The organism is Microcoleus sp. EPA2, from assembly GCA_020882975.1.
In the GTDB taxonomy this organism is placed as follows: domain Bacteria; phylum Cyanobacteriota; class Cyanobacteriia; order Cyanobacteriales; family Microcoleaceae; genus Microcoleus.
In genome coordinates, this window is record JAHRFD010000005.1 from 168,614 (window position 1) to 226,284 (window position 57,671).

45 protein-coding genes and 1 tRNA gene (2 of these 46 running past the window's edge) are annotated in these 57,671 nt (G+C 44.4%); 21 read left to right on the plus strand and 25 right to left on the minus strand.

Going from position 1 to position 57,671, the window contains the following annotated elements; genetic code table 11:
• A protein-coding gene (locus AAFP14_RS07575) for an FAD-dependent oxidoreductase (protein WP_341731679.1) crosses the window boundary here: on the plus strand, positions 1-1,619 show its 3' portion. Its footprint begins 334 nt before the window's first position; 1,619 of the gene's 1,953 nt are visible here — the last part of the coding sequence; its start codon lies beyond the left edge, outside the window; it ends in the stop codon at positions 1,617-1,619.
• Between the two features lie 80 nt (positions 1,620-1,699).
• Here AAFP14_RS07575 and AAFP14_RS07580 read toward each other — a convergent pair whose 3' ends face one another.
• Positions 1,700-3,364, minus strand: a complete 1,665-nt coding sequence (locus AAFP14_RS07580) for a DUF3084 domain-containing protein (protein WP_341731680.1) — start codon at positions 3,362-3,364, stop codon at positions 1,700-1,702.
• Positions 3,365-3,563: 199 nt separating this feature from the next.
• Entirely contained in the window at positions 3,564-4,229 is a 666-nt protein-coding gene (ntcA, locus tag AAFP14_RS07585) for a global nitrogen regulator NtcA (protein ID WP_341731681.1), read from the minus strand.
• Between the two features lie 329 nt (positions 4,230-4,558).
• Here ntcA and fabI point away from each other — a divergent pair, with 329 nt between their 5' ends.
• The 3 genes from fabI (at position 4,559) to AAFP14_RS07600 (ending at position 6,622) form a co-directional block, all read left to right on the plus strand.
• Positions 4,559-5,335, plus strand: coding sequence for an enoyl-ACP reductase FabI (gene fabI, locus AAFP14_RS07590; RefSeq protein ID WP_341731748.1), 777 nt, complete (start codon positions 4,559-4,561; stop codon positions 5,333-5,335).
• Positions 5,336-5,505: 170 nt separating this feature from the next.
• Positions 5,506-6,144, plus strand: coding sequence for an imidazoleglycerol-phosphate dehydratase HisB (gene hisB, locus AAFP14_RS07595; RefSeq protein ID WP_341731749.1), 639 nt, complete (start codon positions 5,506-5,508; stop codon positions 6,142-6,144).
• A 100-nt stretch (positions 6,145-6,244) separates the two neighbouring features.
• Complete coding sequence (locus AAFP14_RS07600) at positions 6,245-6,622, plus strand: ribosomal maturation YjgA family protein (RefSeq protein WP_341731682.1); 378 nt, start codon at positions 6,245-6,247, stop codon at positions 6,620-6,622.
• A gap of 61 nt (positions 6,623-6,683) precedes the next feature.
• Here the strand turns inward: AAFP14_RS07600 and AAFP14_RS07605 are convergent, their stop codons facing one another.
• Complete coding sequence (locus AAFP14_RS07605; protein ID WP_341731683.1) at positions 6,684-7,136, minus strand: DUF7689 domain-containing protein; 453 nt, start codon at positions 7,134-7,136, stop codon at positions 6,684-6,686.
• On the minus strand, positions 7,126-7,470 hold the full coding sequence (locus AAFP14_RS07610) for a hypothetical protein (protein ID WP_341731684.1): 345 nt from the start codon (positions 7,468-7,470) through the stop codon (positions 7,126-7,128). Before AAFP14_RS07610 ends, AAFP14_RS07605 begins: the two co-directional genes overlap by 11 nt.
• Here AAFP14_RS07610 and AAFP14_RS07615 point away from each other — a divergent pair.
• On the plus strand, positions 7,469-7,591 hold the full coding sequence (locus tag AAFP14_RS07615; RefSeq protein WP_341731685.1) for a hypothetical protein: 123 nt from the start codon (positions 7,469-7,471) through the stop codon (positions 7,589-7,591). The genes AAFP14_RS07610 and AAFP14_RS07615 overlap by 2 nt on opposite strands.
• A gap of 81 nt (positions 7,592-7,672) precedes the next feature.
• Here AAFP14_RS07615 and AAFP14_RS07620 read toward each other — a convergent pair whose 3' ends face one another.
• From AAFP14_RS07620 to AAFP14_RS07645, 6 genes are all read right to left on the minus strand, one after another.
• The gene (locus AAFP14_RS07620; RefSeq protein ID WP_341731686.1) at positions 7,673-8,035 is read right to left on the minus strand and encodes a helix-turn-helix domain-containing transcriptional regulator; all 363 of its coding nucleotides are present in this window, start codon (positions 8,033-8,035) and stop codon (positions 7,673-7,675) included.
• Positions 8,025-8,345 carry a type II toxin-antitoxin system RelE/ParE family toxin gene (locus tag AAFP14_RS07625; RefSeq protein ID WP_341731750.1) on the minus strand — a complete coding sequence of 107 codons (321 nt, stop codon included), beginning with the start codon at positions 8,343-8,345 and terminating at the stop codon, positions 8,025-8,027. Before AAFP14_RS07625 ends, AAFP14_RS07620 begins: the two co-directional genes overlap by 11 nt.
• 71 nt (positions 8,346-8,416) lie before the next feature.
• Entirely contained in the window at positions 8,417-8,782 is a 366-nt protein-coding gene (locus AAFP14_RS07630; RefSeq protein ID WP_341731687.1) for a helix-turn-helix domain-containing transcriptional regulator, read from the minus strand.
• 4 nt (positions 8,783-8,786) lie between these two features.
• On the minus strand, positions 8,787-9,113 hold the full coding sequence (locus tag AAFP14_RS07635; protein WP_341731751.1) for a type II toxin-antitoxin system RelE/ParE family toxin: 327 nt from the start codon (positions 9,111-9,113) through the stop codon (positions 8,787-8,789).
• 50 nt (positions 9,114-9,163) lie between these two features.
• The gene (locus AAFP14_RS07640; protein ID WP_341731688.1) at positions 9,164-9,547 is read right to left on the minus strand and encodes a helix-turn-helix domain-containing transcriptional regulator; all 384 of its coding nucleotides are present in this window, start codon (positions 9,545-9,547) and stop codon (positions 9,164-9,166) included.
• The gene (locus AAFP14_RS07645) at positions 9,519-9,863 is read right to left on the minus strand and encodes a type II toxin-antitoxin system RelE/ParE family toxin (protein WP_341731689.1); all 345 of its coding nucleotides are present in this window, start codon (positions 9,861-9,863) and stop codon (positions 9,519-9,521) included. Before AAFP14_RS07645 ends, AAFP14_RS07640 begins: the two co-directional genes overlap by 29 nt.
• A 220-nt stretch (positions 9,864-10,083) precedes the next feature.
• On the opposite strand from AAFP14_RS07645, the gene typA reads away from it, so the two are divergent.
• Both typA and AAFP14_RS07655 read left to right on the plus strand, forming a co-directional pair.
• Positions 10,084-11,874: a translational GTPase TypA gene (gene typA / locus AAFP14_RS07650; RefSeq protein ID WP_341731690.1), complete on the plus strand. Its 1,791-nt coding sequence runs from the start codon at positions 10,084-10,086 to the stop codon at positions 11,872-11,874.
• A 436-nt stretch (positions 11,875-12,310) separates the two neighbouring features.
• Positions 12,311-12,727, plus strand: a complete 417-nt coding sequence (locus AAFP14_RS07655) for a pre-16S rRNA-processing nuclease YqgF (protein WP_341731691.1) — start codon at positions 12,311-12,313, stop codon at positions 12,725-12,727.
• 26 nt (positions 12,728-12,753) lie between these two features.
• Here the strand turns inward: AAFP14_RS07655 and AAFP14_RS07660 are convergent, their stop codons facing one another.
• Complete coding sequence (locus AAFP14_RS07660) at positions 12,754-13,776, minus strand: Rpn family recombination-promoting nuclease/putative transposase (RefSeq protein WP_341731692.1); 1,023 nt, start codon at positions 13,774-13,776, stop codon at positions 12,754-12,756.
• A gap of 200 nt (positions 13,777-13,976) precedes the next feature.
• Positions 13,977-15,566 carry a photosystem II high light acclimation radical SAM protein gene (locus tag AAFP14_RS07665; RefSeq protein ID WP_341731693.1) on the minus strand — a complete coding sequence of 530 codons (1,590 nt, stop codon included), beginning with the start codon at positions 15,564-15,566 and terminating at the stop codon, positions 13,977-13,979.
• 365 nt (positions 15,567-15,931) lie between these two features.
• Here AAFP14_RS07665 and AAFP14_RS07670 point away from each other — a divergent pair, with 365 nt between their 5' ends.
• Both AAFP14_RS07670 and AAFP14_RS07675 read left to right on the plus strand, forming a co-directional pair.
• A complete protein-coding gene (locus AAFP14_RS07670; protein ID WP_341731694.1) occupies positions 15,932-16,321 on the plus strand; it encodes a DUF1830 domain-containing protein in 390 nt (129 codons plus the stop codon).
• Between the two features lie 193 nt (positions 16,322-16,514).
• Positions 16,515-17,084, plus strand: coding sequence for a hypothetical protein (locus AAFP14_RS07675; RefSeq protein ID WP_472851029.1), 570 nt, complete (start codon positions 16,515-16,517; stop codon positions 17,082-17,084).
• Positions 17,085-17,140: 56 nt separating this feature from the next.
• Here the strand turns inward: AAFP14_RS07675 and AAFP14_RS07680 are convergent, their stop codons facing one another.
• Positions 17,141-17,686, minus strand: a complete 546-nt coding sequence (locus AAFP14_RS07680; RefSeq protein ID WP_341731696.1) for a LeuD/DmdB family oxidoreductase small subunit — start codon at positions 17,684-17,686, stop codon at positions 17,141-17,143.
• A gap of 155 nt (positions 17,687-17,841) precedes the next feature.
• Here AAFP14_RS07680 and AAFP14_RS07685 point away from each other — a divergent pair, with 155 nt between their 5' ends.
• From AAFP14_RS07685 to AAFP14_RS07725, 9 genes are all read left to right on the plus strand, one after another.
• Complete coding sequence (locus tag AAFP14_RS07685) at positions 17,842-18,711, plus strand: hypothetical protein (RefSeq protein WP_341731697.1); 870 nt, start codon at positions 17,842-17,844, stop codon at positions 18,709-18,711.
• 332 nt (positions 18,712-19,043) lie between these two features.
• Complete coding sequence (locus tag AAFP14_RS07690; protein ID WP_341731698.1) at positions 19,044-21,266, plus strand: GAF domain-containing sensor histidine kinase; 2,223 nt, start codon at positions 19,044-19,046, stop codon at positions 21,264-21,266.
• A 171-nt stretch (positions 21,267-21,437) separates the two neighbouring features.
• Entirely contained in the window at positions 21,438-23,117 is a 1,680-nt protein-coding gene (locus tag AAFP14_RS07695) for an ABC1 kinase family protein (protein WP_341731699.1), read from the plus strand.
• 109 nt (positions 23,118-23,226) lie between these two features.
• Entirely contained in the window at positions 23,227-29,106 is a 5,880-nt protein-coding gene (locus tag AAFP14_RS07700) for a PAS domain S-box protein (protein WP_341731700.1), read from the plus strand.
• A 7-nt stretch (positions 29,107-29,113) separates the two neighbouring features.
• Complete coding sequence (locus AAFP14_RS07705; RefSeq protein ID WP_341731701.1) at positions 29,114-34,228, plus strand: PAS domain S-box protein; 5,115 nt, start codon at positions 29,114-29,116, stop codon at positions 34,226-34,228.
• On the plus strand, positions 34,225-37,056 hold the full coding sequence (locus tag AAFP14_RS07710; RefSeq protein WP_341731702.1) for a response regulator: 2,832 nt from the start codon (positions 34,225-34,227) through the stop codon (positions 37,054-37,056). Before AAFP14_RS07705 ends, AAFP14_RS07710 begins: the two co-directional genes overlap by 4 nt.
• On the plus strand, positions 37,053-38,900 hold the full coding sequence (locus AAFP14_RS07715) for a putative bifunctional diguanylate cyclase/phosphodiesterase (protein WP_341731703.1): 1,848 nt from the start codon (positions 37,053-37,055) through the stop codon (positions 38,898-38,900). The genes AAFP14_RS07710 and AAFP14_RS07715 overlap by 4 nt, the downstream gene beginning before the upstream one ends.
• A gap of 122 nt (positions 38,901-39,022) precedes the next feature.
• Positions 39,023-40,165, plus strand: coding sequence for a hybrid sensor histidine kinase/response regulator (locus AAFP14_RS07720; protein ID WP_341731704.1), 1,143 nt, complete (start codon positions 39,023-39,025; stop codon positions 40,163-40,165).
• A gap of 90 nt (positions 40,166-40,255) precedes the next feature.
• Entirely contained in the window at positions 40,256-42,787 is a 2,532-nt protein-coding gene (locus tag AAFP14_RS07725; protein ID WP_341731705.1) for an adenylate/guanylate cyclase domain-containing protein, read from the plus strand.
• A 94-nt stretch (positions 42,788-42,881) separates the two neighbouring features.
• Here the strand turns inward: AAFP14_RS07725 and AAFP14_RS07730 are convergent.
• Positions 42,882-42,954 (minus strand) — tRNA-Glu (locus AAFP14_RS07730).
• A 92-nt stretch (positions 42,955-43,046) separates the two neighbouring features.
• The gene (locus AAFP14_RS07735) at positions 43,047-44,093 is read right to left on the minus strand and encodes a M42 family metallopeptidase (RefSeq protein WP_341731706.1); all 1,047 of its coding nucleotides are present in this window, start codon (positions 44,091-44,093) and stop codon (positions 43,047-43,049) included.
• 140 nt (positions 44,094-44,233) lie between these two features.
• Between AAFP14_RS07735 and AAFP14_RS07740 the strand changes: the two genes are divergently transcribed.
• Positions 44,234-45,049 (plus strand): FkbM family methyltransferase, encoded by an 816-nt coding sequence (locus AAFP14_RS07740; RefSeq protein WP_341731707.1) that lies wholly within the window; start codon positions 44,234-44,236, stop codon positions 45,047-45,049.
• A gap of 174 nt (positions 45,050-45,223) precedes the next feature.
• Here AAFP14_RS07740 and AAFP14_RS07745 read toward each other — a convergent pair whose 3' ends face one another.
• Together AAFP14_RS07745 and AAFP14_RS07750 are read right to left on the minus strand one after the other, a co-directional pair.
• Positions 45,224-46,057, minus strand: coding sequence for a histidine kinase (locus AAFP14_RS07745; protein WP_341731708.1), 834 nt, complete (start codon positions 46,055-46,057; stop codon positions 45,224-45,226).
• A gap of 300 nt (positions 46,058-46,357) precedes the next feature.
• The gene (locus AAFP14_RS07750) at positions 46,358-47,755 is read right to left on the minus strand and encodes an S-layer homology domain-containing protein (RefSeq protein ID WP_341731709.1); all 1,398 of its coding nucleotides are present in this window, start codon (positions 47,753-47,755) and stop codon (positions 46,358-46,360) included.
• Positions 47,756-47,824: 69 nt separating this feature from the next.
• Between AAFP14_RS07750 and AAFP14_RS07755 the strand changes: the two genes are divergently transcribed.
• A complete protein-coding gene (locus AAFP14_RS07755; RefSeq protein WP_341731710.1) occupies positions 47,825-48,370 on the plus strand; it encodes a hypothetical protein in 546 nt (181 codons plus the stop codon).
• A gap of 62 nt (positions 48,371-48,432) precedes the next feature.
• On the opposite strand, the gene queF is transcribed toward AAFP14_RS07755, so the two are convergent.
• Positions 48,433-48,852 carry a preQ(1) synthase gene (queF, locus tag AAFP14_RS07760; RefSeq protein ID WP_341731711.1) on the minus strand — a complete coding sequence of 140 codons (420 nt, stop codon included), beginning with the start codon at positions 48,850-48,852 and terminating at the stop codon, positions 48,433-48,435.
• A 147-nt stretch (positions 48,853-48,999) separates the two neighbouring features.
• On the opposite strand from queF, the gene AAFP14_RS07765 reads away from it, so the two are divergent.
• Positions 49,000-49,638, plus strand: coding sequence for a hypothetical protein (locus AAFP14_RS07765; protein ID WP_341731712.1), 639 nt, complete (start codon positions 49,000-49,002; stop codon positions 49,636-49,638).
• Positions 49,639-49,726: 88 nt separating this feature from the next.
• On the opposite strand, the gene speD is transcribed toward AAFP14_RS07765, so the two are convergent.
• From speD to AAFP14_RS07800, 7 genes are all read right to left on the minus strand, one after another.
• Positions 49,727-50,149 carry an adenosylmethionine decarboxylase gene (gene speD / locus AAFP14_RS07770; RefSeq protein ID WP_341731713.1) on the minus strand — a complete coding sequence of 141 codons (423 nt, stop codon included), beginning with the start codon at positions 50,147-50,149 and terminating at the stop codon, positions 49,727-49,729.
• A 205-nt stretch (positions 50,150-50,354) separates the two neighbouring features.
• Entirely contained in the window at positions 50,355-51,416 is a 1,062-nt protein-coding gene (locus tag AAFP14_RS07775) for a pentapeptide repeat-containing protein (RefSeq protein WP_341731714.1), read from the minus strand.
• A gap of 1,368 nt (positions 51,417-52,784) precedes the next feature.
• On the minus strand, positions 52,785-53,993 hold the full coding sequence (locus tag AAFP14_RS07780; protein WP_341731715.1) for a general stress protein: 1,209 nt from the start codon (positions 53,991-53,993) through the stop codon (positions 52,785-52,787).
• A 323-nt stretch (positions 53,994-54,316) separates the two neighbouring features.
• A complete protein-coding gene (locus AAFP14_RS07785) occupies positions 54,317-54,781 on the minus strand; it encodes a BON domain-containing protein (RefSeq protein WP_341731716.1) in 465 nt (154 codons plus the stop codon).
• Between the two features lie 448 nt (positions 54,782-55,229).
• Entirely contained in the window at positions 55,230-55,994 is a 765-nt protein-coding gene (locus AAFP14_RS07790) for a hypothetical protein (protein ID WP_341731717.1), read from the minus strand.
• A 229-nt stretch (positions 55,995-56,223) separates the two neighbouring features.
• The gene (locus AAFP14_RS07795; RefSeq protein WP_341731718.1) at positions 56,224-57,132 is read right to left on the minus strand and encodes a S66 peptidase family protein; all 909 of its coding nucleotides are present in this window, start codon (positions 57,130-57,132) and stop codon (positions 56,224-56,226) included.
• A 39-nt stretch (positions 57,133-57,171) separates the two neighbouring features.
• A protein-coding gene (locus AAFP14_RS07800) for a glutamate-5-semialdehyde dehydrogenase (RefSeq protein WP_341731719.1) crosses the window boundary here: on the minus strand, positions 57,172-57,671 show its final stretch. 781 nt of this gene lie beyond the right edge of the window; only the last 500 of its 1,281 coding nucleotides appear in the window; its start codon lies beyond the right edge, outside the window; its stop codon occupies positions 57,172-57,174.

Below are 57,671 nucleotides of genomic sequence, written 5' to 3' on the forward strand. Positions count from 1 at the left end.
AACATGGTTTTCACGGTTTTTTTCCACAATACTACAACCTCAAAAGCGTAGTTCAAGAATTAGAAATTACCGACAACTTTGTATCTTTAGAATCCTACGCGGTTATCTTTAGAGATGGCAAATACAAACCAGAAGTTTTTCGTCCTAATCATTCCGCTTTTCCTTGGAACATAGTTGACTTAGGGATAGCTTCTCCTAACTGGACGAAGTGGGGAATCAATCTGACTAAACCCGCCCACTGGCAAGTATTTCGGGAAATAGGCGGTTTTCAAACGCAAAAAAGTTTCGCTAGACTCGATAACATCTCCGTTGCTGATTGGGTGAAAGGTGAGTTTCCCCGCGGACTTTATGACTTGTATTTTCTGCCTTTTGCTAAATCTAGTCTCAACTCGCCGGATGAATTGAGTGTGGGAGAATTAATGCAGTTTTTCCACTTCTACTTTTTCGGAAATCCCGAAGGTTTAGCATTCAATGGGACGCGGCAAGATATGGGAACCAGTTTAGTACAACCCATTGCTAAATACATTGAAAGTAAAGGCGGAAAAGTATTGACAGATGTGGCGGTTAGTAACATTCATTGGGAAAATGGCAAGATTGATTCCCTGAGTTACCAGTCAGGAGATGTGCAAAGTAAAGTACCTTTCTGGGTGAAGCAAAATTCACTGTTAAAGGACAGCAACGCCACGGCATATTTTGGGGCGGGAGATAGTGTGTATGCCACAGTACCGGGAGGAAAAGAGGCAATTTCCCTGAGTTGTACTCACCAGGGCTGCACGGTGCAGAAGCAGAATGATGGTCAATTTCATTGTCCTTGTCATGGCGCAGTTTTTGATGCCGAAGGGCGAGTGGTTAGCGGACCTGCAAAACGGGATTTACCCAGATTTAAGGTGGTTGCTAAAAAAGATGATGAGGTACAATTGGCAGCAGCATTTGACAATTCCCAAACTAAAAATTTAGGAGAAACATTGCAGGCTGATTACTATGTTTTGGCGACAGATGTGCCGGGAATGCAGCATTTGTTTAGTTTGGCTAGCGGTGAGGTGAATCCCCAGGTGCAGAGTCGGATTGAGAGTTTGAAAATAGCCGATCCGTTTGCGGTTGGTCGTTTTTGGTTCGATCGCGATTTTGCATGGGAACAGAGCAATTTTAGCTCGCTTTCCGGCTACAAACTGACTGATAGCATTACGCTTTACCACCGCATTCAAGATCAATTCATCGCGTGGCACAAAGAAACTGGCGGCAGTGTAGTGGAGTTACACGCCTATTGTTACAAGGAAAAAGATTTTCCGAATCAACAAGTTTTGCTGGCTACTTTTGAGGAAGAGTTGTATGAAATTGTGCCGGAATTAAAACAGGCAAATATGCTGCACCGGGAATTGGTAAATCAAAAGAATTTCTCTGGTTATCCGCCCGGTAGTTATGCGGAACGCCCGGAGACTTCCTGTGATGTTCCTAATCTTGTATTTGCGGGAGATTGGGTGAAAATGCCTTTTCCTTGCGGTTTAATGGAAAGGGCGGTTAGCAGTGGTTTGTTGGCGGCTAATGCTATTTTATATCAGGAGGGTTTGCAGAGGCGATCGCTCTTGACCGTCAATCCTGAAGGCGTACTGAAAATCTAATGTTTTCAGCCTGACGGGGGCGGGTTTGAGAGATTAGACATCTCCGATTATTCTGGTAGGGTAGGCATCCTGCCTGCCCTTTACAATTTCTGTTCTCCAGTCCGAAAAACAACTATTCCATTTTCTACAGCAACTAGATCTATTTTCAGCGGACCGGCGATATATGTAACATCAGTGGCGATCGCCTGCACCTCCAGAGGTTTATCATATTGTTTGAGGCGATCGACAAAACTAGCCAAAGTTTCAATCCGATTATCGGCAACTTGGACTCTACCGCCGACAACACCAATCAAACGAGCCCGAAATTGGCAAGCTTCAATTAATTGCTGCAACTGCTGTCTTACCTGTTCGTCTTTTAAGACTAGGGGATCGATAGAAACTCCTGCAATCACATCTCCAGCCCGGAATACAACTCTATTGATTTCGGCTTCGGCAAATACTTTGATCCGCTTTTCTTCCCGCAGGTAGTTCGCGCCGGCCACAATTCTGACTACATAATCTTGACCGTCTTTTATTTGATTAAGGAGTTGTTCAATTTCGGCATTGGTAATTTGAACTATCTGCTCTTTTACCTTGGTATTTCCAGGCTGCATGAGTCCGACAGTGGTTTTATTTGCTTCTTGCAATAGTCGATCGATGGCGCGACTGGCTAAGGCTGGTTCGGCGATGCGAACAACTCCCGCAGCTAAAATTTGGCCGCGCCTGATGGCAACAGTCCCCTCGCGAATTGCCTGAAAGTCTCTTTCTAAAACTTGTACTTGCTGTTGCAATAAAGCTTGTTGCTGTTCCAGTTGTGTTTGTTGCTCTGCTAGGGTTTCTAAGAGAGCTTCTCTTTCGGCAATTACTTTGTCTCGATCGACTATAGCTCGATCGCGATCGGCTAGATTTTGGACTCGCTCGGCAATTTCCTTGTCTCGCTGAGCAATTAGTTTGTTGCGCGAGCCAATTTCCTGGTCCCGCTTGGCAATTTCTTGGTTCCGCTGGGCAATTTCTTGGTCCCTTTGGGCAATTTGAGTTTTTACTCGCTCTCGTTGTTCAATTAACTGTTGTCGTTCGGTTTGTAGTTGGGTGATTTCTGAGCCTAAAGCTTTCTTTTGAGTAGAAACTGTGTTCAATTGATTTTCAGTGCGATCGAGCTGAGATTGCGTGCTGGCTTTGGCTACTTCCACAATCGTCAGTTGTTCTTCAGTGCGCAACTTAGCTGCTTCCATCGTCGCAAGCTGTTTTTCGGTTTGAGATTTAGCCGCTTCTACCTGACTCAGTTGCTGTTGAGTTTTGGACTTGGCAGCTTCCACATTATTGAGTTGGGCTCGCAGGGACTTTAATTTGGTTTGGGTCTCGGCTTGCTCGGCATTAGCCGCTTGCAACGAACGATTAATCTCTTCTAAATTAGCCTTAGCTTGGGCTTGAGCAGCCCTAGCTTGGCTTAATTCAGTTTCAACTCGTTTTTTTTCTTCAGTGGCTAGATTGAGTTCTCTGCGGGCGTTATTGAGTCTTTTTTGAATTTCATCTATTCTAAAAACCCCTGTGCGGAGGGGCTTACTGGTAGCAAACAAGATGCCCAGAGTTGTGGCTGACAGAATGCTACCAGCCATCACTGTCACTACAACAGCAGTATCGCGGGGGCGAAGTTTGAATAAACTTAATCTGGCCTTGCCGACTTTTGTCCCAAGGCGATCGCTGACAGTAGCGATCACACCCCCCAAAATTAAAATTACAAATACTAGGATGTATCCAGCAGTCATTCCGATTCCATAGCTTGTCTAAATCATCGAGCAAATATGTAGGGGTAGTGGATGGTGCGTGCCTACCCCTAAGCGATGGGGGCAACCGGGCGTGGGATTGCCCCTACAAAAATTACACAAATCATTTAGGCTGGCTATGAATTTGGGATTTGGGATTGAATCCCAAATCCCAAATCCCAAATCCTATAGTCTCTCGGTGTCAAGTGAATTGCTGGCCTAAAGCCACCGGGTTATGGACTGTGATCTTTTTCTTGTGGATCGAGATCATTTTTTCTTGTCTGAGATCCCCCAGTAAGCGAGTCACCGTTACTCGCGTTGAGCCGATCGCCTCTGCGATCGCCTGATGAGACAGCTTTAAATCAATCGTAATCCCTTCAGTACCGGGCATACCAAAATCCCGGCACAAAATCAGCAAAAAGCTGACCAATCTCGAACCCATATCTCGGTGGGCCAACGTTTCGATCATCATCTCAGTTTGCAAAATCCGAGAAGACAATCCGCGCAGCATCACCATAGATAAGTCTGGGTCTTCCTTGAGGGCTTTTTCCACTTGTTCGATCGGCAATGAGATCAATTCCACCGGCGTAAAAGCTACGGCGTGGTAAAACCTGTCAGAGCGGTGTCCTGTAATCAGAGACAGCACCCCAAATACGCTATTTTCCCGGAGAAGGGCCACAGTAATTTCTTCTCCGGCTTCATATACCCTGGAGAGCTTAACAGCACCTTTAATGAGAACGTAGACGCGCTCAGCCGGGTCTCCAGGGAAAAAAATTGTCTTGCCCCGTTCAAAGGTTTCCACAATGGGTGGAAACGCCCCGCCGCTGATTTGGCGGAACACGGCTGCTAGCGGTCTATCATGGGTCACGACCTGATCCTTTCTACTAATCAATGCTCTGTAACTTGAAAATTAACATTTTTGAGTAAATATACTTTCCAACCTCCTGTATTGGATGATTCAATAACTTCCATCTAATGTTAAGGTAAACACACACTGTATGATTAAATCTAGCCCTTCTCTTAACTTTTTCAATTCCGCCCCCAAGTAGCTCCACAGCCAAATTAATCTTAATTGTGTCTCAGTTGTGTCTCAATTGTGTCTCAATCAGTGATATTTCAATCAGTTGTGTCTAAATAGGTGGCGTGGTTGAATCTAGCCAACGAGAACGGTGCAAGTTGCTTCTAGATAAACTACAGATGATAGATTTGACCGGAAAAAATGCTCTTGTTACGGGCATTGCCAACAATCGCTCGATCGCCTGGGGCATTGCTCAGCAGCTCCACAAAGCAGGGGCCAATCTTGGCATCACTTATTTGAAAGACGAAAAAGGCAAGCACGAGCGGAAAGTCGCTGAACTCGTGGAACCGCTCAATCCCAGTCTGTATTTGCCCTGCAATGTCCAAAATGAGATGGAAATTGAGTCTACTTTTGAGACGATCGCCGACAAGTGGGGCAAGTTAGATATTCTGGTTCACTGTTTAGCCTTTGCCGGCAAGGACGAACTCTCAGGAGACTTCACCAATACTTCGAGAGAAGGTTTCTCCAATGCTTTGGATATTAGTGCTTACTCCCTAGTACGGCTTTGTGCAGCAGCGAAACCCTTGATGGCCGAAGGTGGCAGTATTGTCACCTTGACTTATCTCGGCGGTGTTCGAGTAGTCCCCAATTATAACGTAATGGGAATTGCTAAGGCCGCATTGGAAATGAATGTTCGCTATCTGGCGGCGGAACTTGGCCCGTTAAATATTCGGGTAAATGCAATTTCTTCTGGCCCAATTCGGACTTTGGCTTCGTCAGCAGTTGGCGGCATTCTGGACATGATCCACCACGTTGAGGAAGTCGCTCCCCTGCGACGCACGGTAACTCAACAGGAAGTAGGAAATGCTGCGGCTTTTCTGTGCAGCAATCTCGCTAGCGGGATTACGGGTCAGATTTTGTATGTAGATGCTGGTTACGAAATCATGGGAATGTAATAAGATTCTAGGAAAGTTTTGAGTTTTGTAGGGTGGGTTAAGAGAGTAAACTTTAATTTTAATAAGTAAGTTGTATGCAAAACCCACCCCTTGCTTGAGACTCCCCACTACAAAAATTCTCCGCTCAAATTACTAACTATCAATTACTCATGAATGACAAATTGCGACTTATGGAAACAATCGATCGCCCTTCTGTTCCTCCTGTAAATTCAGTTAGCCTGCTGAGGGCTGCTTCGGTGAAGCGCACGACACTGGAAACTGATGTGAATGTGAGCCTGAATCTCGACGGTTCGGGAACTTGTAAAGCGGCGACTGGAATTCCATTTTTAGATCATATGTTGGATCAGATTGCTTCCCACGGATTGATCGATTTGGATGTCCAGGCGATCGGGGATTTAGCCATTGACGATCATCACACGAACGAGGATGTGGGGATTACGTTAGGACAAACTCTCGCAAAAGCTGTCGGAGATCGATCGGGCATTTCTCGTTTCGGCCACTTCATCGCCCCGTTGGATGAAGCTTTAGTTGAAGTAGTCCTAGATTTTTCGGGAAGGCCTCACTTAAGCTACAATTTGCAGATTCCCAATCAACGGATTGGTACTTACGATACCGAATTAGTGAAAGAGTTTTTTGCGGCGATTGTGAATCACAGTCAAATGACACTGCACATTCGACAGTTGCAGGGTGGAAATTCCCATCACATTGTGGAAGCGGCATTTAAGGCATTTGCGCGGGCTTTGCGGATGGCTGTGGCGATCGATCCACGGCGCGCTAGTCGGATTCCGAGTTCTAAAGGAGTTTTGTAGTTTTGGGGTTTGCAGTTGCGCTTGAGCGCTGCTGCAAACCTGTAAATTAAAATATATCTGCTATGTAGTTAAAAATAGTAGACAATTAAACTATTGATCCATGTTATATTTTAATCGCAAATATTTTTTTCTTGCCTTGATTTTATTTTCGATCGAAATCGTTATTGCTGTTTTTTTTAGAGATAAGTTTGTTCGTTATTTCCTGGGAGATTTATTGGTAGTGATATTTCTCCATTGCTTCATAATGTCTTGGTTAAAACTAGAATCCACAAAAGTAGCTTTATCGGTTCTAACTTTTTCTTTTGTTATTGAGATATTGCAATATTTTAAGATTTTAAATGCTTTAGGCTGGGAAAATAACAAGATTGCTATAATCATTTTAGGCAATAGCTTTGATGCAATGGATTTGGTTGCTTATACTGCGGGTATTGCCATAGTTTTGTGGCTAGAAAATAGAAAAAAAGTTTCAATATCGTAGATTAACTCAAGCAGGATTGTAAAAGTCCGAGAAAGGAAATTTATTGTTGCAGATACTCGCTCTACTTTAGTGAATTTACAGGTCGTTTTAAAATTTGTTGAACCACCCCATAATAATTAGGATTTTCTAACCCTTTTAATTCATGTTGGATATCTTCCCAATCCCCTAATTTACTTTTCCACATACCATTCTCTGTTTGTATTTCAGCGTGTTGCGGTTCACCATTATAGGTGTATATTGCTATCTTTTGAAAGCCCGGTTCAAGATCGCGATTATCACAACATTCATATCCAATAGTTTGATAAGCCTTGATAAAAGCATCCAACGTTAACTCTCTTGGTACACCATCGGGCCAGTATCCATCTGGGTCTACCGGGTCCCATCTACAGTCCTCTTCGCCAGCCACGAAAGCAAAGCAATTATAATCAACTGTTTCTTCACTTGTTACTTCATATTCAGTATTCTCTAGATTAGGAAATCTCAAGAGTTTACGATATTCCAGCCTACCATTCATAGCCGTGTTCTTTTCCCCATTGTATCCATGCTTGAGCCATTTGTTTCATTCGACCACGCTGTTCTGGTTTTACCGGATTATCACCAGTAATTGCTCTCAACGCCCAAAACCAATGATCTGGTTTTTGTTCGAGATCCCGGAAAATTAACGGTACAATAGGCTGTCCCATGCCAATAATTCTCTGATAAGCTGGGTGCATTGACTTTTGTGTAACTAATGACAGCATCCTTGTCTGGTCGCGCCATTCTTCTACGAGGCTATTAAACTCCGCTTCGATTTCTACGTGACTTTTAATCGGGTATTTATAAGTTGTGATGCGATCGGGTAGTTTCATGTCAAGCCGTGGCTACTTCATAAATCTATATTACCCGATCGGGGCTCTGCGGGCGATCGACCAAAATCAAGCATTACCAACTTGGGTCAACCCAGCACAATTAGTAGGGTGCGTCAGTTGAAAAACCCTAATTCTTCGTAATAACCTTAAGACTGACGCACCCTACAGGCTACAAGCTGCGATTAAAAAAAATCGACTAAAATCAAACCTTACCAACCTCCACCAACTCAACATCACTAACAGAACTTTTCTCTTCCCCTTCATCTTCTTGAGCAACTGAAACTGTTAGCTTCAATCCCAGAGCATTCAGCCAATTAGCCAAAGCATAAATAGTCGCCATTCCATTCTGTGATACCAAACCATCTAATTTTTCCAAGTGCAATTTAGCGTCATCTGCTGACATATTTGGTTCTCCAAGAGCTTCAAATACATTGCTAAGTCCGAGTTCGAGCAAACCAGGTTCAGGCTCTTCGTCTTCCAAATGCGCTGTTAGATAAGCAGCAGCGTGTCTTTTATCCTTGAGCGCTTCAATCAGATAGTCCTGGTAACTATCGCTAGTTGGCATTTTGGCATTCTTCATATTCTTTCCAATACTCCTTAGCTTTACGAATATCTTGTTCTTGACTGCTTTTATCCCCACCACAGAGGAGAAGCACTATTGTTGACCCAAATTGTCCGAAGTACACGCGATACCCAGGCCCAAAGTCAATTTTCAATTCGCAAACTCCTTCGCCAACAGACTTACTGTTTCCTAAATTCCCCAAGCGAACTCGGTCAAGCCTTTGCTCAATTTTAACTACCGCATTCAAATTTCGCAGGGAACTAAGCCACTCTGCGAAAGGATTTTTACCGTCTGGGGTAATATAACGTCGAATGTTTCTGGGTTATACTTCCATAAATGCGAGCGCCACTACTCGTAAATCATCATAGGGGCGATCGCACTCAATCAAACATTACCAACTTCTGCCAACTCAACAATATTCGCAGAAATTTCCTCATCCCCTGCATCAACCGCAACTGTTAACTTCAATCCCAAAACCTTCAGCCAATTAGCCAAAGCATAAATAGTCGCAATCCCTTCTTGCGGTAACAAAACATCTAATTTTTCCAGATGCAATTTAGCCTCTTCATCTGACATATTTGGTTCCCCAAGAGCCTCAAATACATCTCTGAACGCTTTTCGCATGATTCCTAATTCCAAATCGCCTGATTCTTCCTCAAATATCTCTGTGAGATAGCCAGCAGAATATGCCGGATTTTTGAGATTTGAAATTTTATAGGGGTGATAAGGTAAACTCTTAGGCATTGTCATTGTCTTAACTCCTGTAATCTGTCCAGTATTTTTGAGCTTTGCGGATATCTTGCTCTTGAGTGCTTTTATCTCCGCCTATCAGCAAAAGTATAATTGTTGTTCCAACTTGTCCAAAATAGACCCGATAGCCAGGGCCGTAATTTATCCTCAACTCATAGACACCTTCTCCCACTGAGCGATAATCTCCGAGATTTCCAGTCCCAACTCGATCGAGTCGCCCGTCAATCTTAAATTTTGCCTTGAGATCGCGGAGGGAGTCTAACCACTCCGAGAAAGGAACTTTGCCGTCTGGTGTCGTGTAACGCTGAATTTCCCTTGGTTGTACTTCCATAAGTGCGATCGCAACTACTCGTAAATCATCATAGGGGCGATCGCCCCAAATCAAACATTAGCAACCTCCACCAACTCAACAGCACTAACAGCACTTGACTCTTCCCCTTCATCCTCAGCAACCGTAACAGATAACTTCAATCCCAAAACCTTCAGCCAATTCGCCAAAGCATAAATAGTCGCAATCCCTTCTTGCGGTAACAAAACATCTAATTTTTCCAGATGCAATTTCGCATCCTCCGCAGACATAATTGGTTCTCCAAGAGCTTCAAATACATCTCTCAGAACTTGTCGCATTATTCCCATCTCTAAATCGCCTTCTTCCTCTTCATCAAAAATAAGTGACAGGTAAGCAGCAGAATAGTTGGGATCTTTAAGATTGGAAATTTTAGAGTCATGATAGCTATCACTGGTCGGCACTTTCGCGTATTTCATAATCTTTCCAGTATTCCTTAGCTCTAACAATGTCTTGGTCTTGAGTGCTTTTATCCCCAGCACACAGAATAAGCACAATAGTGACTTCTGCTTGTCCAAAATAGACTCGGTAGCCAGGCCCATAGTCAATTTTTAACTCGTAGACTCCTTCGCCAACTGAGCGACAGTCCCCTAAATTGCCATTTCTAACCCGCAGAAGCCTCTTATCAATTCTAATTTTAGCGTTAACATCTCGCAGGGCAGCCAACCATTCCGCAAAAGGAACTGTGCCGTTTGGTTTGATATAACGTCGAATTTCCCTCGGCTGTACTTCCATAACCTTTAGTCTTGGAAGGATCAAGAACATAATTATGTCATTCTGAGGGAACCGAAGCATCTTAGATCCTAACAACAGCCTAGAGGCTGCGTCCAGGAGTAACCTTGATTCTAGCGACGATCGCACTCCAATATTGCAGCCACCCGATCGCCCCTTGACTCCATACGCTACAATTATTAAGAAATCTTTAGTTAAATCCGTTTAACGTCCCAGACGCATTATGAGTCTTCCCATTCGCAACGTTGCTATCATTGCTCACGTCGATCACGGCAAAACCACCCTCGTGGACGCTCTCCTCAGACAGTCCGGGATCTTCCGCGAAGGGGAAGAAATCCCGGATTGCGTCATGGACTCCAACGACATTGAGCGCGAACGCGGCATTACAATTCTTTCCAAAAATACCGCCGTCAGGTACGGCGAAACCCTGATCAATATCGTCGATACCCCCGGACACGCGGACTTCGGCGGCGAAGTCGAACGAGTTCTCGGCATGGTAGACGGTTGTTTGCTGATCGTAGACGCCAACGAAGGCCCAATGCCGCAAACCCGCTTCGTGCTCAAAAAAGCCCTAGAAAAAGGACTGCGCCCGATCGTCTTTGTGAATAAAATCGATCGCGATCGAGCAGACCCCCACAAAGCCGTCGATAAAGTTTTGGATCTGTTTCTAGAACTAGGTGCTGACGACGATCAGTGCGAATTTCCCTATCTCTTCGGTTCCGGCTTAAGCGGTTACGCCAAAAAACACCTAGAAGACGAAGGGGTAGATATGAAGCCCCTGTTTGAAGAAATACTCGACCACGTACCACCTCCCGTAGGCGACCCCAACAAGCCGCTGCAACTGCAAGTAACCACCTTAGATTACTCGGAATACGTCGGCCGCATCGTCATCGGCCGCATCCATAACGGCACGATTAAAATCGGTCAACAAGCCGTCTTAATCACAGAAAGCGGCGCCGTTGTCAAATCAAAAATTAGCAAATTGATGGGCTTTGAAGGCCTGAAGCGGATTGACATCCCAGAAGCTACTGCTGGTAATCTCGTCGCCGTTGCCGGTTTTGCGGATGCGTACATTGGCGAGACAATTACCTGTCCCAACGACCCGCAAGCCCTACCTTTGATCAAAGTAGACGAACCGACTTTGCAAATGACTTTTTCCGTGAACGATTCGCCATTCTGCGGTCAAGAAGGAAGTTTGGTAACATCGCGTCAAATTCGCGATCGGCTAATGCGCGAACTCCAAACCAACGTCGCCCTGCGCGTCGAAGAAACCGAATCTCCCGACAAATTCCTAGTATCTGGCCGTGGCGAACTTCACCTGGGAATCCTGATTGAAAATATGCGCCGCGAAGGATACGAATTCCAAGTATCCCAGCCGCAAGTAATCTTCCGCGAAGTCGGCGGCCGTCCCTGCGAACCCTTTGAATGTTTGGTCTTAGACGTACCCGAAGAAGCAGTCGGCGGTTGCATCGAACGGCTCGGTCAGCGGAAAGCAGAAATGCAAGATATGCACGTCAGCAGCACCGGCCGCACCCAAATCGAATTTTCAGTCCCTGCTCGCGGTTTGATTGGATTCCGAGGTGAGTTTATGCGCTTGACTCGCGGCGCTGGAATTATGAACCACAGCTTCCTCGACTATCGCCCCCTCGGTGGAGAAATTGTCGCCCGTCGCAACGGCGTATTGATTTCCTTTGAAGAAGGAACTGCAACTACTTATTCACTGAAAAATGCTGAAGACCGTGGCGTATTTTTCATTACCCCCGGAACCAAGGTTTACAGAGGGATGATTATCGGAGAAAACAACCGAGATGACGACATGGAGCTGAATATTTGCAAGTCGAAGCAGTTGACAAACCACCGCGCATCTGGCGGTGAAGAATTGGCGCAATTGCAAGCGCCAGTCGATATGAGTTTGGAGCGTGCTTTGGAGTACATCGGCCAGGATGAATTGGTGGAAGTAACACCGAAATCAATTCGCTTGCGGAAGGTTTCTAAGAAGTTAGTCAAACGCTAAAATCAGTCTAGGGTTGGCAATGTCAGCCCTAGACTTTCTCCTCAAGTCAACTTTTTTAAACAACTAGGTTGGGGAAAATCCAACCACCCATTTCAATATTTGTAGGGACTGGTTTTACAGATAATATTTAAGACTCACAAACAATCTATATAAACCAGACGCCACTAAGATTTTTGAGGGTAGAAATTTGTGGGGTTCTGATATTTTGCGCGATCGCACAAAAGTTGGTAAATGCGCTTGAGCGCTGAAGCTACTTAACCAGAGACTACATTATATGACCACACAGATTTCCATGATGCTATGATATGTCAATCCCACCAAAAAGTCAAGTAAAATTGCTGTCATAATCGGCAAAGTTTTCTAAACAAAACAAGGAAAAATCAACCGGAATGGCTCTGATTGCTAACTCATAAGTAAGAACCCATAACTAATAACTATGATTTTAGGTTTCGATCCAGGTAAAGACAAGTGCGGTGTCGCCGTCATGGGTACAGACCATCATATCTCCTACCATCAAGTTGTACCCTCGGAAAGTGCAATTTCGACTATTCAATCTCTCTGCGAACAGTTTCCCATTGACTTATTGGTGATGGGAGATCAAACAACTTCTAAGAAATGGAAACAACAACTTACCCAGAGTTTGTCACCTTCCATCGTCATTACTCAGATTGATGAGAGATACAGCAGTTTAGAAGCAAAGGAACGTTACTGGCAAATGTACCCTGCGACGGGACTCAATCGCTTGATTCCGCTGGGAATGCGGACTCCACCGCGACCGGTAGATGATATAGTGGCGATCGTCCTGATTGAACGGTATTTAAATCAGACTAGACCTACGCAAGCGATACATTAATTCCGAGAAGTTGGGATGCTATTTTTTCAGGGTAACCAATTCACCAGATTATCCACCGTATTAAAATCAAACAAAGATTCCGTTAAACTATCTAACTGAGCGCTGGACAACTGTAAAACTCTAGCTTGGATTGACTCGTCCAAAGTTCCGAGTTTTTGTGTTAGCAAACGCAGCACCAGATTGCTTTTTCCCTGCTGTAAACCCTGCTGTAACCCCTCCTGCAAACCCTGCTGTAACCCCTCCTGCAAACCCTGCTGTAACCCCTCCTGCAAACCCTGCTGTAACCCCTCCTGTAAGCCCTGCTGCAAACCCTCCTGCAAACCCTGCTGCAACCCTGCTTCTAAAGCTTCTTCTCTAAACCTCTGTTGATCTTGGAAATAAAACACCTGGGCCTCCAATTCATCTAATTCCTGCCTGCTGAGATTTGTACTGTTAGCAATAGTGAAAGCTTGCTGAATTGCTGAATTAGTTTCCAAGGATTCTGGAACCATTTCCAAACTGGGCGCTTCCTTGATAAAATAAATCCACTTGTCAGCCAAAGATTCTAACTCGGCAAGAGATTTATTGAATTTCGGTAATTCCACAAAAATTAGAGTCATCACCGGAAACAGATAATCAAAATGTTCTTCCTCTTCCCGAAAAGAAAATCGCGAAATTACTTTGTTCGTGTTATTAAACAAAGTAAAATCAGTAATTGTCAAGGCAATTACCGGGTCTAATTGTAGGTATCCCTTACCAGTCATCAGTTGATTTGCATAGGCTTTTGCTGCATTGTAGGCAATTCTTTTTTCAAAAGCTTTCACATTCAAAACTTGCATTTCGATGACAACAATCGTGCCGTTATCAAGAGTGGCTTTGACATCTAAGTAGGTGTCTTTCAAACCCATTAATTTTCCAGCTTGATAGGGGTCGATAATTTGCAAATCCTGAATAGTGGGATTGCCTTGATAAATCAAGCCATTGAGAAAACTAATCAGAATTGGTTTGCTTTCGGCTGAAGCAAATATTTTTTTAAAGGCAAAATCTGTTCTAGGGTCAATAAAACTCATGGTTTTTAGCTCCTAATTTGTGTAACAACAAGTCCGCAAGGTTGGTAATCTGCCCTGGCGTGGGTTTATGATAAATTTCTGATAATTCCTGTGTCCCAGCCTTGGCCGTTGATATGTATCAAAAAATCGGGGAAATAGAAAATTTATATGATTTCCTTTTCCCCATTTTCAGGACTAAACTCCTGACTACTAACCTGTGATTAACTAACCGATGTTAGCTGTTTTTGTTTAACTTCTACCGGAGCACTCAAAGCCTCTTCCAAGTCAGCACAACCCAATTTTTCCTCCAAAATAGCCATCACTTCTCTGCCGAAATCATTGGAATTTCGCTGCCAAGCTTCCAAACAAATTTGACCGAAAAACGAACCCAAAGGCTCAGGATTCCACAGCAATTTTCGTGCTGTCCAAGGCATCAAACTCATCGGGTCATAACCAGGTTGTAAAATCTCCTGTTTAAAGGCGTATTCTTCCAAAATGGTGTGGGGCTGTAACCCGATAAAGAAAATTGCTGGCTCTACTTTATCGGCTCCAAAAATCCGCTCCAATTCCCGATGATAAGCAATGGTTTGGCGGATGGTTTCAAAGGTTTCATCCATCACATTAAAGGAGTAGTTTACGGAAACAACATCGTTGAAACCGGCGGCTTTTAAATCGCGGCAATTTTCCAAAACTACTCGCAAATTATAACCCATACGCATTTTGCGAACTAATTCTTGGGAACCGCTGGTGATGCCGATTTCAAAGTAATTCATCCCCGTTTTTACCATCAAATCGCACAATTGTGGTGTGAGATTGTCCGCACGGATGTAAGCAGCCCAGTGGATGTCTGTCATGCCGGCGTCGATGATTTTTTGCAAGAGTTCAACGGCGTCATCAATGAATTTGCGGGCGGGGATAAATTGAGCGTCGGTAAACCAGAAATTGCGGATACCTCGATCGTACAATTGTCTAATCTCCGCCACCACCTCATCCGCTGGATTGATCCGCACTTGCTTACCTTCAATCACCGTGTAAATGCAGTAACAGCAGTTGTGGGGACAGCCGCGCTTGGTTTGGACGCCGATGTAGAAGTCCCTATCCTGTAGATAATAGGAAAATTCTGGCCAAATGGTCTCGATGTACTGATAATTACAGGCAGTTTTCTCGATGTTGGCTGGCTTTTCGTGAATTAGTCGATCGCGCGGGACTGTCTCACCTACGACATAACACCTTTCCTGGGCTAAATCCTCGCCTTTAATCAACTTCTCCAGCAGCGCCTCGCCTTCCCCCACCGAAACCACAGTCCCCTTGGGTAAACTGCGTCCCAACTGCTCATAAAACACGCTCACAGCACCGCCACCGACGACTGCACGAGCTTCGGGACGGTATTTGCGGGCGCGATGCAATCCCCGCTTCACCAACCCCAAATTGCGCCAGAGTTCCGTATAGTAAGACACGGCTAAACGTAATCCTCCCAATGCTCCCCGCATTTTAACCAGGGGATTGTTGGCGTAGTAAAACTCAAAGGCATTTTGCAGGGGATTGCCGCCTCTACCACCTACAGGTGCGTAAATTTGAATGTCTCGCCAGGAGAAAACTAGGAGGGTTGGTTGAAATTCATCGACGGCGGCGTCGAGAGCCTTGGCGTAATCTAAGGGCGGTACTGCACCTACATCGAAAATCCGTTGTTGGACATCGGGAAACAGCTTGTGGACGTGATCGGAAAGGTACACAACTCCGATCGGGAAAATGGGATTACAAGGGAGGCGAACATATAGAACTCGGTTTTCTCGGTTTTCTCGGTTTTCCATGATTGCCACATCCTAAATTGCTAGTTTTTTGACTGTGTTAATATTCTTTTAATATAACTTTACAATCTCTCTAATTTTGGTAATTTAACATTAAATATTTTAAAATTTTCCGAAGCGGAGTAAAGCTGAGCCTGTTGGCGTGGCTGAGCTGGAGGACGATAAAATAGGGAATTTTTAAATTAATTACAGCTAAGGTTGACAGAAAATTGACGATCGCACTTAATATCACGTTTTTTCTGCCTCTATCGGCACTATGGTCTCTTAAGGTGCTAGGGAATTGGTAGTCCGCATTACAACAATGCGGGATCGCAAAGTGTTAATTTTGAAAGATAACGAAAACTTTTATCCAAGGCTCTCTACCAGTTATGGCTCAAATTCTTGACCCACTACCCTCAGACGCCGACAGCAAAATTCTCTGCTGCTACGTCAACGCCACCAATCAAATTCAAATTGCTCGCATCACCAACATTCCTAACTGGTATTTTGAACGAGTGGTATTTCCCGGTCAGCGCTTAGTGTTTGAAGCAATGACAGCAGCAATGTTGGAAATTCACACTGGGATGATGGCGAGTGCAATTTTGTCTGATACCATCCCTTGCGATCGCTTGCAGATTAATGAAGGACCCTATTCTCCTATCAATGCTACCAGATCGAGACCGGAAAGTAAGATCGATCGCGCCTCAACTACAGCCCGCTCCAAATCTAAAGAAACCTCAGAGCCTTTAACAGTACCGGCGTTAACAGCCGTCGATTAAGCTAGTTCTCGGATTGGGGACTTCTCAGGGATCGGAAGTTAATAAATTTTTCATTTAACAAATAAACCTTGTACAAAATCTGCTCTTACTCGATCTGAAATTGGTAAGAGCAGTTTTTTGTGCAGACCTTTGCTCGATCGCCGATAATCTTTCTATAAAACCCGTTCTTAGTTCAACCATGTCAGTACCACCGATGGAATCGCCATTATCCTCTACTCCCCTATTTCAACCAGCGGTATTTCGGCTTTCTCCTTTAATTAGAATCACCCTTTTGAGTTTGTATGCAGCCTTAACAATTCCCTTACCTTTTTTGTCCACAGCAACGGCAGCACCGGTGCCTGCTAATATTATTTGGGCGGGAATTGTAATCGGCGCTGTGGGTTTGTATGGCGTACTTAGCGAAAGGGTAATTGTGAATGACGAGGAAATTCAAGTAACTTATCCCAACTGGTTTCCCAAAGTATTTCGCAGAGGTTGGTCTTTAGCTTGGACAGAAGTCAAAGCTCTTAAACCTCGATCGACTGGTCAAGGTGGTTTAGTTTATTATTTTTTGAGTCATTCGGGAAAGGGTTATTTATTACCCATGCGAGTGGCGGGATTTGCCAAATTAGTCCGTTTAGTTGAAGCAAAAACAGGCATTGATACTACAGATGTCCGCCCTTTGTCTCAGCCTTGGATGTATTTGATTTTGCTCTTATGTACCCTGCTGTTACTCTTAGTTGATGGGTGGACGATTGTCACGGCGATCGCCTTAAAACCTTAATTGTTGACTGTTAGCTGTGGGCTGTAGGTCAACCGTCAACAGTTAACAGTTAACAGTTAACGACTAGCAATCATTCCCGTCTGACGTGCGTAAGCAAAGAGTCCGCCGGCATCAATGACTGGGCCTACTTCTCCTAAAGGTTTGAGGTCATAGGTGCAATCTAGAGTGTGGTTGATAATTTTCTCTGCTGTAAAGTCGATGGTCACTTCTTGGCCAGTAGCAAACAAATCGCAGAGTCGATCGGCTGATTCGATCGGATATAATTCACCAGTAGCCGAACAATTGCGGAAGAAAATGCGGGCGTAGGACAAAGCTACCACAGCTTTCACCCCAGCAGCCCCAAGAGCGATGGGAGCGTGTTCTCGCGAAGAACCGCAGCCAAAATTTTCCCCAGCAATGATAATCTGATAGCGGGTTTTCATTTCACCCGGTTCCATAAACTTACCATAGCGATCGGGCAACCCAATCATGGCGTAACTGCCAAGTTTATCGTACTCATCCGGCTTCGAGGGAACCAAAGTCAGGTATTCCGCTGGGATAATTTGATCTGTATCGATGTTGTCATCTACCACAAAAATTTGACCGCTAATTACTTTACCCATAGTTTATTTTCAGTTAGCCTCAAAAATGCTTTAGTCATGCTTGTCAAGTCAGATATCTATTTTAACCTGGGAGTGTCAATGGTAATCTGTATGAATAAAAATTTAGCTCCCAAAGTTTGGTTAAAAATTAACAGATTGCTAAGCGTCAACTCTTTATGGTGAATACAGTAGATGATATTGCCCGACAAGCCCGCGAGGGATCTGTGGCAGCGATTATTCAAATCCTCAACGATCGACTTGCACAGATAGGCGTTAGAACTAGAGCCGTGTTTGCCGATGGGGTGCTCCAACTGCTGTGCGAGTCGGCCACCGCCGATTTGCTAGAACAGTCTAGCTTGGTCTCCCGCATCCGGGAAATTTTGGAGCAACTTTCGCCCCGAAATATTCGCCGAGTCAATATCAACAGCCGGATTGTCCGAGAACATCAACTGCTGTGGCTGGAAGAAATTCGCCGGGACCCGGAAAATCAACTCCTGTGGTGTCAAGAAATTAAACTGAGAAAAGTCCATTTTTGGCGGCGTTTCGCCATCGCCCAAACCGAGCGCCAAGGTCAGAAACCAGCTTTGCCCAAAATGGCCAAACAGCATCGATGGTCGATGCAGGAACCGGGACAATTTCAGCGCGGTATCATCGGTGGTATCGCCCTGAGCGTGTTGTTACTCGTCGCCGTTGCCGCTATCTACAAAGGTTTCCATTCTCCATCGCTCAACACTACAGCCACTACTACCCAAGCTACTCTTACTCCGATTCCCTCTAGGCCGACTCCTCCACAGAAAATTGCTCAAGAGACTGGAAACTCCGACTCTTTTGCACAAGCCGTGCGGTTGGCAGAACAAGCAGCCCGCGAAGGCAAAAGTGCCCAATCACGACCGGATTGGTTAGTTGTGGCAGCTAAGTGGCAACAAGCTTCGGATTTAATGGCCTCGGTACCATCGAAACATCCCCGTTACACAACGGCTACCAACCGGGCGGCTCTTTATCGCCAAAATAGCGAAAAAGCCCAACAGGAAGCACAAAATAGGTAATGTCTACAGCCTCACTAAATCAGGTTGGAACCCAGTTAAGATCGAGCCTAGTACGGCTTAACAACATTTTCTGACTAAAATTTTGTTTTTTTTAGAGAGGGTCATAATTATTTATGAGATATAATTAGTTGGTGCGATCGAAATCACTCCATTGATGAACTTGGATCACATAATAAATTTGCTAGAATCACAGACTAAAATAGGCAACATCACAGGTTTTGGAGAGGGGTGTCACCAAGCAGTCACGACAAAAACTGAATAATAATACGGGATAGCTTCTATCTTTGCAGCGATCGCAGGCTCAAACATCTTAAAATAAAGGCTTGGCTGCCATGACAAATTATCAGGGAAGTCAAGACTGTGAACCGATCGACCGATCGCCCTCAGAGTCTTGTACGTTGCACTTAGAGCAAATCACAGAACCAGTCTCAGTCCAAAAATTTCTGGATCGAATAATGCAGTACCAGGTCGATCCTGCTCAAATCGGGCGACAAATTTGCCAAATTATCAGCACAAGCTTTCATGAAGAAACGCTACTGCTGGAGATAGCTAATACTTTAGGAGCAGCTTGTCAAGTAGACTACTGTTTAGTTGCTGCTGTGAGTAACGATCGCATCGCCATTCCGAACGCAGGCTGGGGCATTTTCGGCGATGCGATCGATTCCACAGTGATTTCCGATGCAGCAGTTTTAACCCACAGATCCGAAATTCCTGAAACAGAAATCTTAAACTCGCTATTAATTTCACTGCCAGAGCATCTGCTAGTAAATATACTGACACATGGTGAAATACTAGGGATTTCCGACATTCAAGACGATCGATCGACCAACGCCCCTGATTCTTTAGTCCCATCCCTTCCTTTCCGAGGGATTTTAGCATCGCCAACCCGATTCCGCGGGGCTATCAATGGGATAATTATCCTGGCTACTGCCCAACCCCAGGAGTGGTCTGCGGCTTCGCGGCAGTGTCTAGAATTAGCATCAGATGCGATCGCCACCGCCATCTCCCACATTCAAAAAACTCAAGAAATTGCCCATTTAAACCAAAAATTAGAGCAACAAGCTAAATACAAACAGCTACTGAGTACCGTTACCAAAGAAATAGCAAAAAATGCAGAAATAGATCTAACTTTGCAGCAGGTGATAGCAAGTATCAGCCAAAGCCTGGAAGTAGATAGAGTTCAAATCCTATCATTAAAATATACACCACCACTTTCACAAATAAGCTCACTAAATCAACCTAGCCCAACAACAATTGCCTTAGTTAGTGAATCCGAACTAAAAAAAGTAGAAAAGCCACCAACTAGCAAAACTCAATTCTCCCCAAAAAACTCGACATATAAAACAAAAAACCAATATAAAACTACAAATACTCAAGCGAAAATTACCAACTCACTATCCAAAAATAGCGGCTATTTTAGCATATCGGAATCGAGTTTGTGCCAGTCAGCATTCAATAGCGCCCCCCAATCCTTCGCCTTAGCTGATGCAGGGGAAATAATCAACCACGAACCGCAAAACTCAATAGAAATCTTGAAGCTTCAGGAGACTCGCGCCTTGATGATGGTTCCCCTGATCGGGGGCAGGACACAGGAAACTGTGTTGGGTTTCTTGCTATTGCAACACTCCGAACCTCGCACTTGGGAAATGGCAGAATTAGAGGTTTTGGAATCAATCGCCTCTCAAGTCACCAGAGCTATACTTGAGTTTGAGAAACTCCAAGAACTGCAAACTCAGCTAGAATATAGAAGCACTCAATTGGCAAACAGTCTAGATGTCCAAGAAAAACTGCACGAGCAATCTGCCAATCAATTAGAGCAAATACGCAAGTTAAGGCTGATCCAAGACGAGTTTCTGAGCGTGGTCAGTCACGAGTTACGCACTCCTTTGACGATCATGAAGCTAGCAATTATGATGCTAAAACAAGCAGACAGTTCCTTGCAGAGTCGGATTAAATATCTGGATATTCTAGAGCAGCAGTGTTCTAAAGAAACAGACTTGGTTAGCGATTTACTAGCACTCAAACAGCTAGATGCTCAACAATTCCCCATATTTCTAGTTCCGGTTTCTCTCAAGAGTCTAATTCAAGATTTGGCTGAAGATTTTGAGAAAAATTGGGCAGATAAAGGATTAACTTTGGCTCAGGATTTCTTGAAACCATTACCTCGCTTGGAAACAGACAAGGATAGTCTCCATCGCATCTTGTTGGAACTGTTGACCAATGCCGGCAAATACTCGGCTGCTGGAACAGAGGTGACTTTGGAGATATCTCAAGGAAGTGGCAGTATTGTCATGAAACTATCAAATTTGGGAATTGGGATTTCTGCTGCTGATTTACCCCACATCTTTGAAAAATTCCACCGTGGGACAGGTATTACTCAGCAAGCTATCCCTGGTACGGGTTTGGGTCTAGCTCTGGTAAAGTGTTTAGTACAGCACTTGAATGGTACTATTGAGGTCTCTAGTAGTCCGTCAGAGATTTTAGAAAACGATCCGTTGTGGCGTACATCTTTTACTCTGAAGTTACCCCAATTTCCAGGGGGTACATACTCCTGACCGAAAATATACCTCAACTTCCCTAAGCCTATTTGTTGACAGTTGACAGTTGACCCTTCGACTAACCAACGGCTGCGCTGAGCTCACAAACAGCGAGCGGGCATCGCTGTTGACGGTTGACTGCTCAACAGTGAACAGCTAACAGTCAACAGCGATGGAATCTCCTACATTATGCTCATCAAAGCTGCACCTAAAACCCTACGTTGGCAACGTTCTCAATATTCACCGTTAGCACGACAAATAGATGTTTTTGCAGCAGCGGCCAAGTTTATATTTTGTCTGTGGTGGGATGGACTGCTGCAAAACAAATCTGCCCATACTAGAAGAATTCGCGCCCATTGGTTGGTTAATACTTTGTTGAATTTGGGTCCGACTTTTATCAAAATCGGACAGTCTCTCTCCACTAGGGCTGATTTGCTCCCCCTGGAGTACGTCAAGGAACTCGAACAATTACAAGACCGGGTGCCGGAGTTTAGTTCTGAAGAGGCGATCGCCCTGATAGAATCAGAGTTGGGCAAAGATATTTATGCTTTGTATCGCGATTTTGACCCTTGTCCCATTGCCGCCGCCAGTCTCGGACAGGTGCACAGAGCTAGACTGCACACCGGAGAAGATGTAGTTGTCAAAGTGCAGCGCCCCGGATTAGAAAAATTATTTGACTTGGATGTGAAAGCCGTTCGCCAAGTGATGAATTTATGCAATAAGTATTTTCCTGGGATTCGCAAGTACGACCTGGAATCTATTTATCATGAGTTTTTTAAGATTTTATATCAAGAAATTGACTATATACAAGAAGGCAAAAATGCCGATCGCTTTGGCAAGAATTTTCAAGGATATCCTCGGATTATTGTGCCAAAAGTATATTGGCAATACACTACCAAAAAAGTGCTGACTGTACAATACGCCCCTGGTATTAAAGTCGATGACCGCCTTAGTTTAGAAGCGATAGGAGTAGATATTGTCAAGCTCAATCAACTGGGAATTTGCTGTTACTTGAAACAGTTGTTGATTGACGGTTTTTTTCAAGCCGACCCCCATCCTGGAAATTTAGCCGTCACGGAAGATGGTAGTTTAATTTTTTATGATTTTGGGATGATGGCAGAGGTTAAGTCTTTGGAAAAAGACCAGATGGTCAAGACTTTTTTTGCTGTGATGAGAAAGGATACTGACGAGGTACTCGATACTTTAATGACCATCGGCTTAGTGGAGCCGATGCCGGATCTGATGCCGGTGCGCCGCCTGATTACTTTTCTGTTGGATAAGTTTATTGATAAGCCGATCGACTTTCAAGCCTTTAACGAGATTAAAAACGAATTGTACATTATGTTCGAGCAGCAACCATTTCGTATGCCTGCACAAATGATGTTTATTCTCAAGTCAGTGACTACCCTCGATGGCATTGCCAGAACTCTCGACCCGAACTACAATTTTCTAGCATCTGCTCAGCCTTTTGTCAAGAGTATTGCGATTAGTAAAGGTAGAGGCAATACGGTGGGAGAACTGGCAAGACAAGCGCGAGATTTGATTAGATATAAATTGCAGCAACCGAGCAAATCAGAAGTTTTGTTCAAACGTTTAGAGCAGCGGATTCTGGATGGAGAATTGCAAATTAAAGTGCGAAATATAGAGAACGAGCGCGCCCTGAAACGCATTTATTTAGCCTTAAAAACTCTGATCTATGCCTGTGTGACAGGTTTTGTGCTGGTAGCGGGGACAGTGTTGCTCAAGGGTGGATATGCGAGGGAGGCGATCGCCGCTTTTGTGGTCTCAGGATTCGGCAGTTTGTTTTTGATACGTTCTTTTGTGGATTTGTTGCTGAAAGAAAAACTAGATCGCCTAGCGGAAAAATAAAGCTGAAACCTAGGGATATTAAGGCAAAAAAGTCTTAAAAATCTCCGTATCTTTAGACCGGGGACTGTCAATTCTGTAATAATTGGTTAAAGCACAGTTTCCTTGAAAAATGCTGACACCTGCCACAGCCCTGACGCCAGCCGAACTAACATCCGCGATCGTCCTCAATCCGCTGATGGTTGCACCGGATATCACAGTGATGGAAGCGATCGCCCAGATGAGCGGCGTCCGTACCATTTGCTCAACCTCTAAAACCGCCGATAGCCAACTTGACGAGCTCCATGTAGAGGCGAGATCGAGCTGCGTCTTAATTGTCCAAGATCGTCAGTTGCTGGGAATTCTCACAGAACGAGATATTGTGCGCCTCAGTACCCAAAAACGTTCCTTAGATAGCGTTCCGATCCGTGAGGCAATGACATCTGGGGTGGTCACTATCGGCGTATCTGCCTTCACCGATTTATTTTTGGCGCTGAATCTGCTTCAGCAATATCAGATTCGCCACTTGCCAGTGCTCGACGACCAAAATCGAGTGGTGGGAATGTTGACCCACGAAAGTTTGCGACAAACATCGCGCCCCGTAGATTTGTTACGATTGCGCCTGGTAGTAGAAGTGATGACCTCTGAAGTGATTTGCGCCAATCCTGATGTTTCAATGATGAACATCGCCGAATTGATGGCCCAAAATCGAGTCAGTTCGGTGATGATTGTCGAAGAACAGATAGGAAGCGATCGCCAAAAACAGCAAATTCCCATCGGGATTGTGACTGAGCGCGACATCGTACAATTTCAGGCTTTAAATCTAAACTTAGAAACCTGTCTGGCAAAATCTGTGATGAGCACCCCGATTTTTGCGGTGAGTTCAGAAGATTCTCTGTGGACTGTGCAGCAGATCATGGAACAACGGTTAGTCCGCAGATTGGCGGTTACTGGCAAAGCAGGTGAATTGTTGGGAATTATAACTCAGACGAGTATTTTGCAGGCGCTCAACCCGATAGAAGTATATAAATTAGCAGAAATTTTAGAAAAAAAGGTGTTACGACTAGAAGCAGAAAAAGTAGCACTGCTGGAAAATCGGAATATTGAACTAGAGCAGCAAGTGGAGAATCGCACCGCTACCCTGAAGGCAGAATCAGAGCAAAAACAACTGATTGCTACCATCGCTTCCCAGATTCGAGCCTCCCTAGATTTAACAGAAATCCTCAATACCACAGTAACCGAAGTGCGATCGCTCTTAAATTGCGATCGGGCTGATATCTGGCAGTTTCAAGCAGATGCTAGCGTGATTGTCGTTGTAGAATCCGTCGCAGATAAGCAAATAGCAAATCAAAGCAAATATATTCACGACAATTGTTTGGATTGGCGGGGAAAATGGCGCACCGGAGTGATTCGAGTAGTAGACGATATCTACACGGCCCCAATCAGCGATTGCCACCGTCAACTATTAGAAGATTTGGAAATTAGAGCCAAAATTTTAGTACCCATTTTCCAAGCAGAAACCCTCTGGGGCTTGCTTTGTGTCGCCGAAAGCCGGACCCCCCGCCACTGGCAGACAACAGAAATTACTCTCCTGCAACAGTTGGCTACACAACTAGAAATTGCCATTCAACAGGGAACGGCTTACCAACAGGTACAAAGCGAGTTGGCAGAAAGACAACGGGTGGAGGCCCATTTGCGAGAAAGCGAAAAACGTTTTGCGGCTTTGGCGCAATCTGCTCCCGTGGGGATTTTCCGCACGGATACTAGCGGTAATTGCTTGTTTGTCAACGATCGCTGGTGTGAAATTGCTGGACTTACATCCGATGAAGCATTGGGTAAGGGTTGGATTCAAGGCTTGTATCCAGAGGATCGGGACAGGATTAGCGCCGAGTGGTATCAATCCGCCCAAGAACATCGCCCTTTTAAGTTAGAGTATCGCTTTGGGCGATCGGATGGTACTTTCAGTTGGGTGTTTGGGCAAGCATCGGCAGAAAGAGACGAAGACGGGCAGATTGTGGGTTATATCGGCACAATTACTGATATTAGCGATCGCAAACGGGCGGAAGAAGCACTGTCCCAACTCAATCAAGAATTAGAACAAAGGGTAGAACAACGGACGCTAGAAGTACATCGCAGTGAATCTCGCCTACAGGAAGCTCAACACATTGCTCGTCTTGGCCATTGGGAAATTGATTTTGCCGAGTCCAAGATTACTGGTTCTCCTGAGATTTTCGAGATTTTGGGATTGGAGATTCATCATCAGGAACTTACTTTTGAGCAACTCAGACAGCATTTCCATCCCTCAGACTGGGCCTATCATCGTAAAACCATCAAAGGAGTTATTCAACTAGGTGGTAAACACTACGAAATCGACCAGCAAATTATCCGCTCTGATGGCTCCCTAGGTTGGATTTTTGCTAAGGGACAAACGGTTTACAATGCTGAGGGTCAGCTTGTCCGATTGTTTGGCATTGTGATGGATATTAGCGATCGCAAACTGGCAGAAACTGAGTTAGCCAAGAGTGAGGAAAAATTTCGCTGCTTGGTGGAAGGGATTGATGATTTGATTTGGTCTTGCGATCGAGAGGGTAAATTAACTTACTTGTCACCACAATTCAAAATACTCTTTGGTTGGGAACCAGAAGCATGGATTGGTCAATCTTTTAGTCTGCTGGTTCATCCAGACGATCGCGATTGGGTTGTAGCTGATGCTCAGCGGATGGTTGTCACTTCTGAAAAGTTGCAGGCTCAGGAATTCCGACATCTGCACCAGGATGGGGGTTATATTTGGGTACTGTGCAACGCCACACCGCTCAAAAATGCTGAAGGTATGGTGATTCAATTTCAGGGAATTTTACGGGATATTAGCGATCGCAAATTAGCTGAAGAACAGTTGCGCCAACAGAAGGAAACACTTCAAACTATTTTCGATCGCATTCCCCTCATGATTGGTTTGTTTTCAGCCACTGGGGAAACTGTGATGATTAACCCGGAAATGGAGCGGCTAATTGGTTGGCACCAGGAAGAATACAACCAAATTGATGTTCTAGCATCCTGCTATCCCAATGTTGATGATTATCGCAAGGTAGTCGCTCACATGATTCGGGCTGATTCTAGTTGGCAAGATTTTGAAACTCAGGTGCGCGACGGGCGAAAGTTGATTACTAGCTGGTCTCAAATTCGTTTGTCTAACGGTTCTAGCATTGGTCTGGGACAGGATATTACCGAGCGCTTCTTAGCAGAAGAAGCTTTGCGCGAATCCAAGCAATTTTTGCAAACAGTTCTCAATACTTTTCCCCTGGGAGTATTTTGGAAGAATCGAGAATTTGTTTTTTTAGGTTGCAATCTATATTTTTCCCAGGTGGGTGGTTTAGCGTCTCCAGAGGAAATTTTAGGCAAGACTGATGAGGATTTTGACTGGGGACTAAGGGAAGCAGTGTTTCACCGCACTGATGATGCAGAAGTCATGGAATCAGGTGTAGCTCAACTGGGAATTATCAAGACAATGCTTCAGGCTGACGGTTCGACAATTTGGCTAGAAATTAATAAGATTCCTCTGCGAAACATCAAGGGCGAAATAGTCGGATTACTTGGTACTTTTCAGGATATTACCCATCGCAAATTAGCAGAAATTCGGTTGGAACAACAAGCAGAACAGGAACGCATCCTCACCTTCATCACTCAGCGGATACGGGCTTCTCTGAATCTCAAAGAGATTCTGAATACAGCAGTTGCAGAAGTGCGCCAGATTCTGAAGGTAGACAGAGTTTTGATCTATCGTGTCTATCCCAGTGGTACGGGGGCGGCGATTGCGGAATCCGTTGCACCCCATTGGCTGAAACTTCTGAATATAAATTTCCCAGAAGAGATTTTCCCTAAAGAAAATTATCAGCGATACTTAGATGGCAGAATTTTTGCTTTGAGCGATCGGGAAACGGGGTCTATTTTGCCTTGTTTAGTAGATTTTTTAAGACAAATCAAAGTCAGGGCAAAACTGGTACTACCCATTGTGGATAAACAGGAACTTTGGGGATTATTAATCGCTCATCAGTGCGAGGATTCTCGTGACTGGCAAAACTGGGAAATTGATTTGATGAAACAACTTTCCAACCAATTATCCATCGCTATTCAACAATCTAATTTGTATCAACAATTGCAATTAGAGCTAAAAGAAAGACAAGCCAAAGATTTGGTGATTCACAGACAAGTGAAAATGGAATCTTTGCTGAGGGAAATAACTCAACGTATCCGTGATTCCCTGGATTTACAAACTATTTTTGCCAGGGCTACGGAGGATACTCGTCATTTAATTGATGCCGATCGAGTGGGCATTTTTCAATTTGCTTCCACTTCTAACTTTAATGAAGGTGAGTTTGTGGCGGAATCTGTGGTAGCAGGATTTGATTCTGTGATGGCGACTAAAATTCACGATCATTGCTTCGGCGAACAGTACGCTGTTTACTATCACCAGGGTAGAATTCAGAAAGTCAGTGACATTTATGATTCTGGACTGACAGAATGTCACATCAATATTTTGGCACAATTCCAGGTGCGGGCGAATCTGGCAGTGCCATTATTAGATGGATCGAATTTGTGGGGATTGTTGTGCATCCATCAATGTTCTAGACCCCGCTATTGGAGAGAGTCGGAGATTAATTTAGTTAAGCAAATTGCCAACCAATTGGCGATCGGCATTCAGCAGGCAAATCTTTTTGACCAGTTGCAAACGGAGTTACAGGAACGGCAACAAGCAGAAACAAAACTTACTGAAATTAATCAACAGTTGGCTATTTCTAATCAAGAACTTGCCCGCGCTACTCGTCTCAAGGATGAATTTCTGGCGAACATGAGCCATGAATTGCGAACTCCCCTAAACGCTATTTTGGGGATGACAGAGGCTTTGCAGGATGAGATTTTTGGTGCGATTAACGAGCGACAAATACGAGCTTTGCAAACTGTTGAGCATAGTGGGAATCATCTGTTGTCCTTAATCAATGATATTCTCGATCTTGCCAAAATAGAATCGGGACAGGTAGAATTAAATTGTAGTCCCACAGCCGTTGATAGTTTGTGTCAGTCTAGTTTGACTTTGGTGAAACAGCAAGCTTTACAAAAAAGGATTCAACTTCAGGTAAAAATTCCCGCTAACCTCCCAGAAATAGTGGTGGATGAACGTCGGATTAGACAAGTTTTGATTAACTTGCTCAATAATGCGATTAAGTTTACTCCTGAAGGTGGGAGTGTGATTTTGGAGGTGACAATCGAACCAAGCGAAATATTACCAACACAGGCAAATTATCCAACTACAGCAAGTTCTATTCGGTTTGCAGTGAGGGATACAGGGATCGGTATCACAGCGGAAAATATTCAGAAGTTGTTTCAGCCTTTTGTGCAAATCGATAGTGCATTAAATCGTCAGTATATGGGTACTGGTTTGGGCTTGTCTCTAGTGAAGCGGATGGTATCTATGCACGGGGGAACAGTTTTGGTGACGAGTGAGGTTGGTGTGGGTAGTTGTTTTAGTTTCGATATCCCCGCAGGCAATTTGCCCCTGCTGGTTTCTGAGTCGGGGGATGCAAAAAGGCCTAATTTGGAAGATAATTTGAGGGAAAAGGTTGCAGTAACAACTTCGCCTTTGCTATTGTTGGTGGATGATAATCCAGCGAATGTTAATACAATTTCTGGCTACTTAAAAGCTAAGGGATATCAGATGTTGGTGGCGAGAAATATTGCCGAGGCGATCGCCCTCACTAAATCATCGATTCCTGACTTAATGATGATGGATATTCAGATGCCGGGAATGGATGCTGTGGATGCGATTGGGCAAATCCGCAGCGATCGCCAATTTGCGAATATTCCGATTATTGTCTTGACTACATTGGCGATGGCGCGCGATGGGGAACGATGTCTACAAGCTGGGGCGAATCACTATTTGACTAAGCCTGTAAAATTAAAGCAATTAGTTAGCACCATTCAGGATCTATTAGCATCATCTCTAAAATACCAAATTTAAAATCGATATGACATCTACCACCGCCCTGACACAAACTGAATTAAAATCGGCCATCATCCGCAATCCACTGACAGTTTCACCCGATACGACGGTAATGGAGGCGATCGCCAAAATGAGCGGTGTTCGTACCCTTTGTTCGGCTTCCCAAAGCGCGGATATCCAAGGAGATGAATTGTCTATAGAAGCGCGATCGAGTTGCGTTTTGGTTGTGGAAGGTCGGCAGTTGTTGGGAATTGTCACAGAACGGGATATTGTTCGACTCACTGCGAAAAATTGCTGTTTAGAACGTATGAATATTACCACAGTGATGGCATCTGAGGTGGTGACTATGCGCGAATCTGTGTTCACAGATTTGTTTGTGGCGGTAAATCTGGTTCAGCAACATCATATTCGCCATTTGCCGATTCTAGACGACGAAAATCAATTGGTGGGACTTGTGACTCACGAGAGTTTGCGGAAAGCGTCGCGCCCCATTGACTTGTTGCGAATACGGCTGGTTTCTGAAGTGATGGCGACGGAAATAATTTGTGCTAGCGCGGATGTTTCTATGCTCACTATCGCTCAATTGATGGCCCAAAATCGAGTTAGTTCCGTCATGATTGTGGAAGCACAACACACAGGAGGCGATCGCCCACAACAGCAAATCCCGATTGGCATTGTCACTGAGCGCGATCTCGTCCAATTTCAAGCCTTAAATTTAAACCTGGAAACTTGTCAAGCCCACTCGGTGATGAGTACGCCGATTTTTACGGTGAAGCCTGATGATTCTCTGTGGGATGTGCAGCAGATTATGGAACAGCGGTTAGTCCGCAGATTGGCGGTGACAGGGGTGTTTGGTGAACTTTTGGGTATTGTCACTCAGACAAGTATTTTGCAAGTTTTGAATCCCCTGGAACTTTATAAATTAGCTGAGGTTTTAGATAATAAGGTATCGAAATTGGAGGCGGACCAAATAGCATTGTTGGAGAATCGCACCGTCGAATTAGAGCGCCAAGTAGAGGAGCGAACGGCTGCACTCGCCACAACGGTGAGGCGGGAAAAACTAATTGTCACCATCGCTTCGCAGATTCGAGCTTCTTTAGATTTGCCGGAGATTTTGGATACGGCGGTGAAGGCGGTACGAGAGTTTTTGCAGTGCGATCGACTTTTAATCTATCGGTTTGAACCGGATTGGACTGGTGTGGTAGTGGCAGAGTCGGTGGAGGCTATTTGGCGCACTTCTATTAACGATCGCATAAATGATTCTTGTTTTAAAGAAAGGGCTGAAGTTATTTATCAAAGCGGAAAAACTATTGCTGTTAATAATATTTATACGGCTGGCTATACACCATGTCATGTGCAATTGTTAGAGCAATATCAGGTAAAATCTAATCTAGTAGTACCAATTTTGGTGTCGGAAAAGTTGTGGGGATTGTTAATCGGGCATCACTGCGAAAGCTATCGTGCTTGGTATCCTAACGATCTGAGTTTGTTGGAGGAGATAGCTGTGCAATTGGCGATCGCCATTCAGCAAGCAGAACTGCACACTCAGCTACAAGAAGAACTAGCAGAAAGACGACAGACGGAATTGCTGTTACGCAAGAGTCAAGAAAATTACCGTTTGATTACTGAAACTATTGAGGATGTATTTTGGTTAGCAGATCCGCAACTTGGGAGAGCAATTTATATTAGTTCGGGTTATGAAAAAATCTGGGGGCGTGCTGCTGAACCGCTTTATCAAAACTTTCTGGGATGGCTAGAAGCTCTCCACCCTGACGATCGCGAGTATGTCAGCAGGGAGTTTATGCAATTATTATCCACAAACCATTATGAGGTGGAGTACCGGATTGTGCGGCCTGATGGTTCTGTGCGCTGGATTCGCGATCGGGGCTTTACGATTAAGGATGATTCGGGAACGGTGGTGCAGATTTCTGGGGTAGCAGAGGATATTAGCGATCGCAAAGCTAATGAGACGTTTCTGCGACAGTATGAGGGGATTGTTTCTACGACACCCGATCGCATTGCTTTAGTCGATCGTAATTATATTTATCGGCTGGTTAACGGCACTTATTTAGAGCGTAGTGGCAAGTCTTGGGAGGAAATAGTCGGACATTCGGTGGCTGATTTGCACGGCGAAACCATGTTCCAAACGATTATGAAGCCCTATCTCGATCGATGTCTTGGGGGAGAAATTCAACAATATGAAGCATGGGTTTATGAGTTTAATCACCCGGAACCCCGGTTTATCAGTGTCAGCTACGGGCCCTATAGATCCCCAGACGGCACGATTTCTGGCGTGACAGTCAACGCCCGCGATTTGACCGAACTCAAACTGGCTGAAGAATCTTTGCGGGAAAAAGAGCAGTTTTTACGCAGCATTTATGAAGGCATAGAACAGGCAGTTTTTACTGTGGATGTTTTGCCGGATGGAGAATTTTATTTTCTCGAATTCAACCCTGCCTGCGAGCGTTTAACTCAGACATTAACTGCTGATGTGCGAGGCAAAAAGCCCTTGCCAGAAATCCGAAAACGCTATGCCGATTGCGTTCAGTCTGGATTTCCTATTTGCTATGAAGAATGTCTGAATTTTAAGGGGAAAACTACTTGGTGGATTACGACGTTGACTCCAATTCGAGATAATAGCGATCGCATTTATCGGATTGTGGGTACGAGTATGAATATTACCGATCGCAAGCAGGCAGAAGCAGACCTAGTGCAACTGAACCAATCTCTAGAAGCGAGGGTGGCAGAGCGCACTGTGGAACTCCAAGAACGGGAAGCTCAATTGTATGATTTATTTGACAATGCTACGGATTTGATTCAAAGCGTTTCCCCCCTAGGGCAAATTTTGTTTGTGAATTCTGCCTGGAAAGAAACTCTGGGCTATACCGATGCCGATCTACAGGAGTTGTTTTTGTTTGAAATCATCCATCCAGACAGTTTGGTTAAGTGCCAAGTCATGATGGAACAGCTATTTGATGGCGTACCTTGCACCAGTATTGAACTTAAGTTTTTGACGAAAGATCGTAGGACAATTGTAGTTGAAGGAAATGTCAATTGTCGGTTGGAAAATGGTAAACCCATCGCGATGCGGGGAATTTTTCGGAATATTACGGAACGCAAACAAGCTGAAGCCAGACTTAAGGATAGTCTCAAGGAATTATCCGACTTTAAATATGCCTTGGATGAGTCAGCAATTGTGGCAATTACTGATGCTGAGGGCAAAATTACCTATGTTAACGATCGATTCTGCGAGATTTTTCAATATAGTCTAGGGGAGTTGATCGGGAATACCTATCGGCTGTTGAATGCTGGCCATCATTCTCCTGAATTTTTTGAGGAAATGTGGCGAACTCTACGGAATGGGGAAATCTGGCGGGGCGAGATTCTCAACCGGGCAAAGGATGGTAGTTTCTACTGGATTGATACTACGATTGTGCCTTACCTGGATGCGGACGGTAAACCTTTTCAATACTTGGCTATCCGCACTGATATTAGCGATCGCAAGCGTGCCCAAGAGCAGTTGTCCAGTTTGTCAGACAGGTTGGAATTGGCGCTGAAGTCGGGTCAAATTGGGATTTGGGATTGGGATATTGTCAACGATCGCCTGATCTGGGACGATCGAATGTACGAACTCTATGGCGTCACAGCCTCGGATTTTGGCGGTGCTTATCAAGCCTGGGAAGCGGGCATACATCCCGATGATATCCTGGCGACGCGGACTGTGAGCGAGGAATCACGGGCTGGAATCAGAGATTTTGATACGGAATTTCGCGTGGTGTGGCCCGATGGTACGGTGAAATTTATCAAAGCCTACGCCCTGATTCAGCGCAACTCCCAAGGAGAACCCCAACGGATGATTGGGATTAATTATGATATTAGCGATCGCAAGCAAGCAGAAGCCAGACTTACTGAAACCAATCAAAAACTGGCTATTTCTAACCAAGAACTAGCTCGCGCTACTCGTCTCAAGGATGAATTTTTGGCGAATATGAGCCACGAATTACGCACGCCTCTGAATGCGATTTTGGGAATGACGGAGGCTTTGCAGGAGAACATATTTGGCTCGATTAACGAGGGACAAATACGGGCTTTGCAAACTATTGAACATAGTGGCACTCATCTTTTATCATTAATCAATGATATCCTCGACCTTGCCAAAATAGAATCGGGACAAATCGAACTAAATTGTAGTCTGACGGCCATTGATAGTTTGTGTCAGTCCAGTTTAACTTTGGTGAAACAGCAAGCTTTACAAAAAAGGATTCAACTTCAGGTAAAAATTCCCGATCGCCTCCCCGAATTATTAGTCGATGAACGTCGCATCCGACAAGTTTTGATTAATTTGCTCAATAATGCGATTAAATTTACTCCCGAAGGTGGCAGCGTGACTTTGGAGGTGACAATCGCACAAACCGCCATGGTCCCCCCACTCCCAAATTCTCCCACTAGATCCAGTTCAATTCGGTTTGCAGTGAGTGATACAGGGATCGGTATCACAGCGGAAAATATTCAGAAGTTGTTTCAGCCTTTTGTGCAAATTGATAGTGCTCTGAATCGTCAGTACATGGGTACTGGTTTGGGTTTGTCTCTGGTGAAGCGGATGGTGGAAAAGCATGGGGGAACAGTTTCGGTGACGAGTGAGGTGGGCGTGGGTAGTTGTTTTAGTTTTGACTTACCGGCTGGCAATTTGCCGATGCTGATTTCTCAATCTCCGATTGAGAAATCAGCACCGATGGAGGGCCAAAAAGAGTCTGAAACATCCCGACTAATCCTATTGGCAGAAGATAATGAAGCAAATATCAGTACCATTTCTGGCTATCTGATGGCTAAAGGGTATCGGATTGTGGTGGCGAAAAATGGTGCAGAGGCGATCGCCGTCACTAAATCATCTCTTCCCGACTTGATTTTGATGGATATCCAAATGCCGGGAATGGATGGTTTTGAGGCGATTAAGCAGATTCGCAGCGATCGCCAATGTGCCCATATTCTGATTATCGCCTTGACTGCATTGGCGATGACTGGTGATGGAGAACGATGTCTGGAAGCTGGGGCGAACAACTATCTCACTAAGCCAGTGAAATTAAAGCAACTAGCAAATGCCATTCATGAATTATTAGCAACTAAAGAGCTTAATCAATGAAAAAACTTTATAACTCAGGAATTTCAGTCGAAGAAACAGTTGACTTGACTAATTGCGATCGCGAACCGATCGAAATTCCTAATGCTATTCAACCCCACGGGATTCTGATAGTATTTTCTCTGCCAGATTTTACCATCGAACAGGTGAGTGCTAATACAGAATTGCTGCTGGGAATAAGTCCCTATGAACTCTTAGGGAAATCTTGGGAAACCTTGTTAAATCAAGCAGATTTAGAAAATATTAAATATTGGATTGAGCGAGATTGTAAAACAGCAATTACGATAAAATTGTTTGTCAAAAAACAACTTAATAAAACTTTATTTAACGCCATAATTCATCGGCTAGGAGAGAATTCCGTCATCCTAGAGCTAGAGCCGGGAGATAATACCGATCGGTCAAGTTTTAACGGATTGTTCCAAATAACTAAAGGCATTCTCAGTCAGATGCAAAAGGCTGCCAACCTCACAGAAATGTGTCAGATAATCACCAAAGAAGTGAGAAAACTGATTGAGTTTGACCGGGTGATGGTTTATAAGTTTGATGCTAATGGTGCCGGCGAAGTGATTGCCGAAGAAAAACTCGATGAGATGGAATCCTATCTGGGGTTACATTACCCTCAATCTGATATTCCTCGGCAGGCTAAACGTCTCTATACGATTAATCTATTGCGATTAATCCCCGACATCAATTATCAGCCTGTCGGTATTTTGAGGCTGGATGCAGGGGCGATCGCCCAGTCCGGGAAAACGACAGACAATCAACCCCTTGACTTAAGCCTTAGTGTATTACGAAGTGTTTCTCCTATCCATATTGAATATCTCCAAAATATGGGTGTGGGAGCTTCCATGTCAATTTCACTAATTGAGGATGGCAAACTCTGGGGTTTAATTGCCTGTCACCATGAAACCGCCCGATTTATTCCCTATGAAATTAGAACTATCTGCGAGTTTGTTGCTCAGGTAATGTCTCTGGAATTGGCATCTAAAGAAGCTCAGGAAGATATGGATTACAAAATGTCAGTAAAGTCGGTACAGTCGCAATTGATTAAAAGTCTTGCCCAGGCTGGGGAGATTACGGAAGAATTGGTAAGAAACGCAGACAATTTATTGGCACTTGTGGGTGCTAGGGGTGCGGCAATTTGTGCCGAAAGTCAACTGGTGACTGTGGGTGATACACCCCCAGTAGCCGAGTTGCAGGATTTGATCGATTGGTTGGGCGATCGCTTCGAGCGGGATATTTTTGTTACCGATTCTTTAGCTTCGTTATATCCCCAGGCGACGGAGTTTCAGGATGTGGGTAGTGGTTTACTGGCTCTTTGTATTACTAAAGTTCAGAGGAATTACGTATTGTGGTTTCGACCTGAGATCTTACAATTGGTTAATTGGGCTGGGAATCCCTATAAACCGAATCAGGTGGAAGCAGATGGGAGTCTGACGCTGTTTCCTCGGAAATCCTTTGAGCTGTGGCAACAAACTGTTCGCCTTAAGTCGCTTCCTTGGAAACCATGGGAGATTGAGGCCGCGATGGAAGTCCGAAGTGCGATCGTGGAAATTATTTTGCGAAAAGCTGATGAACTGGCTGCTATTCATCAATCTGAGCTTTATGCCCAGTTGCAGGAAACTAATCAGGAATTAGCCCGCGCCACCAGGCTCAAAGATGAATTTTTGGCCAATATGAGCCACGAACTCCGTACTCCCCTGAATGCAATTTTGGGGATGACAGAGGCATTGCAAGAACAGGTTTTTGGCAAGATTAACGAGCAACAATTGCGGGCTTTGCAAACAGTTGAAAACAGTGGCACTCATCTACTGGAATTAATTAACGATATCCTGGATTTGGCAAAAATTGAAGCGGGACAAATTGAATTAAATTGCAGCCCAGTCACTGTCAGTCAGTTGTGCCAATCTAGTTTGCCGTTTGTGAAACAACAAGCTTTGCAAAAACGCATTCAGATTCAGTTACATATTGCACCTAATCTGCCAATTTTGATGGTGGATGAACGGCGGATTCGACAAGTTTTGATCAATTTGCTCAATAATGCAATTAAGTTTACTCCTGAAAAAGGTAGCGTTAGCTTGGATGTGAGATTAGAACCACCCACACCCCAAGCAACATTGGCGGTAGATCGAAATATACCCAGTTTAATTCGGTTTGCGGTGATTGATACTGGTATCGGTATTAAACCCGAAAATCTTAAAAAACTTTTTCATCCTTTTGTGCAAATTGACAGTGCTTTAAACCGTCAATACACGGGGACTGGTTTGGGTCTTTCTCTGGTTAAACAAATAGTGGAAATGCACGGAGGAAATGTGGCTGTCCAGAGTGAATTAGGTGTTGGTAGTTGTTTTAGTTTCAATTTGCCCTGTGGGGATTTACCCCTTCCTGTATCTCAGCATCTGAGTGCTTCACCCTCGGAACCTATGCCCAGCGAGACTGTTACACAACTGTCTCCACTAATCCTGTTGGCAGAAGATAATGAAGCTAATATAAGTACGCTTTCTAGTTACTTGGAGGCGAAAGGATATCGGATTGTTTTGGCGAACAATGGTTTAGAGGCGATCGCCGCCACTAAGGCCCAAGTTCCTGATTTAATTTTAATGGATGTCCAAATGCCGGAAATGGACGGTCTTGAGGCAATGAGGCTGATCCGCAGCGATCGCCAATTTGCGCATATTCCGATTATCGCCTTGACGGCATTGGCCATGACGGGCGATCGCGAACGATGTCTAGAAGCTGGGGCTAGTGATTATCTCACTAAGCCGGTTAAACTCAAGCAATTGGCCAGCACAATTCAACTATTGTTAGAAGCACAGGATAGTAGGAAATGAATCAACCATCTGTTTTAGTAGTTGACGATGAACCCGATAATTTTGATGTGATTCAAGCGCTGTTGAGCGATCGGGAATATGATTTGTACTATGCTTCTAGCGGTCAATTTGCGATCGACTCCCTAGACGTATTCCGACCCGATGTGATCTTGATGGATGTGATGATGCCAGATTTGGATGGTATTGAAGTCTGTCAGCGGATTAAAGCTTTGCCACAATGGGAGTCGGTTCCGATCATCATAGTCACAGCCTTAAGTGCTAAAGAAGACTTGGCGCGATGTCTCAAGGCTGGTGCTGATGATTTTATTAGCAAACCCGTCAGTGGTCTGGAACTGCGCGCCAGAGTCAACTCCATGCTGCGCATTAAACAACACTACGATGACTTGCAAGCTTCTTTGAGGCGGCAAGCAATCTTAGAAGCTGAAAAACTCTATTTCCTCAAGCATCGCAATACGGAATTGGAACAACAGGTTGCAGAACGAACCACGGAACTTAAGGCAAAGGCAGAACTGATTATACACAATGCCTTGCACGATCCCTTGACAGATTTGCCAAATCGGACTCTGTTGGTGGAGCGGCTCGAATTAGCGATTAATCGAGCTATGCGATTGAAAGACTATTTTTATGCTGTCTTGTTTCTCGACCTCGATCGCTTTAAAGTAATCAATGACAGCTTAGGACACTTAGCTGGAGACCTATTACTCACGAATATTGCTCAAAACCTCAAAAACTATCTGCGGGAGGCGGATTTAATCGCTCGACTTGGTGGTGATGAATTTGTAATTTTGCTGGAAGATGTGGCCGGTATTGAAGAAGTTATTCAAATTACTGAGCGGATTCAAAAAGAATTTCAAAACCCCCTCACGATTAATGGCTACGAAATGTTTATCAGTGCTAGTATCGGCATTGTTTTAGGGCATAAAAATTACTATCAAGCCTCGGATTTGATTCGAGATGCGGATATTGCCATGTATCGGGCTAAGGCTCAAGGCAGAAATTCTTACAAAATTTTTGATGCCACCATGCACACTCAAGCTGTCAACAGGCTAACTCTGGAAAACGATCTCCGTAGGGCGATCGAACGAGAAGAGTTTATTGTGTACTATCAGCCAATTGTTGACATCAGAGGCGATCGGCTGGTGGGGTTTGAGGCTTTGGTACGTTGGCAACATCCCACTCGTGGTTTCATTTCTCCCCTAGACTTTGTTCCTATTGCAGAAGAAACGGGGTTGATTGTACCGCTAGATAGTTGGGTATTGCACACTGCTTGCAAACAATTAGCTCGCTGGCAAAATCAGTTTCCTAGTCGATTTCCCTTGAAGGTCAGTATTAATCTTTCCGCTCAAGACCTGCGTAAACCTCTGTTGATTCAGGAAATCGACCGTACCATTGCTGCAACCGGTTTAGATGGCAGTTATATTACTCTGGAAATTACCGAGAGTATGCTGATTGAAAATATCACAAAAACTATAGATTTATTGACCCAATTAAAAGCCCGCCAAATTCAGATTAGCATAGATGACTTTGGGACGGGATATTCATCGCTAAATTATCTCCATCGCTTGCCTGCGGATAATTTAAAAATCGACCGCTCTTTTGTGAATCAGATGCAGGAAGGCAACCGTAATTATCAGGTGGTGAGTACGATTATTGCTTTGAGCAATCAACTGGGATTAGCCGTTGTGGCTGAAGGTATAGAAACAGGACAACAACTTAAATGGTTGCAGGAACTTGGCTGTGAATTTGGTCAAGGATATTTATTTTCTAAGCCCTTATCAGCTCAAGAAATTGAAATAAAATTTTTGAATAATCAAGATGAAAACATTTTTAAATTAGCTGGTTAATCGCAGCTTGAAGATTTAGAGAACTCAACGGAAAAATCGATCCTTATTCAGCAAGCCCTAATTAGGTTAACCTAATTAGCAGTGGCAATTCAGTAATATTCACCCCAAAAGGAGCAGCACCAATGAATCAGCCCTCTATTCTAGTAGTTGATGACGAACCCGATAATTTTGATGTGATTGAAGCGCTGTTGAGCGATCGCGGATATGATTTGCACTATGCTTCCAATGGTCAAGTCGCCCTCAACTCCCTGGATGTATTCCAGCCGGATGTGATCTTGATGGATGTGATGATGCCAGACTTGGATGGTATGGAAGTCTGTCAGCGGATTAAAGCCCAGCCCCAATGGGAGGGTGTTCCCATCATCATGGTGACAGCTTTGAGCGCCAAAGAAGACCTGGCTCGATGTATCAAGGCTGGTGCCGATGATTTTATCAGCAAGCCCGTCAGTGGTCTGGAACTCCGTGCTAGGGTTCATTCCATGTTGCGACTCAAGCAACAATATGACAAAATCCGCAGTCTTTCCAAAGTCCAAGAAAGTACGATCGACCTATTACAAAAAAATCTGAATGAATTAAGCGGTAACTTAGCTTCCAGTTTACCTCATGAATTGAACACACCCTTAAACGGTATTTTCGGAGTGATTGGATTGTTGATCGACGATCGTGAAGACATGAGTGATGAAGAAATTCATGAACTTTTACTATTAGCTCAACAGTCGGCTCTGAGACTAGATAGGCTGACGAAAAAGTTTTTGATCTATATCAAGCTAGAACTGATGACTAGCCAAATGCCTATGGATAAAATTTCGACTAATAATGAAGTCACTTCTACTAAATCAGTCATAGAAAATTGTGCGAGGGAACAGGCCAAAAAAGTCGATCGCCAAAATGACTTGATTTGCGAGCTAGAAGATATAGATATCCCCGTGTCTGAGGAAAATTTGAAGTGGATGGTAGATGAATTGTTAGAAAATGCTTTGAAATTTTCTACACCTTTAACACCGGTGAAGGTAAGTAGTCAATTAATTAAGGGAGCATTTCATCTATCCATATCCGATCGCGGCCGGGGAATGACAGAGGAACAGATTTCCAAAATCGGAGCGTTTATGCAATTTGAACGCCGTACCTATGAGCAACAAGGTTTAGGACTAGGATTAAAAATAGTCAAAAAAATCATAGATATATCCGGGGGACAATTTTATCTTTCCAGTGTATACCATGAAGAGACCACAGCTCATATTAAATTGCCTAGCATTTCTGAATAGTTTTGTTTGGTGATGATATAGCAACCGCCAAACATTTAAGTTCTCAACTTTTTTGCTGGGTCCATCTTTTCTACACTAATCTTACAAATTTTGCGACTGCCAAAACTTTATACTTTACGCAAAAAGTTGATCGTCTCCTTTTTAATAGTGGCGCTAATTCCACTAATGTTGCTAGCGGCGATCGACAAACACGCCACTGAACAAATATTAACCAAGAATGCGGAACAATCTCTATTTGCGATCGCCTCCCAAACCGCTGTCACCATCGACACTTTTATCACCGTCAATCTCAACGATGTCCGCGTCGCAGCCCTGTTACCAGGACTCTCAAAATACTTGAGTTTACCCCCAGAGTCTAGGGCTGAAAGTGAGGAAAAAAAAGTAGTTGAAGAGACTTTACATAGTCTCAGCCGTCGAGATACTGTGAATATATTTTCCTATGCACTGCTAGACATCAAAGGTCAAAATGTATTAGACACTTATACTGAGGATATCGGGAAAGATGAATCGAACCGCGATTACTTTCAACAACCCTTGAACACCGGTTTACCCTATGTTTCAAATTTGCGACTTTCCGCCAAAAAACCAGGTTTAGTTAACATTTATTTTAGCAATTTAGTTCGCAACAGCCAAGGAGTTGCGGTGGGGTTGTTGCGAGTATCATATAATGCGACTGTGTTGGATCAGTCCATCGCCCGACAAACTGGTTTAGCCGGTCAAAAATCCTTTGCTATTTTACTAGACGAAAATTATATTCGGTTAGCCCACGGTACGGAACCGGAATTAATTTTCAAATCCGTAGTTCCTCTCCCACCGGATTTGGTGAAAAAATTGCAAGCCGAGAGAAGGTTGCCGGAGTTACCTCTGGACGAATTGTCCACTAATTTGCCCGAATTAAAACAGGGTTTAGACAGTGCTGTCGATCGACCTTTTTTAAGGTTGCGATTAACATCCACAGACAATCAACTGAGTGCAGTGGCGATCGCACCTTTACACAATCTCCCCTGGTACGTCCTATTTGTACAGCCACAGTCAGTATTTCTCGCCCCCATAGAAGCCCAAACCCGCACCGCACTCATATTATCTCTAATTATTGCTAGCATTGTCACCCTCGTCGGGATTATTTTAGCACGAATCTTAGCTAAACCGATTATTGTTTTGACTCAAAGAATTGCCCAATTCAAAGCAGGAAACTTAAATATTAGAGTTCCCATAGAATCGAGAGATGAACTGGGAAATTTGGCAGATACTTTCAATAAAATGATTGAAAGAATCCAAAATTATACCGATAGCTTGGAAGTGAAAAATGCCGCTTTGTTGCAAGTGGAATCCCAGTTACGTGAAAGCGAAAGCCGACTCTCCCAATTGCTAGAAGCAATGCCTGTCGGCGTGTTTGTCACCGATGCCAACGGTCAACCCTACTACGCCAATCAGGTAGCCCAACAGTTACTTGGTCAAGGAGTTTTAGCCGGAGATACAATTGAGGAATTAGTCCAAAATTATCAAATTTATATTGCAGGAACTAAGCAAAATTATAACTTAGAAATTTTTACGATTCCGAAACTATTGAGGGGAGAGTATGCTAACGCTGACAATATAGAAATTCACCGCGCCGACAAGGTGATTCCCATCGAAGCTTGGGGAACTCCGATTTTTGACAACCAAGGCAATATCTCCTATACAATTATCGCATTTCAGGACATTTCGGAACGGCGAAAAATTGAAGCAGAGCGAGAAAAGTTTACTTCTGAACTATCGCAACTGAATCGCAACTTAAAAAAAGCCCTGGATGCGGAATTTGAACTAACCGATGCCTACGGTAGGTTTGTGCCACATCAATTTTTACATTTACTGGGATACGAAAGTATTGTTGATGTGAAATTGGGGGACAACGTACAGCAAAAAATGTCGGTGCTTTTTGCGGATATTCGGGACTTCACAGCGCTGTCGGAGAGCATGACACCTCAAGATAATTTTAAGTTTATCAATGATTATTTGATTCGGATGGAGCCTTGTATTACTGCGAGTAATGGGTTTATTGATAAATATATTGGTGATGGGATTATGGCTTTGTTTAGCGGTAGTGCGGATGATGCGGTGAAAGCAGGAATTGCAATGCTAGAAAGTGTGGGAGAATACAATTTAATCAGGAAAGAAGGAGGTTATGCGCCGATTAAAATTGGGATTGGAATTAATACTGGTTCTTTGATGTTGGGTACTGTGGGCGGGGAAAATCGGATGGATGGAACTGTGATTAGTGATGCTGTGAATTTGGCATCTCGTCTGGAAGGATTGACCAAAAATTATGGAGTTTCGCTGTTAATTAGTCATCATACTTTTTCAGCGTTGACAATTCCTAGTAATTATGATATTCGGCTAATCGATCGAGTTCAGGTGAAAGGTAAGTCGGAGTTGGTGACTGTGTATGAGGTGTTTAATGCGGATTTACCGGAGGTGCGGGAGGCTAAGGCGATCGCCAAAACCGCTTTTGAAAGAGCCTGGATCTTGTACAATCAGGAAAGGTTTACTGAGGCGGCACAACTGTTTGAGGATTGTGTGCTGCGAAATCCGGCGGATGGGGTGGCTGCAATTTATCTCGATCGCTGCCAACAACAATTCTGAGAATTTTCCTGTCTTGCTCATAGCAAGAAGGGGGGGCTTATTGCCCACCCCTCGGTTGCTTGATATCGTTTTGATATCGGAGTTAGATTTTCAATACCCCCAGGGGAATTCGAATCCCCGTCGCATCCGTGAAAGGGATGTGTCCTAGGCCTCTAGACGATGGGGGCGCGTTGTTTGCTTGTGTTCCGCACCTTTATTACCTTAACTAATCTTCCTCGATTTGTCAACCACTTTCAGAATTTTTTTTTAAACTTGTGGGTCAATCGTCGGAAAGCTCGTCACAGTAAGCTTTCAGAATCCGAGCACAATTGTCGATCGCCCCCAGATGAGCAATCTCAAAGCCGTGGGTGTTCTGGGTAGGGAAGGCCAAACAAGCGGCACGGGCCACATGGCCGAACTTCATGGCGATGGAAGCATCACTACCAAAACCGCTAATCGCTGCCAACTGCACCTGGACACCAGCCCGATCTGCCGCCACGCGCAATTCCCCATTCAACCCTTCATCATAAATCCCATAGCCGTCCTGAACCAGCAACACTGGATTTTCGCCGTCGGCGATCGGGTATTCTGGAGCCAGCGGGCAAATTTCCAAAGCAATCAGCGCATCCAAGGGCTGCCGCTGCGAGAAATACAAAGCCCCGATCGCCCCAACCTCCTCCTTCGCCGAAGCCACCAAATAAACATTCACCGCAGGCTCGGTCAAACATTCCGCCAAACCCAGCAAAATCGCCACAGAAGCCTTGTTATCCAGGGTATAACTCCCGATCCAATCCTTCAAGCGGATCGGCTGTTTGCGGTGCTTGGACACCACCATCCGCGTTCCGGGCCGAACTCCCGCCTCCGCTAATTCCTCAGTAGTACACTTAGTTTCGATCCACGCATCTTCCCACTTGAGGGAAACATCCTCCTGTTGAGCTTTTTGAGGGGATTCGTGGGAGACGTGACGGCTTCCGAAGCTGAGAATGCCGCTAATTGTTTGGTTGTCGCCCAACAAATCGACAACGCCTTCGCCGTAAACCCACGGAAACGCGCCCCCTAATTTGCGAACTTCCACTCGCCCCTGGCTACCGATGGTTTTGACAATCGCCCCAATTTCGTCTTTGTGGGCGGTAATGGCGATCGACTTTTGCCGATTGCGCCCCGGAATTAGGGCGATGACATTATCCGCGCGATCGATCCAAGCATTCACTCCCAGGGCTGCAAATTTTTCCATTAACCCGTCATTAATTTCTGATTCCACGCCGCTGGGGGAGTATAGCATCACTAATTCTGCGATGGTTTGAAAAAGTCGATCGAACTGTAGCATTGTTGATTTTCTGGTTGGCTAGCGCAGGTTAATATACAATAATGCTAGGTGCACTTATCTAGATTCTAGTTTTTAATTTAAGTTTATTAGTATCGAAGCAGCAATCAACAATCAGCCAGCACCAAGCAGCACTAACATCAATGATTTCAGCCATTAATAATGTCCTCAACATCTTCAAGGTCGCTCTACTACCCACCCCTACAGGTCGCTATCCCTTGATTATGCTATTCACTAAAATTGTGCAACTCCTGAAACGGAAAATTAGAGCCAAAAAATTGGGAATAAAGTTCCCTAGAGTTGCGAAGTTTAATTTACCCGATAGTTTAATTGTACAAGGCAAGACTAAACCCCTTAAATTGCCTTCCGAAAAAGGCATGGACGGAGAATTTATCGAAGTGCTTTTAGACGACTGCTATGGCTTAGAGCAATTACCTCCATCCCTACTAAAAATTATAGATGTGGGAGCCAATGTGGGATTGTTTTCTCTTGCCGCCCGCAACCGATTTCCCAAAGCATTGATTCACGCCTATGAAGCTAATCCTAACTTGGAAAAGTATCTCCAAAATCAGTCTCAAATTGCCAGTTTTGCCTATTTCATGGAAGCCATCGGCGCTAGAGATGGTAAAGTAGTGCTGGATATCCGGGAAGTATCGGGAAAAACGCGATCGACTGTCACGGAAAACGGCGATATACCGATGGTATCCTTCAAAAGGGCGATCGATCGCATTGGTGGTAAAGTAGATTTAGCTAAAATAGACTGTGAAGGTGCAGAATGGCCTTTATTTGAAGATAAAGAAATTTGGCAATTTGTGGAAAATCTTTCTTTAGAATATCACTTGTGGTCTGGACATACCCACGCCGAAACTAGACAAGTTATTGAAAGTTTAGGATTTCAAATAAAAAAACAAGTACCCATAGATAAATGGTACGGTTTAATCCTAGCTTCCCGTACTTAAATAGCCCCTTTAACTCTAAGTCTGCTTAGTCAGTGTCCGCCGACTACCTTAGACAATAATTTGCAAATATATTCCTAGGGGCTGTCACCTTGGGGCAGACAATTTATTAATGATAACCAGAGATTTACAGCTCATGCTATAGCCATTACCAAATCGGGATGCTCCCCCATTTTTTCACAAAGCTTGTTTATGTCGTTCTTCAACTTTCTCCTTTAATTTTCCTATAATCGATTGCAAACGACTCGCGTGTCTGAGCATTTCGTCTTGATAAAAATCCAGCACATGACTCAAGCCGATCAGTTGACTTGCTTCCAGTATTTCCCTAGGAACAATCTTGTTATTAGCCATAACTATCGGGGTGTTTGGGGAGTTATTAAAAACTACTTCCCCATCAAAAGGCAACAGTGCCGTTTTCACTGCAACGGCTAAAACATTTAACTTTTCAGCTAGATTTAAGGGAATTTCTATGTTGAATAAAATCTCTACCATAAATAAACTTCCCGAAGGCAGCAGTCCACCTATTCCTAGCACCGATTTGAGTTGATAGGGAATAATTAATGAATTTTGTTCAGCAATAAACTGGCTATTTTGGGCAGAGGGTATATAAAAAATATTTAATAACTTTGGCTCCATTTTTAACATTTTTTCATCAGCAATGCCCAAAACGGTAGGAATATCCAAACCTAACTGTAGAATCCGTTCGGAAATTGGTGGCATTTGAGCTACCAACTCTTCATTCACTAAGGGAATGACGATATTCGGGGCTTCGTCAACATAATTACACTGAGGTTCTTTTCCTGCGGAAGCTAACAGCGTCCAGCATTTCATTTCATAGGGGGGAAAATTATTGTGCATCAAGCTACGAGCAGACGCTTGCAATGAATCGTCTAATTCTCCGTAGGGATGGGTTTTGAAAAGACGTACTAAAACACAGGAATTTTGGGATCTGTCCGAGTCATAAAAATGTTGATAAATATAATCAGTAATTTTTTGACTGGTCTCTTGCATACTAGCAGAATTTCTAGCGAACTGGCGCAGGACTAAGCTACATTTTGCCAAATTTTTCAAGGTAAACGGGGTCTGATTATACATCAAAAAACGCTCTCCCAGAAATTGAATACTCTTTTCTATTTATTCTTGTCACTAGGGCCAGATCCGGAATAATATTGAGAGTTTTCCGAGGGAATGTGAGTGAAAATAGATAGAATTTTGGCTAATCAAATAAATTATGTAAAAAAAATACTATAGCCAGATAGCCGACTTCTGAAAGAAATCGGCTATCTAACAGATATCGGCTTTTAGCTGTGGCTATTGAGTAGGTTGAGACTTGGCTTCCCCGGCATCTTTTGCAGATAATCCCTGATCTTGAACGCCAAAATACCACAAACTAGCCGCGGCTTCGGCGCGAGTCACGGATTTTTTTGGTTGAAACAATGTTGTGAAACCAAACACCCGGCGAATATTGGCTAAATCTCCATTATTAAAATCTGCTAAAACTGCTCGCGATGCTTGGGAATCAATTTTAGAAGCATCTTGAAAACCCCACTTTTCTTTCACTGCATCAATGTTAGCTGTGGGTAAAACTTGACGAGTATCTAAAGGTACTTTCCACAGAATCATTGCTTCGCGAGTTAAAGGTGCATCGGGACGAAATTTAATATCTTTAGTTTCTCCTGAAATGCTACTGGGAATTAAACCTGCTTCTGCTAAACCTTGAATGGCTGCAAAATCTGGGTCGGTTTTGGGTATGTCAGCAAAAGCTGGTTCGCTGGATGCTACTGCTAATCTAATTTGTTTGGCTTGACGGCTGGCATAAATTTGATTGTTAGCAGCTACTAACCAGCGGGCATATTCCCGACGGGTGGCTATTTTGTTTGGTTCGGGTAAGGTGTTTTCTGTTTCTAAATTTGCACCGGATTTGGATCGCACTTTCAGCACTTCCAATGAGGCTAAATCTGCTACATACTGCCGCAATTGTTGAGGAATTTGGCTATCTAGTTGGCTGACTTTTTTGGTTTGTGACTCTGGAGATGATGTGGCCGTTGGTGCTTCGGAATTAGACGGGGTTGGGGCGGCTGTAGGAGATTGGGTAGCATCGGAATTCTGAGGTTGGGGATTGCTGGCAATTTCCCCACTTGCTTTGTCGTATGCAATCACAAATTCTGTCGCACCTCCTACTTTTTGGGTAGGAGACAGTGACACTGTTACTCGCAATTTATCTTGCTGGGCTACCACAGAACCTTGTCCGTCGGGGGTTGGGGGAGTGACTATTTTCCAGTTGCGACGCCCAAACTCATTCTGATAAAAATTCTGAATGGAATTAATCGGATCGGTGCTTTCGTAGCGCAGTCGTATATTTTGTTCTGAGGGGGTGCTTGGCCCTGTAACTTCTACCAACTGAGCATTAGGATAGAGGGGTATCTCTGTTGGGAAATCGGGAGGGAGTTTGGCGTTGGTGCTGGTGTCCACTGGTGTCGCTGGCTGGGGGGAAGCCAAAGCCACGGGATTTTCTTTTAATTGGGGATCGGCGGCGAAGGATTCTTCCATCGCCTTGCTGTTGGGGCTGTTGGCACAGCCTGTGACAGCGCCAAGCAGACAGATTGCTAGCAAAGCATTTACAGTTGCGAGTATATGGGTTTTACTGGTTTTAGTTGGCGATCGCCCTGTCAAGTGGCCTCGCCGTTGAGCAAATATAATATTCAACATAAATCCCCCGTTTGCGGATATAGTTCTAGGCTAGCGCAAATCCATCGGGCTAATCTAATTATTCCCAAAATGAACTTCCTACATTTATTCCTAGTTACTGCTACATTATTTGTCTCTGTTGTCAAGTTTGCTAGTCCCCTCCAGGCTGAATCTGCTCCCAGGACGGCCGTACTTGCTCAACCGGATTGGCAGCCCTTTTGTTCCGCTGAGGGTTTGTTTGCGATCGACATACCAGGAACTACCAAAATTAATGCAGAAACTTTTTCAAATCAGATTATTGTTCATACCTACAGATCGATCTTAAAAAACGAAGAAACTTATTTACTGCAATACTTCGACTTAGATTTAGCCCTAACTAATAATAACATTAAAATCACTTTAAATAATGCCGTTGATTTATTTGTGGTCGCATCTAATGCCAAATTGCTGCAAGTGCGCGATATTTCCTTGGGTAGTTATCCGGGAAAAGAATTTGAGTTTCAGTCCCTTTCCCCTAGTACGCCTGTAGGTGTAGGTCAGGTATTTTTGGTGGACAGACGTCTTTACGGCTTAGTCGCCATTACCCCAAAACCGGAAAATGCTCAAAAGTTTCTGGCATCTTTTCGTTTATTTTAAATCAAAACATGGAAGGTTCCCAAGCCTGTACTTGGGAACGAGAAATGCACAGGTTGTGCCTGCTACTTCTGATGGGATACCTCAATGACGGTGTGCACGTTCCCTCGTGGCGAAAAATCGCCTTTAATGGTGGCTGAATGTGGCGCGCAAGCGGCGACGAAATCGTCTAGAATTTGGTTGATCGATTCTTCGTGAGAAATGTAGCGATCGCGATAACTGTTAATGTACAGCTTGAGCGCCTTCAATTCCACTACTCGTTCGTCGGGTACGTAGGTGACGTGAATTGTCGCAAAATCGGGATAGCCGGAAAACGGACACTTGCAGGTATACTCCGGTAAAGTAATGTTAATGGAGTAACGTCGCCCGACTCGCGGATTCGGGAAGGTAATTAACTCTCCTTCTAAAATCTGGCGTTCGCCGTATTTCATTGCCTCGGTACTTGACTTTTGTGACATACTTTCTTCTGTTTGGTAGTTGTTCATAGCGAGCCTGTGGAAACTGCTAACATTTAATTAAACTTCACTATCAATATCTGTAACAAATATCTTGACGAATTGTGTGGCGATCGATCTAATTGCAAATACTCTCAGGCTAAACTAAAAAAAGCTCACCCTCGCCATCTACAAATTATGCAAAATACTACCTTACCTGACCATAACTCCTCCGCCAACTCAAATAACTACTCTCCATCAGTACCTATTTCCCTTTACCGAGAAGTCACTGCCGAGTTGCAATCGGCTCAAGCTTTGCTTGACTCTCTCAAAACTCATAATCAGCAATTAGTCCAACAAAATCAACAACTGCGGCGAGAAGTAGAAACAGTAGTTCAAGCATCCATATATCTACAGCAAGCGGTCAATTCAGCTCAAAGTGTTAGCCAGACAGGGATGCCTCAAATGACTCCGGTCAAAAAATTCAATCTTACCGTGGAATCGCCTCGCCTCGCATCTTTACCATTCTCGGCTGACTATTCCGTACCCAACGACACCTCTACCCCAAATCCAGCCCCTCCCCCTCCCACTGTAAATTTCCCCTTCCCCATGGCAGCAGCCGAACCAACAAGTCCTTCCCTAGATGAAAAACTGCCCGATAAATTTCCCGATAAATTATTTACCGAAGTACCCGAAACTCCTTACCGTTTGCGCTCTCAACCAAAAAAAACCTCTGACTTGAGCGGATTGTGGTTAGCCATCGCCATTTTTCTGATTGTGATTGCTGCTTTCGGCGCTGGTTATATAGTGGTTCGGCCTTTATTAATGAAAAAGTAAATTTCCAAAACAATAATCCCACGGTTAGAACCGTGGGATTTTCAGCAAGAGATAGCATAAAATAGTTAAAGTTACGCTAATTGGCTGATTATACTCTAGTGGCACCCGTCTCTATCAAACGAGGCGCATACTGTTCTTCAGAAGCAGAACCTAAGATGCCCACCCCTGGCTCGAAACCGCGCGTGAACTCAGTGAGTTTTACCTGTTTAGCTTCCAAAGCTGTCTGTAGCACCTTCATGGCCTTGTGAGGGTCGCCGGCACCGCAGAAAAATAAATCCGCAGCAAAATAACCGTGTTCAGGCCAAGTATGGATTGCTATATGAGACTCAGCCAAAGTAGCAGTAGCCGTCACTCCGTGAGGACTAAACTGGTGTACGCACAAATCGATGAGAGTAGCTCCTCCGGCTTCGATCGCATCGAGAATAGCGCGGCGGATACGTTCAGGATCGTTGAGCAGGTCTCCAGGAGACTGCCAAGCATCAGCGACCAGATGGGTTCCCAATTGTTTCATTCTGCGGGGTTTTACCTCTATTGATGTTAAGTCTCAAACCTTTTAACCTTAGCACGGTGTCTCTACTTTGGCAAGTAGGCAAACCCAAAATTTTTAAGATAGTCGCAAAGGAGCGATCGAAACCACGAGTTTGTTGACGGTTGACTGTTCGCTGTTGGCTGACCACAGACCTCAGTTAACCGTTAACCGTCAACAGTTAACCCGATTAATCCCGACTGTGAGTAGCTCCATTGGGCAAAATTGCGCCGCCCAAAGCCGCTTCATTTAAATTAGCAACATTCAAACTCGCCCCAATCAAATTAGCCTCGGATAAATTAGTTCCTGTTAAATTTGCTCCCGCCAGAGAACTGAGCAGCAAACCAGCTCCCGACAAATTAGCACCACTCAAATTCGCCCCGCGCAAATCCGCTTCCAGCAAGCTAGCTCCCGACAAATTAGCACCGCTCAAATTAGCCCCCCGCAAAGAAGCTTTGTTCAAATTCGCACCCCTCAAATTAGCGTTGTGCAGAATCAAACCATTTAAATTAGCTTTACTCAAATTAGCGCCTTGCAAATCAGCGCTGTTCAAATTAGATCCATTCAAATTAGCAGATTGTAAGTCAGCACCGCTCAAGTCAGCACCGCTCAAATTAGCCGCGCACATACAAACTTCTCGCAGACTTGCTTCGCTCAAAGAAGCTCCCACCAAATTAATACCGCCAAGATTTCCGCGATTTATATAAGCTCGAATCAGGGTTGCACCGCCCAGATTAGCCCCGCTCAAATCTATTTCGCTCATAATTGCTCTAATTAGATTTGCTTTGCTCAAATCTACTCCACTCATAATGGCTCGACTCAGCGTCGCCCCGCTCAAATTAGCCTCAGTTAGTTTAGAGCCACTGAGCATACAAGCTCCGAGTAAACTGGCTCCAGTCAGAATAGCTCTGCTCCAGTCAGCCTGAGACAATATGGCTCCGCTGAGATTAGCACCGCTAAAATCTGCTCCGATCGCCATCGTTCCAGTTAAACTAGAACTGCCGAGATTCGCTTCAATGAGTTTCGCCTTAGATAAATTAGCGCCGCTCAAGTCGGCTCCGTTTAAATTAGCTCCAATCAGTTTGCTTTTAATTAAGTTAGCACCTTTCAAATTAGCATTGCTCAAATTGGTCCGACTGAGATTAGCTTCGCTGAGATTAGCTTTAATGAGGTTAGCACCTCGAAAATCTCTTTCTCCGTTTCTATGTCTAATTAAAAATTCATCAGCACTTAACTGTTCAGTGGAATTCATAAAAAAATTGAGTGAGTTTCCTTGCTTTCTCGATTCGATGTTCTATGCAGTCTGAAAAATTCGGAGTTTCGAGGTTGCGAGTATTTTTGAGAAAAAATACTTACTGCAACAGCAAAAATGGCATAAACTGGCAAATTCCCAGCAGCATCCTGCGAGGGAAGTCGGAATTTTGTTAATAGTTAGTTGGCGGCCGTTCTGAGTTAATGAGTTATTAGTGATTAGTTGTATTTTCTACTAACTGCTAACTGCTAACTATTAACTACTAACCATTTACCAAAATACTTAGTAGTTGTCTATCGCTCCTAAGAGCGATCGAGTATTTGGGGTATCCGTGGTGGCACACAGGCCACATTCTGACTCGAAAAATTGCTGCTACAGGCGATCGAATGTATGAGTCCCAGAAACCGTCCAGATAGTAGAGCTTAAACACTTCTACCTTGTAGCATCTGCTTGATACCTTCGAGAACCAGCGACAGCAGCACCCGGTCAGCTCAGCTAGTGTCACCTCCCCCCACTGTGCATAGTGCCAGTGAAAGCCAACAGGAAGGCTCTTTCCCTCTGAGTTCTGAGCCGGTCACAAACGAAGGAAGCAACAGGCTATCCCTCGCCTGCAATTTCGCATAAAGACTTTCCGCGAGCCATTTCCGTGCTCCCGCGCTGATGTGCTTGCTGTTAATCTTGATTCGATCCATGAGCGCTTGCGGTTCTAATTAACAGAACACCTGACACTAGACGCACTCTCGGACATCATAGCTGTTCCTGGGCTTCTCAAATGCTTCGCTGAGGCATTCCCAGGAAAACTGTATTCCTGTAGCAGGTCTTGCCAACGGCAATTAGGCTGCTCCATCCAACCAATTGCCAACCTAAGCCTTGGGAGAATCTGTTCTAGAGCCCTCAATCTTGGCTGGCGACGACAATATTGTTTTAATAGTTGCCGACCACCGCAGGCCGTACTTGGCGCGTGGGACTGGACTAATTCACATCTATAAGTTGCTGAAATTAGCGGCCCCATAACTTAAAGATAGTCGCGATTGATGAACCGAGCAATATCTGCTGTAAGGTATGCCGTCTTTTAAAATCATACTCTCTCCTTAGCAAGTAAGCAGTAGTGAGTGTTACAGACACCAAATTATGACCAAGGTGGTGTATAAAAATTAATGTTAAGAATTAATTTGACTGTGAAGCTGCTGGTCGGGAACAGGGGTTTTAGGCAGGTTAGCCGAGTCCACGACACAAATCAAAATCGCACTTTGGAAAAGCAGTTTTTTTTACTTTCCATAAAAAATCCCAAGTCGGCAATTTATCTAAAATTGCCGACTTGGGAGATGATTTTGCGGTTAGATATCTATTCGCAAAAGCTGAGTTCACTTACAGCCGACTGTGGCTGGTAACACCCTGATTTGGGTCATAAATATGAGGAGTGGTCTCAACTCCAGGAGCGCCGGGAACACCGTAGTCAGTGCGAGCAGTATCCACGCTGGGGTAATCGTAGATACCCAAGTTCTGAATACCTCCCTTGTTGAGAATTGTTTCGGCTTTGGCGATTTCTGCTTCACTACCGTTAAGCAGTACCAGATAGTCTCCGCGAGATACTCGATCGCTGTATGCTTTAGCTTCATCTTCGGGAATTCCCAAACCAGCTAGGGCTCCGATCAAACTACCTGCTGTGGCACCCAAAGCAGTACCAGCCAATGTAGTCGCAATCGCCGTAGCTTCAGCACCCGCCAACATAATCGGTCCAATACCGGGAATGGCCAACAAGCCCAGACCTACCAACAAACCAGTCAAACCGCCCAAAGCGCCACCGGTGAGAGCGCCCTTACTAGCACCTTCATCAGCCTTATTGTCCGTGCCCTCTTTGACATCAATACCTGCAATTTCGCCCTTAGAGTCGGCATCCTTAGCGATGACCGAAACCCGATCCATATCGAAACCCGCAGCTCTAAGCTCTGTGAGCGCTTGTTCCGTCTCACGTCTGGTAGAAAATACGCCCACAGCGCGCTTGTGGCGGCCCGAAGCTTTACGGTGAGAGTCTACCGGTACATCGTAAATACCCCAATCTTGAATACCCCGGACACTGAAAATTCCTTCAGCGGTAGCAATTTCCTCATCGGTACCTTCTACCAATACCAAATATTCTCCACGGGAAATGCGATCGCTATAAATTTTAGCTTTGTCATCTGGAACTCCCAAACCTACCAAACCGCCAACTAAACCTCCAGCAGCGGCTCCAATGGCGCCTCCGACAGCAGTGTCAGCCAGCAAAGTAGCCAAAGCTCCCCCAGCCATCACAGGTCCAACTCCCGGAATCGCCAGCGCACCAATGCTTCCGAGCAAACCAATCAAACCCCCAGTCACCACTCCCGCCGTCGCCCCTGCTTTCGCGCCACCGGCCACTTGGTCATCGGTACTCTTACCCGCAGTCGCACCAGCGATTTTGCCTCCATCCAGATTTTCGCCCACTACCGACACTCTATTCATCGGAAACCCTGCACTTTGTAGTTCGAGCAGAGCGAGTTCAGTATCTCGGTAATTAGAAAATACTCCTACAGCCCGTTTGTGTTGACCTAAAGCCATTTTTTTTCTCCTTCAAAATATTGTAGTTTTAACTTGTCAACAACTACAGAATTTAATTTCTGTTTGCTGCTATCAATACATTTACTCATTTTTTACCTAGCAAATTCATCGCTCGTTGGACATAACTTGCTTCTGTATCTTCCGACCGATATTCAAGGGTTTTCCACGGAGTAAATCCATGTATCCATTAGAGATTTAAAAGTAAAGAATTTGCTCCTTTTATGCTGAGTAACCAGGATTGAAATCGACAAAAAAAGTCCCAGGAGAAGGGGACTCATAAATCTAGGGGATATTCAAGTCTGATTTGGTATTACTACTGAAGCTTATTGGGGTGTAGCCGGGGCAACAACTGCGGTAACGTTTACTGTTTTGACACCCTTAATCTGTTTAGCTAAGGGTTCAATTTTAGCTAAATCTTGTTGATTGGGAACTGTTCCTCCGATGGTAACTACCCCATCTTTGGCCTCCACAGTTAACTGACCTTTCGTAATATTGACTTCCAACTTAGAGCGCACTTCACTTTTAAGGTCGCCGTCGGCTCTAATGGCATCGCCACCTGTCACATTGTTGCGCTGTTCTCGTGCCCTAATATCAGAATTGGCTTGGGCTTTGCGAATATCGCTAGTTGCGTCGCCCTGAGTTTTTTGTACGGTCTCGGCTGCGGGAGGACTAGCTGTAGTTTGTGTGGCGGAATTAGGAGCATCAGCGCTAGTTTTTGCACCTTCACTGCAAGCTACTGCTCCAAATAACAGAATACCGCCGATCAAAAATGGTGTTAGTTTGTTCATAATATTTGAATACCCAACAGGTAAGTTTTAGGTGATAGGACTGATTGTTTGGCTTTTGTGGTTTGAATTTAAAAACCTTATTTTTAATATAAATATTTTGGTAAATAGCTACATCGCTCTACAGGTGTAACTTTGTTCTATGTCGTTAGACATAGTAAAAAAAATTCAGGGAGCCACGATGGGGATAATTTTGATAGATTTGAAGTAATTGGTCATTGGTAATTGGTAATGGGTAATGGGTAATTGGTAATTGGTAATTGGTAATTGGTAATTGGTAATTGGTAATTGGTAATTGGTAATTGGTAATTGGTAATGCCCTATACCCTCCCCCCCAGGGGGAGCTGGGGGGTTCCCCATTACCTATTACCTAGTACCCACCTAACTGAGAAAGGCTATAGATTGTTTGCTCGCCTAAAATATCCGTAAAACCTGCCCGGAATTATCTAAACTATCTCGTGACGCATTGTCCGCCCACGACTACCCGACACTGATTTCGGCTATCGTCAATCCGAGCCGAATCTAAATTCCTCGTGCGGGGGTTATAGTAATAATCTCCCTGGGGATAATCGCGAGTTGGTATGGCACAATAAGTCGTATCTCCATCATCAAACCTTACTCTCACCAGAGAACGTCTCTGGCTACAATCCACAGCCCGCAAACCCAAATCATCTCGCAAAATCCGTTCTCCGTCGTACCTGCTGTTCTTATCTCCGCGATTGTATCGCCGGTTATTGCTCCTGTTATCCCGCCAATCCCTAGCCATTCTGTCACCCTGAATTCCCGAAACTTCCAAGGTATAATCTCCGCCTCTGGTAGCATCTTTTGCTAATACTAACAGTCGATAATCGCCACTACGGGGAATCTGATAATTAAAAGAAGTCTCTTGGGTAAAAGCTACTTGTTTGTTATTCCCATAAAACAGCACCATCACAGGAGTAAAACCGCCACTTCTGTTAGTGTTTAAATAAACTTCGACATCATCGCCTTCGTTAGCAGTGAAAGTGTATTCTTGCCCGCGTAATTCTTCGGTTGGTGCTCCGGGGACCCACATATTTCGGAAGCGGTAGATGGTGGATGTGCGACGAATTACTCCGTCGATGCGATCGCCGTTGGTGATTTGTTCAGCCGCAGCACCGGAGGAAATTCCAGTCAGTGCTAATCCTGCAACTAGCACAGCGGCGGTAATATTTTTTAACAAATTGTGTGTTTTCATATTAACCTCTTTGGGTAATTTTTTAATTTTTTTTGGCTGTGTTGATACCGACATTTGCACAGATAAACGCGGTAATGGATCGTCGGTAAAAGGCTACATTTTAAATATACTTTCGCTCATCCAGTGTCAACCTCACCCAACAGGACTATTTAGCCACTGCCAACTGCGATCGCTCAGAATTTAGCACAAAGGTAGTTAATTATTTTTCATCCTATCTAAACGGTCATTTTTACCCGCAAAGGAGCATTCCCGATTCAGCATCGAGACTGGCCATAATTCCCATTGGTAAAGCAGCGTTAACTCCGTCGTGTCCAAAGGGTAAATCCGAGACAATGGGAATATTTAAGTCACCGAGGCGATCGCGCAAAACTTCTTCTACACTAAAACTGGGAATCTGCGAGTCAATCTCGCAGCGACTGAAACGTCCCAAAGCAATCCCCTGCACCCCTGTAAAAGCCCCCGCCATCCGCCACTGAGTCAACATTCGATCGATCCTGTAAGGAGCCTCTGAAACATCCTCAAATGCTAGAATCACCCCGGTTAAATCCGGTTGATAGGGGGTTCCGAGCAAATGAGTAGCCACCGTCAGATTCGCTGGAAACAGCCTCCCCGTAGCCTTTGGACCACCCCATCCCTTACCTTGTAAAGATGGTAACGGACGACCTTCTACATAATCAAAAAGACGATCGACAGACCAATCTGGTTCCAGGCCCAAAGTAGTCAGCAGTGGTCCGTGAACGCCCCAAATGCCTAGTTTATCCTGATTCCAGAGCAAAGCCGTAATATCTGAAAAGCCAATCAGCCATTTCGGAGAATGGGTATCAGGAATTGGTGATTGGGTATTTTTTGCCACTTTTCCTGTTTCCAAAAGTCTAGTGCTGCCGAAACCACCGCGCACGCATAGAATACCGCGACAATCTGGGTCCTTGAGGGCATCGGCAAGTTGTTGGAGTCTGTTTTCGTCAGAACCAGCCAAATAGCCCCAGCGATCGTCAAAACCGGGACTTAATTCAACTCTATAGCCGCGGGATTTCCAAATTTCTACACCACGTTCAAAGTTAGTTAATTCTCGCAAAGTACCACTAGGGGAAATTACTCTGAGCAAATCTCCTGGTTGTAGAAACTCTATGTTACTCATTTGTGATTGGTTATTTGTGATTTTTATATTATTCAGGATTTACAAATCCCGATGACTAAACTTTTGAGACTGATTTCCCACATAACTAGCGGCAATATGGCCATCTCCCACCACTCGATATTTGTACGTCACCAATCCTTCTAAACCAACAGGTCCGCGAGGTGGCATTTGCTGGGTGCTAATCCCCACTTCTGCGCCAAAACCGTAGCGGAAACCATCGGCAAATCGAGTGGAACAATTGTGATAAACTCCGGCCGCATCTACTCGATCTAAAAAGGTTTCGGCGGCTTCGCTATCTTCGGTGACAATTACATCTGTGTGTCGGGAACCGTAGGTATTGATGTGATTAATTGCTGCTTCCACAGAATCTACTATTTTGATAGACAAAATTAAATCGCTATATTCTGTAGACCAATCTGTTTCTGTAGCTGCGGCAATATCCAAGATTTCACGAGTTTTTTCGTCTCCCCGCAGTTCGACTTTTTTCTCCTGCAAAGCGGAGGCTACTAGGGGCAAAAAATTGGGAGCGATCGCACTGT

Bases quoted from the DNA above. Each gene is read 5' to 3' on its own strand.
- AAFP14_RS07735 (WP_341731706.1), bottom strand. From the start codon at position 44,093: ATGCTACAGTTCGATCGACTTTTTCAAACCATCGCAGAATTAGTGATG.
- AAFP14_RS07705 (WP_341731701.1), top strand. From the start codon at position 29,114: ATGACATCTACCACCGCCCTGACACAAACTGAATTAAAATCGGCCATC.
- hisB (WP_341731749.1), top strand. From the start codon at position 5,506: ATGGAAACAATCGATCGCCCTTCTGTTCCTCCTGTAAATTCAGTTAGC.
- AAFP14_RS07785 (WP_341731716.1), bottom strand. From the start codon at position 54,781: ATGAACAAACTAACACCATTTTTGATCGGCGGTATTCTGTTATTTGGA.
- AAFP14_RS07640 (WP_341731688.1), bottom strand. From the start codon at position 9,547: ATGAAATACGCGAAAGTGCCGACCAGTGATAGCTATCATGACTCTAAA.
- AAFP14_RS07645 (WP_341731689.1), bottom strand. From the start codon at position 9,863: ATGGAAGTACAGCCGAGGGAAATTCGACGTTATATCAAACCAAACGGC.
- AAFP14_RS07620 (WP_341731686.1), bottom strand. From the start codon at position 8,035: ATGCCAACTAGCGATAGTTACCAGGACTATCTGATTGAAGCGCTCAAG.
- AAFP14_RS07630 (WP_341731687.1), bottom strand. From the start codon at position 8,782: ATGACAATGCCTAAGAGTTTACCTTATCACCCCTATAAAATTTCAAAT.
- AAFP14_RS07720 (WP_341731704.1), top strand. From the start codon at position 39,023: ATGAATCAGCCCTCTATTCTAGTAGTTGATGACGAACCCGATAATTTT.
- AAFP14_RS07670 (WP_341731694.1), top strand. From the start codon at position 15,932: ATGGCTCAAATTCTTGACCCACTACCCTCAGACGCCGACAGCAAAATT.
- AAFP14_RS07755 (WP_341731710.1), top strand. From the start codon at position 47,825: ATGAACTTCCTACATTTATTCCTAGTTACTGCTACATTATTTGTCTCT.
- AAFP14_RS07665 (WP_341731693.1), bottom strand. From the start codon at position 15,566: ATGGAAAACCGAGAAAACCGAGAAAACCGAGTTCTATATGTTCGCCTC.
- AAFP14_RS07695 (WP_341731699.1), top strand. From the start codon at position 21,438: ATGCTCATCAAAGCTGCACCTAAAACCCTACGTTGGCAACGTTCTCAA.
- AAFP14_RS07765 (WP_341731712.1), top strand. From the start codon at position 49,000: ATGCAAAATACTACCTTACCTGACCATAACTCCTCCGCCAACTCAAAT.
- AAFP14_RS07580 (WP_341731680.1), bottom strand. From the start codon at position 3,364: ATGACTGCTGGATACATCCTAGTATTTGTAATTTTAATTTTGGGGGGT.
- AAFP14_RS07675 (WP_472851029.1), top strand. From the start codon at position 16,515: ATGGAATCGCCATTATCCTCTACTCCCCTATTTCAACCAGCGGTATTT.
- fabI (WP_341731748.1), top strand. From the start codon at position 4,559: ATGATAGATTTGACCGGAAAAAATGCTCTTGTTACGGGCATTGCCAAC.
- queF (WP_341731711.1), bottom strand. From the start codon at position 48,852: ATGAACAACTACCAAACAGAAGAAAGTATGTCACAAAAGTCAAGTACC.
- AAFP14_RS07710 (WP_341731702.1), top strand. From the start codon at position 34,225: ATGAAAAAACTTTATAACTCAGGAATTTCAGTCGAAGAAACAGTTGAC.
- AAFP14_RS07655 (WP_341731691.1), top strand. From the start codon at position 12,311: ATGATTTTAGGTTTCGATCCAGGTAAAGACAAGTGCGGTGTCGCCGTC.
- AAFP14_RS07690 (WP_341731698.1), top strand. From the start codon at position 19,044: ATGACAAATTATCAGGGAAGTCAAGACTGTGAACCGATCGACCGATCG.
- AAFP14_RS07795 (WP_341731718.1), bottom strand. From the start codon at position 57,132: ATGAGTAACATAGAGTTTCTACAACCAGGAGATTTGCTCAGAGTAATT.
- AAFP14_RS07685 (WP_341731697.1), top strand. From the start codon at position 17,842: ATGGTGAATACAGTAGATGATATTGCCCGACAAGCCCGCGAGGGATCT.
- AAFP14_RS07740 (WP_341731707.1), top strand. From the start codon at position 44,234: ATGATTTCAGCCATTAATAATGTCCTCAACATCTTCAAGGTCGCTCTA.
- AAFP14_RS07680 (WP_341731696.1), bottom strand. From the start codon at position 17,686: ATGGGTAAAGTAATTAGCGGTCAAATTTTTGTGGTAGATGACAACATC.
- typA (WP_341731690.1), top strand. From the start codon at position 10,084: ATGAGTCTTCCCATTCGCAACGTTGCTATCATTGCTCACGTCGATCAC.
- AAFP14_RS07610 (WP_341731684.1), bottom strand. From the start codon at position 7,470: ATGAAACTACCCGATCGCATCACAACTTATAAATACCCGATTAAAAGT.
- AAFP14_RS07745 (WP_341731708.1), bottom strand. From the start codon at position 46,057: ATGCAAGAGACCAGTCAAAAAATTACTGATTATATTTATCAACATTTT.
- speD (WP_341731713.1), bottom strand. From the start codon at position 50,149: ATGAAACAATTGGGAACCCATCTGGTCGCTGATGCTTGGCAGTCTCCT.
- AAFP14_RS07775 (WP_341731714.1), bottom strand. From the start codon at position 51,416: ATGAATTCCACTGAACAGTTAAGTGCTGATGAATTTTTAATTAGACAT.
- AAFP14_RS07715 (WP_341731703.1), top strand. From the start codon at position 37,053: ATGAATCAACCATCTGTTTTAGTAGTTGACGATGAACCCGATAATTTT.
- AAFP14_RS07700 (WP_341731700.1), top strand. From the start codon at position 23,227: ATGCTGACACCTGCCACAGCCCTGACGCCAGCCGAACTAACATCCGCG.
- AAFP14_RS07780 (WP_341731715.1), bottom strand. From the start codon at position 53,993: ATGGCTTTAGGTCAACACAAACGGGCTGTAGGAGTATTTTCTAATTAC.
- AAFP14_RS07750 (WP_341731709.1), bottom strand. From the start codon at position 47,755: ATGTTGAATATTATATTTGCTCAACGGCGAGGCCACTTGACAGGGCGA.
- AAFP14_RS07615 (WP_341731685.1), top strand. From the start codon at position 7,469: ATGTCAAGCCGTGGCTACTTCATAAATCTATATTACCCGATCGGGGCT.
- AAFP14_RS07600 (WP_341731682.1), top strand. From the start codon at position 6,245: ATGTTATATTTTAATCGCAAATATTTTTTTCTTGCCTTGATTTTATTT.
- AAFP14_RS07635 (WP_341731751.1), bottom strand. From the start codon at position 9,113: ATGGAAGTACAACCAAGGGAAATTCAGCGTTACACGACACCAGACGGC.
- AAFP14_RS07605 (WP_341731683.1), bottom strand. From the start codon at position 7,136: ATGAATGGTAGGCTGGAATATCGTAAACTCTTGAGATTTCCTAATCTA.
- AAFP14_RS07660 (WP_341731692.1), bottom strand. From the start codon at position 13,776: ATGAGTTTTATTGACCCTAGAACAGATTTTGCCTTTAAAAAAATATTT.
- AAFP14_RS07790 (WP_341731717.1), bottom strand. From the start codon at position 55,994: ATGAAAACACACAATTTGTTAAAAAATATTACCGCCGCTGTGCTAGTT.